This window comes from Paenibacillus sp. sgz302190 (assembly GCF_059820445.1).
The window spans coordinates 113963-171633 of sequence record NZ_JBZYAO010000014.1 but is presented as its reverse complement, the minus strand read 5'-3'; the positions used below and the strand labels follow the sequence as shown (position 1 = coordinate 171633).

The 57671-nt window shown below is 53.0% G+C and carries 42 protein-coding genes and 1 riboswitch (2 of these 43 running past the window's edge); of the genes, 10 read left to right on the top strand and 32 right to left on the bottom strand.

All coding sequences use genetic code 11. From position 1 onward, the window contains the following. Positions 1-18: the 5' portion of a cell wall-active antibiotics response protein LiaF gene (liaF, locus tag AC6RNO_RS17550; protein ID WP_497106202.1), read on the bottom strand. The gene continues 1098 nt to the left of window position 1, outside the view; only the first 18 of its 1116 coding nucleotides appear in the window; its start codon is at positions 16-18; its stop codon lies beyond the left edge, outside the window. Positions 19-291: 273 nt separating this feature from the next. On the opposite strand from liaF, the gene AC6RNO_RS17545 reads away from it, so the two are divergent. Beyond that, positions 292-1581, top strand: a complete 1290-nt coding sequence (locus tag AC6RNO_RS17545) for an ammonium transporter (RefSeq protein WP_474683468.1) — start codon at positions 292-294, stop codon at positions 1579-1581. A gap of 948 nt (positions 1582-2529) precedes the next feature. Here the strand turns inward: AC6RNO_RS17545 and AC6RNO_RS17540 are convergent. The 6 genes from AC6RNO_RS17540 to ytxC form a co-directional block, all read right to left on the bottom strand. Beyond that, positions 2530-2910: a hypothetical protein gene (locus tag AC6RNO_RS17540; RefSeq protein WP_497106201.1), complete on the bottom strand. Its 381-nt coding sequence runs from the start codon at positions 2908-2910 to the stop codon at positions 2530-2532. Between the two features lie 78 nt (positions 2911-2988). Then, positions 2989-4518, bottom strand: a complete 1530-nt coding sequence (locus tag AC6RNO_RS17535; protein WP_497106200.1) for a methyl-accepting chemotaxis protein — start codon at positions 4516-4518, stop codon at positions 2989-2991. A gap of 133 nt (positions 4519-4651) precedes the next feature. Next, positions 4652-4777, bottom strand: a complete 126-nt coding sequence (locus AC6RNO_RS17530) for a hypothetical protein (protein ID WP_474686949.1) — start codon at positions 4775-4777, stop codon at positions 4652-4654. A gap of 81 nt (positions 4778-4858) precedes the next feature. Then, entirely contained in the window at positions 4859-5584 is a 726-nt protein-coding gene (locus tag AC6RNO_RS17525; RefSeq protein WP_497106199.1) for a 3D domain-containing protein, read from the bottom strand. 165 nt (positions 5585-5749) lie between these two features. Then, a complete protein-coding gene (gene thrS / locus AC6RNO_RS17520) occupies positions 5750-7684 on the bottom strand; it encodes a threonine--tRNA ligase (protein ID WP_497106198.1) in 1935 nt (644 codons plus the stop codon). Between the two features lie 341 nt (positions 7685-8025). Then, entirely contained in the window at positions 8026-8952 is a 927-nt protein-coding gene (gene ytxC / locus AC6RNO_RS17515; protein ID WP_497106197.1) for a sporulation protein YtxC, read from the bottom strand. A gap of 200 nt (positions 8953-9152) precedes the next feature. Here ytxC and AC6RNO_RS17510 point away from each other — a divergent pair, with 200 nt between their 5' ends. Continuing rightward, positions 9153-10253, top strand: coding sequence for a diguanylate cyclase (locus AC6RNO_RS17510; protein ID WP_497106196.1), 1101 nt, complete (start codon positions 9153-9155; stop codon positions 10251-10253). 182 nt (positions 10254-10435) lie between these two features. Continuing rightward, a complete protein-coding gene (locus AC6RNO_RS17505; protein WP_497106195.1) occupies positions 10436-10645 on the top strand; it encodes a hypothetical protein in 210 nt (69 codons plus the stop codon). A gap of 690 nt (positions 10646-11335) precedes the next feature. Here AC6RNO_RS17505 and AC6RNO_RS17500 read toward each other — a convergent pair. The 6 genes from AC6RNO_RS17500 to metA all read right to left on the bottom strand — a co-directional run bounded on the left by AC6RNO_RS17500 (position 11336) and on the right by metA (position 16881). Continuing rightward, on the bottom strand, positions 11336-11599 hold the full coding sequence (locus tag AC6RNO_RS17500) for a hypothetical protein (RefSeq protein ID WP_497106194.1): 264 nt from the start codon (positions 11597-11599) through the stop codon (positions 11336-11338). A gap of 12 nt (positions 11600-11611) precedes the next feature. Continuing rightward, entirely contained in the window at positions 11612-12076 is a 465-nt protein-coding gene (locus AC6RNO_RS17495; protein WP_497106193.1) for a GNAT family N-acetyltransferase, read from the bottom strand. A gap of 224 nt (positions 12077-12300) precedes the next feature. After that, positions 12301-13437, bottom strand: a complete 1137-nt coding sequence (mqnC, locus tag AC6RNO_RS17490) for a cyclic dehypoxanthinyl futalosine synthase (protein ID WP_474686935.1) — start codon at positions 13435-13437, stop codon at positions 12301-12303. A gap of 167 nt (positions 13438-13604) precedes the next feature. After that, positions 13605-14777: an aminotransferase class V-fold PLP-dependent enzyme gene (locus tag AC6RNO_RS17485; RefSeq protein WP_497106192.1), complete on the bottom strand. Its 1173-nt coding sequence runs from the start codon at positions 14775-14777 to the stop codon at positions 13605-13607. Then, positions 14774-15943: an aminotransferase class I/II-fold pyridoxal phosphate-dependent enzyme gene (locus tag AC6RNO_RS17480; protein WP_497106191.1), complete on the bottom strand. Its 1170-nt coding sequence runs from the start codon at positions 15941-15943 to the stop codon at positions 14774-14776. Before AC6RNO_RS17480 ends, AC6RNO_RS17485 begins: the two co-directional genes overlap by 4 nt. Further along, positions 15943-16881 carry a homoserine O-acetyltransferase MetA gene (metA, locus tag AC6RNO_RS17475; RefSeq protein WP_497106190.1) on the bottom strand — a complete coding sequence of 313 codons (939 nt, stop codon included), beginning with the start codon at positions 16879-16881 and terminating at the stop codon, positions 15943-15945. The genes AC6RNO_RS17480 and metA overlap by 1 nt, the downstream gene beginning before the upstream one ends. 94 nt (positions 16882-16975) lie before the next feature. Then, positions 16976-17102, bottom strand: a riboswitch (SAM riboswitch). Positions 17103-17495: 393 nt separating this feature from the next. Here metA and corA point away from each other — a divergent pair. Continuing rightward, entirely contained in the window at positions 17496-18431 is a 936-nt protein-coding gene (gene corA / locus AC6RNO_RS17470; RefSeq protein WP_474686928.1) for a magnesium/cobalt transporter CorA, read from the top strand. A gap of 88 nt (positions 18432-18519) precedes the next feature. Here corA and tyrS read toward each other — a convergent pair whose 3' ends face one another. Both tyrS and AC6RNO_RS17460 read right to left on the bottom strand, forming a co-directional pair. After that, positions 18520-19779 (bottom strand): tyrosine--tRNA ligase, encoded by a 1260-nt coding sequence (tyrS, locus tag AC6RNO_RS17465; RefSeq protein WP_497106189.1) that lies wholly within the window; start codon positions 19777-19779, stop codon positions 18520-18522. A 362-nt stretch (positions 19780-20141) separates the two neighbouring features. Then, on the bottom strand, positions 20142-21170 hold the full coding sequence (locus AC6RNO_RS17460; RefSeq protein WP_497106188.1) for an HRDC domain-containing protein: 1029 nt from the start codon (positions 21168-21170) through the stop codon (positions 20142-20144). Between the two features lie 204 nt (positions 21171-21374). On the opposite strand from AC6RNO_RS17460, the gene AC6RNO_RS17455 reads away from it, so the two are divergent. Then, entirely contained in the window at positions 21375-21668 is a 294-nt protein-coding gene (locus AC6RNO_RS17455) for a DUF3055 domain-containing protein (protein WP_474686924.1), read from the top strand. 217 nt (positions 21669-21885) lie between these two features. Then, positions 21886-22188 carry a hypothetical protein gene (locus AC6RNO_RS17450; RefSeq protein WP_474686922.1) on the top strand — a complete coding sequence of 101 codons (303 nt, stop codon included), beginning with the start codon at positions 21886-21888 and terminating at the stop codon, positions 22186-22188. Between the two features lie 816 nt (positions 22189-23004). Here the strand turns inward: AC6RNO_RS17450 and AC6RNO_RS17445 are convergent. Next, a complete protein-coding gene (locus AC6RNO_RS17445) occupies positions 23005-25122 on the bottom strand; it encodes a glycoside hydrolase family 52 protein (protein WP_497106187.1) in 2118 nt (705 codons plus the stop codon). A 320-nt stretch (positions 25123-25442) separates the two neighbouring features. On the opposite strand from AC6RNO_RS17445, the gene AC6RNO_RS17440 reads away from it, so the two are divergent. Then, positions 25443-26339, top strand: coding sequence for a helix-turn-helix domain-containing protein (locus tag AC6RNO_RS17440; protein ID WP_497106215.1), 897 nt, complete (start codon positions 25443-25445; stop codon positions 26337-26339). A gap of 399 nt (positions 26340-26738) precedes the next feature. Next, on the top strand, positions 26739-27056 hold the full coding sequence (locus tag AC6RNO_RS17435) for a hypothetical protein (RefSeq protein ID WP_497106186.1): 318 nt from the start codon (positions 26739-26741) through the stop codon (positions 27054-27056). Positions 27057-27473: 417 nt separating this feature from the next. On the opposite strand, the gene AC6RNO_RS17430 is transcribed toward AC6RNO_RS17435, so the two are convergent. Beyond that, the gene (locus AC6RNO_RS17430) at positions 27474-28958 is read right to left on the bottom strand and encodes a tagaturonate epimerase family protein (protein ID WP_497106185.1); all 1485 of its coding nucleotides are present in this window, start codon (positions 28956-28958) and stop codon (positions 27474-27476) included. Between the two features lie 165 nt (positions 28959-29123). Here AC6RNO_RS17430 and AC6RNO_RS17425 point away from each other — a divergent pair, with 165 nt between their 5' ends. Next, the gene (locus tag AC6RNO_RS17425) at positions 29124-29978 is read left to right on the top strand and encodes an AraC family transcriptional regulator (RefSeq protein WP_474686915.1); all 855 of its coding nucleotides are present in this window, start codon (positions 29124-29126) and stop codon (positions 29976-29978) included. Between the two features lie 63 nt (positions 29979-30041). Here the strand turns inward: AC6RNO_RS17425 and AC6RNO_RS17420 are convergent, their stop codons facing one another. The 15 genes from AC6RNO_RS17420 to AC6RNO_RS17350 form a co-directional block, all read right to left on the bottom strand. Further along, positions 30042-30566, bottom strand: coding sequence for a tail fiber protein (locus AC6RNO_RS17420; protein WP_497106184.1), 525 nt, complete (start codon positions 30564-30566; stop codon positions 30042-30044). A 22-nt stretch (positions 30567-30588) separates the two neighbouring features. Then, entirely contained in the window at positions 30589-31086 is a 498-nt protein-coding gene (locus tag AC6RNO_RS17415; RefSeq protein ID WP_474686911.1) for a phage tail protein, read from the bottom strand. 26 nt (positions 31087-31112) lie between these two features. Continuing rightward, complete coding sequence (locus tag AC6RNO_RS17410) at positions 31113-31631, bottom strand: tail fiber protein (protein WP_497106183.1); 519 nt, start codon at positions 31629-31631, stop codon at positions 31113-31115. 19 nt (positions 31632-31650) lie between these two features. Next, complete coding sequence (locus AC6RNO_RS17405) at positions 31651-32109, bottom strand: GNAT family N-acetyltransferase (RefSeq protein WP_497106182.1); 459 nt, start codon at positions 32107-32109, stop codon at positions 31651-31653. A gap of 214 nt (positions 32110-32323) precedes the next feature. Further along, positions 32324-37828 (bottom strand): S-layer homology domain-containing protein, encoded by a 5505-nt coding sequence (locus tag AC6RNO_RS17400; protein WP_497106181.1) that lies wholly within the window; start codon positions 37826-37828, stop codon positions 32324-32326. 38 nt (positions 37829-37866) lie between these two features. Beyond that, positions 37867-38049: a hypothetical protein gene (locus AC6RNO_RS17395; protein WP_497106180.1), complete on the bottom strand. Its 183-nt coding sequence runs from the start codon at positions 38047-38049 to the stop codon at positions 37867-37869. Between the two features lie 23 nt (positions 38050-38072). Beyond that, positions 38073-38942 carry a 5'-3' exonuclease gene (locus AC6RNO_RS17390; RefSeq protein ID WP_474687079.1) on the bottom strand — a complete coding sequence of 290 codons (870 nt, stop codon included), beginning with the start codon at positions 38940-38942 and terminating at the stop codon, positions 38073-38075. 240 nt (positions 38943-39182) lie between these two features. Further along, positions 39183-43037, bottom strand: coding sequence for a TIM-barrel domain-containing protein (locus AC6RNO_RS17385; protein WP_497106179.1), 3855 nt, complete (start codon positions 43035-43037; stop codon positions 39183-39185). A gap of 54 nt (positions 43038-43091) precedes the next feature. Continuing rightward, positions 43092-46373 carry a TIM-barrel domain-containing protein gene (locus AC6RNO_RS17380; protein ID WP_497106178.1) on the bottom strand — a complete coding sequence of 1094 codons (3282 nt, stop codon included), beginning with the start codon at positions 46371-46373 and terminating at the stop codon, positions 43092-43094. A 195-nt stretch (positions 46374-46568) separates the two neighbouring features. Further along, on the bottom strand, positions 46569-50342 hold the full coding sequence (locus tag AC6RNO_RS17375) for a TIM-barrel domain-containing protein (protein WP_497106177.1): 3774 nt from the start codon (positions 50340-50342) through the stop codon (positions 46569-46571). 93 nt (positions 50343-50435) lie between these two features. After that, a complete protein-coding gene (locus AC6RNO_RS17370) occupies positions 50436-51782 on the bottom strand; it encodes an ABC transporter substrate-binding protein (RefSeq protein ID WP_488437082.1) in 1347 nt (448 codons plus the stop codon). Positions 51783-51871: 89 nt separating this feature from the next. Continuing rightward, the gene (locus AC6RNO_RS17365; protein ID WP_488437083.1) at positions 51872-52702 is read right to left on the bottom strand and encodes a carbohydrate ABC transporter permease; all 831 of its coding nucleotides are present in this window, start codon (positions 52700-52702) and stop codon (positions 51872-51874) included. Beyond that, positions 52692-53576, bottom strand: a complete 885-nt coding sequence (locus tag AC6RNO_RS17360; RefSeq protein ID WP_488437084.1) for a carbohydrate ABC transporter permease — start codon at positions 53574-53576, stop codon at positions 52692-52694. The genes AC6RNO_RS17365 and AC6RNO_RS17360 overlap by 11 nt, the downstream gene beginning before the upstream one ends. Before the next feature lie 33 nt (positions 53577-53609). Then, a complete protein-coding gene (locus tag AC6RNO_RS17355; RefSeq protein ID WP_488437085.1) occupies positions 53610-54635 on the bottom strand; it encodes a LacI family DNA-binding transcriptional regulator in 1026 nt (341 codons plus the stop codon). Between the two features lie 236 nt (positions 54636-54871). Beyond that, positions 54872-56815: a beta-L-arabinofuranosidase domain-containing protein gene (locus tag AC6RNO_RS17350; RefSeq protein ID WP_497106176.1), complete on the bottom strand. Its 1944-nt coding sequence runs from the start codon at positions 56813-56815 to the stop codon at positions 54872-54874. A 142-nt stretch (positions 56816-56957) separates the two neighbouring features. Between AC6RNO_RS17350 and AC6RNO_RS17345 the strand changes: the two genes are divergently transcribed. Beyond that, positions 56958-57671: the 5' portion of a helix-turn-helix domain-containing protein gene (locus AC6RNO_RS17345; RefSeq protein ID WP_497106175.1), read on the top strand. Its footprint extends 159 nt past the window's final position; the window shows 714 of its 873 coding nt (coding positions 1-714); the start codon lies at positions 56958-56960; its stop codon lies beyond the right edge, outside the window.

Genomic DNA, 57671 nt, shown 5'->3' with positions numbered 1-57671 from the left:
GAACAGATTCGGATTCATGCTTGCTTCCTCCAATTGTGTACGTGTTTGTTAAGATACCTCTAGTCTATAAGATGCAGCCGGCAATGAAAAGAGACGAGGGATTGAAGGTGTCCTCAGTCTGGAGACCGAGTTTTTAAGGGTATATGCGAAATAACTTACATGCTTTTTGGCAGATTACGAACATTACGGATAATATGTTACGTATTCTTACGTCATTCGTTGACATGTTTATCATCAGAAACGTATAATTTAGGCGAAAGTATTGCTCAATGTACAAGGAGAGATGGGATAATGGATGCAATTAAACAGCTTTCCAGCGGTTTGGACACCATTTGGGTCGTTCTGACGGCAGCCATGATTTTGCTCATGGAAGGCGGGTTCGCCTTGCTGGAAGCAGGCTTTGTCAGGCAAAAAAATGCGGTAAGCATCATTATGAAAGTGTTCGTCGATATCGCTTTCGGGGCACTTATTTTTTATTTTGTCGGCTTTGGGCTCATGTACGGAAAAGATGCCGGCGGCTTCATCGGCACGAGCGGATTTTTCATGGGAGGAGACTTGACACATATTGATTTATCCATATCCCATGAAACGTACTGGCTGTTTCAATGCGCTTTCGTTATCGCGGTCATCTCTATCGTATCCGGCGCCGTCGCCGAGAGAATCAATTTCCGCGCCTATATTTTATATACAATCGCCATGACGGGAATGATTTATCCGATCGCAGGCCATTGGGTTTGGGCCGCTAACGGATGGTTGGGCAAGCTGGGCATGGTCGATTTTGCCGGGTCCGCCGTCATACATGCTCTCGGGGGCTTCTCGGCGCTCGCGGCAGCCATCATTATCGGTCCCCGCATCGGCAAATTTTCGGCAAACGGGTCGGCCAACATCGTGCCTCCGTCCAACTTGCCGCTCGCGTCCGTAGGCGCCTTTATTCTCTGGTTCGGCTGGTTCGGCTTCAACTCGGGAAGCACGCTCAGCGCTACGAATACCTCCATCGGACATATTGCGGTAACGACGATGCTGTCCGCTGCAGCCGGAAGCGCAACCTGCATTTTGTTCACCATGTTTCGGTACCGCAAAGCCGATCCTCCGATGGTCATCAACGGCGCATTGGCGGGCCTTGTCGGGATTACGGCCGGATGCGCGTTTGTAAGTGACGTCGCGGCCATTATTATCGGAATCGTATGCGGAATCGCCATGGTGTATGCCACGGAAATATTGGAATCCAAGGGAATCGACGATCCCGTAGGCGCATTCCCGGTTCACGGCATCAGCGGATGCATCGGAACCGTTGCAGTCGGCTTGTTCGCGCAGCCGGATGCGATCCGCGAAGGAACAGCCGGATTGTTTTACGGAGGCGGGTTCGGGCTGCTCGGCGTGCAGGCTCTCGGCCTTGCAGTCGTTTGCATCTGGGGATATTTGCTGACATGGGGGGTCCTGAAGCTGATCAACCTCGCCGTTCCGCTTCGCGTCAGCAAAGATGAAGAGCTGGTCGGTCTGGACGTCGGCATCCACGGCGTGCCTGCATACAGCCAGGAAGACGGCTTCATCGATTTGGGCGAGTTGAAGGGCGGCAAATAAGCTCCGCGCACGCCAGGGAGGCGCGCTTTACACCGAAGGAGCGCGGAGCCGAAGGGGCGCAGAGCCGCTCCCGGCATGCGTCGTGGCGCTGTACGTCGGGTGGTGCCGCGCAGTTCCCAGCGCGCGTTGTCGCGCTGCGCTGCAGCCGGTTGAGCACATGGGGGAGAAAACCTGCGAAAATCAGATTATTTCCGTTTAACCAATTTTCTCTATCGCGCCTACTCCACGCAGATTCGCACTGCGCGCGGTGTCGCGCTGCATGACGGCGGTCGGTCGACCACTTGTGTCGCCGCTCAGCGAGGGGCACGAGTCGGCTCGTCAAAGAAAAAGCCTGCGAAAGTGCAGGCTTTTTCTTTGAAAATGGCTTATTTTGGCGAAAAGCCTGCAAAAGTGCAGGAATTTTCGCTGAAAGTGAATCTAAGTCCATATATTCGGTAAAAAGCCTGCACAATTGCAGGAATTGTTCGTGGCCAGCGATCAAGGACACAAATTCATGTATTTTTGCAGGTTTTCTTCGTGAGCCGGGCAGATTTTGGCTATCACCTCTGGCGTGGGGGTTCTGGCTAGCCTGACGTTTGCACATTTTCTTCCGTGCCGCAGCCGGGCCGATTGTACCATCAGCTCTGACGTGGGGGTTCTGGGTAGCTGACGTTTGCATTTTTTTCTTCCAGTGCAGCAGCCGGCCAGATTGTGCCATCAGCTCCGGCGCGGGGGTTCTGGAGCCTGTATGTATGCAACCGCGCACGCTCCCACCCGTTCATAAACGGCCTAGGCCTGCTCATTCTTGAATCTTTGTCCGGCACCGTGTGTAAGAACGGGGCCGTCCCGGAAAATTCCATTTGCGATTGTTTAACCCCCGTCCAAATGAGATTTTCAAAAATAAAAAGAACCTTCGAATCCACTTCATTTGCGGATTCGAAGGTTCTTTTGCTTCCTCACACTCAACGCTTATTCAAATAAGTGCTGCTCGAGCTCGGCCGGTACGGCAATGTCATCGTTCGGCTTGGAATCATTCAGAATGGCGCGCGCTTGGTCGATCTCTTCGCGCAGCTTCCGCACTTGTTCCATCGGTTTCTTTACATAATGAATATATTCGACCGCCAGATGATGATCCGGTTTCTTGCCCGAGAACATGCGCCGAAAAGAAGACATCGATTGGTACGCCCGTTCTTCTTTCAATCTTTTCCTCTCATAGCGTTCGACCACTTGCTCGATTTCCGCAACTTGCTGCTCCCTGCGGGCAATATACGCTTCCAGAAACGGAAATATTTCGGCAGCTTTTCTTGTTTTACTTTGAGGCGTTCCGTCCGATTTCATTGCACTTAACATAACATGTCACCTATCTCCCCATGTTAACATTCATCACAGTAATCTTATTTTACACTAAAACAATAAAAATGAGAACTATTATTTCAGCTCCAAATCGATTCCCACGACACCGACAGGGGTTCCATGCGCGTCAAGTACAGCTTTGGACAGCGTAATGCATGGTTTTTTGGTAATGGCCGACACGTACTCTTCAGATATGAACAGCTCGCCTTCCATAGCCCGTTTCCACCACTCCCGGCCTTTGGCATTAGCCAAGCCCGCTTCCGGCAAGGAATAGATGAAGGTGCCGTCCGCGCGATTCGACCAAATCGCTTCGATCCCTTCCGTTTTTCGCAAAACGGCGCTCAACTGCGAGGCATGTGTCCCTTCATCCAGCGATACGATGTCAGGCATCAGAACAATGGAGCCGAGCACCCGCTTCATCTCATTGACATTCGCATGAACCGCCGCTTCGCGCTTCCGGAGATTGACCGCCTGAATGGCGGTAATTAATTCTGCCGAGGAGCGCCCCAGATTTTGCTTCATATTTTGCAGCATCGCTACTTCCTTGCGCTGCTTTTTCATTTGTTCCAGCGTGTCCTCTACGCTCGTCATGGTCTCGTTCATCAAGTCGACGACATGGCCGAGCGATGACGCCGCACCTGCAACTAACGACGATTGCTGTTCCGTAGCGCTCGTTGTGCCCGACACGAGGCCGTTCACGTGGAGAACCAGTGAAAAAATCTCATCGATTTTTTCCTTCATCACTTTCATTTCCAAAATCCCGTGCTCGACGGATTTTTTCTCCTCAGCTACGGCCGCAACGACTTGGGAAACGCCGCTTTCAATGGAGGTGAGGATTTCGGAAGAGCGGGTGACCGCATCATGGCTCTGCGCAGCCAGCTTTTTAATCTCCTGCGCCACGACGGAAAAACCGCGCCCCTGTTCGCCCGCCCGCGCTGCTTCAATAGAAGCGTTCAAGGCCAGGAGCGAAGTCTGGGCCACAACCTCGGCAATAAATATGTTGATTTCCTCGATCTTGGACGTATGTACGGTAAGATCCTGAATTTTCTTTTGCATGATATCGGTATTTTTGTGCAAATCATTCATAACCTCGTCGGTTGCATTCAACGATCTGCATACGTCAACGACCGTATTTTTCGTCTGCTCGCTTTCGCGGTGCATATGAACGGAGGAGTCCAATATTTGATCGGCCGCTGCAGCTACCTGCTGCATGGATGCAAACGCTTCCTGCAATCGTCCGACCGCCTGGCTGCTCCGCGCTTTGAGCTCTTCCTCGCCTTGAATGGAAGCGTCGGCGATTTGGTTCAGCTGCCCGACGGAACGGCTCACTTCTTCGACCGCGCCCGCCAAACGGTCCGCTACTACTTGTGACTCCCGGATAAACGCGATCATTTGTTCTTCCTGCTGCAGCTGCTCCGCACGATGTCCGGAAGATCTCGAAAAATCCGGGCGCCGAAGCGTTAAATAAACCCAAAAAAACAAAAAAACAGCCAGCGTGGCGGCAATCAGCAACCGGGACGGCCACATGACTGACAATAAGCTGACTGCAATCCCGAGCAGAATGAATCCGTAGAGCAAGCTTGTGCTTTTCGCATCTTCTTTCATAGGTAATTGGCACCCCTCCCAAAAAGGAACTTATGTTATTTTTTGTTACATTATATCGAAAAAAGCAGAGGTTGAAAAGAAAAATAAAAAGAGAGACAAGATTGTCCCTCTTTCGGTTATGTTGTTTATTTCGTTATTGATTTTGGCTTTGGTTTTGAGTTTGAGTGTTCGCCTGCTGCTGCGACTGTTTGTTAGGTACTGCAGCTTCGGAGGCAAATTCCACTTCTTGTGCCGGTTTTTTGTTGTTGTTCTTAGCCATGTCCATCACCTCCCCTATATAAATAGTGTTTCCCAAGCAGGAGTAATTATGATGGAAAAATTTACGGCTCGCTTCCGGAGTCTAAAGCGCCTTGCTCGGCGCCAAAATCTCATCCTTCAGCTGGTTCCAAATCATCTCGGTCACTTTGCCCGTTCCGTTTTTCACGATATAAACTTTAACGGTTTTCTTGCCCCATTCTTTGTAAACCTGATCCTTCGTGTCGAAATACAAGTCGATTTTTTTGCCCTTGATGGCGCTGCCGATATCCGCTACGACTCCATATCCGTAACCGGGTATGAACAAAACGGTTCCCAGCGGGAATACCGTCGGATCGGCGGCGATCGTAGACAAAGCTTTGTCATCGCGCTTTACTTTAATTCCCGAGTACGTAATTCCGTATTCCGGGTGATCCGGGTTTTTGCCTGTCGATTCCTTGCCTGCGAAATACCCCGTGGCCACAACTTCCACCGCCTTCAGTTTGGACAAGTCAGAGTCCAGTTTAGGCGCATATTTGAAGTTTGCCTGCTGCTCCCTGGATACGGGAATCGCCGCAGGCGCGGTTTGCAGCGGAGCTTCTTCCAGCTTCATCGGTATATAAGTGGCGGCGTCCGCCGCGGCATAGCTTGGAATTGAACGGACGGCCTGCCCGTTTGAGCCGGAATCGGTGTACGTGTCCACTGACGCCGATTGAACCTGCCGCTGCGGCTGGGCAACTTGGGCGTCATCGTGTCCGAAAAATGCAAACAGCATATTAACGAGCAAAAGCAAACTGAACCATTTGGACTGGCTCAACATTTCAGTCAACATAATTTTCGATACCTCCCCCTACTATAGCAGGTTGTCCAACTCCTCCCCGCTTTATACCTGCGAAGGGTCCGGACTCACTGTTAAGGTTTCCTGATTATGCCGACTTATGCATATCAAAAACAAAAAAACAGGAGAGCCTGGGGCTCCCCTGCCAAAAACCGTTATTTATTTTTTGCTGCGAATCTCTTCGCTGATCATTTCAATAACCTGCGCGACCGGATGCGTGCCCAGATCGCCTTGCCCCCGCTTGCGGACGGACAAGCTTTCGCCGGTCACTTCATTTTCGCCCACAACGAGCATGTAAGGGATTTTTTCCAATTGGGCTTCCCTGATTTTATATCCGAGCTTCTCGTTGCGGTTATCGGCTTCGACGCGGATGCCGGCGCGCAGCAGGCGATCAGTGACCTGATTGGAATAAGCCTCGTAGTTCGGCGAAACCGGAATCACTTTCGCTTGTACCGGCATAAGCCATGTCGGCAGCGCTCCGGCGAAATTTTCCAGCAAAAATGCGGTCATCCGCTCCATGGTGCTGATAATGCCTCGATGAATAACGACAGGACGGTGCTTTTGGCCATCCTCGCCGATATACTCCAGCTGGAAGCGCTCAGGCAGCAGGAAATCCAGCTGCGCCGTGGAAAGCGTCTCTTCTTTCTTGAGCGCCGTCTTGATTTGAACGTCGAGCTTCGGACCGTAGAAGGCCGCTTCGCCTTCGGCTTCGAAGAACGGCAGACCAAGCTCCTCTACCACCTCGCGCAGCATCCGTTGTGAAGTTTCCCACATTTCATCATCCGGGAAATATTTCTCCGTATCCTTCGGATCGCGGTAAGACAGGCGGAAGCGGTAATCGGTGATGCCGAAATCCTCGTACACTTCGCGGATCAGGTTGACGACTCTCGCGAATTCCTCTTTGATTTGATCCGGACGGCAGAAAATGTGCGCATCGTTCAAAGTCATCGCGCGGACGCGGTGCAGCCCAGTCAAAGCGCCGGACATTTCGTAGCGGTGCATCGTTCCAAGCTCGGCGATCCTTACAGGCAGGTCGCGGTAGCTGCGCATGTCGCTTTTGTACACCATCATATGATGCGGGCAGTTCATCGGACGAAGCACGAGCTCCTCGTTGTCCATAATCATTTTCGGGAACATATCTTCATGGTAGTGCTCCCAATGGCCGGAAGTTTTGTACAATTCTACGTTGGCAAGCACCGGTGTGTAGACGTGGCTGTAACCCAGACGTTCTTCCAAATCGACAATGTATCTCTCCATCGTCCGGCGAAGCTTCGCGCCATTCGGCAGCCAAAGCGGCAGCCCTTGGCCAACCTCGCGGGAGAAAGCGAACATTTTCAGCTCTTTGCCGAGCTTGCGGTGATCCCGCTTCTTCGCTTCTTCCAGCAGGTGAAGGTGCTCGTCGAGCTGCGCTTTTTTCGGGAACGCCGTTCCGTAAATGCGCTGCAGCATTTTATTCTTGGCGTCTCCGCGCCAGTAGGCTCCCGCGACGCTGAGCAGCTTGAACGCCTTGATTCTTCCGGTAGAAGGCAGATGCGGTCCGCGGCAAAGATCGAAAAATTCGCCTTGATCATAAATCGTAATGACGGCTTCCTCAGGAAGATCGCGAATCAATTCCAGCTTCAGCGGATCTTCCGGCTCCGAGAAAATGCGAACCGCTTCTTCGCGGCTTACGACTCTGCGGGTAATCGGCAGATTCTCCTGCACGATGCGCTCCATTTCCTTTTCGATCTTGACGAGATCTTCCGGGTTCAGCGGCGATTCCAGATCAATGTCGTAATAAAAACCGTCCTCGATAACAGGCCCGATGCCCAGTTTGACCGCTTTTTGCCCATAAATGCGTTTAATCGCCTGAGCCATCAGATGGGCCGTGCTGTGACGGTATATTTCCAGTCCGTCTTCGCTGTCGAGCGTCAAAATTTCCACATCCGCGTCATGCTCCAAAGCAAACGAAAGGTCAACCGACTTGCCGTTCACTTTGCCGCCAATCGCGTTTTTCTTGAGTCCGGTCGAAATCGACTCCGCCACCTGTTCAATTGTTGTGCCGACTGCATACTCTCTGATCGCCCCATCAGGCAATTTCACTTGTACAACCATGTCCTGCATCCTCCTGTAACATCGTTATGAACGCAAAAAAGCACTCATCCCATAAGGGACGAGTGCGTTCAGCTCGTGGTTCCACCCTAGTTCGATTCGCCTGCATCCGATGGATGTATAGCGAACCCTCATCAGCATCCGGTAACGGGGATGACGCGGTGCGGTTTACTGTTAGCCTGTTCAAAAGCCAAGTTCCACAGCACGGCTTCAAAGGGGTAAACTTGCAGATTCACTGAAGGAGCTTGCAGCCGGGTCTCCTCTCTCTGAACAGCTCATGCAACAAATTCGTATCTTTGATCTTAACGCCTTCGCATCTATTATAGTTGGCTCAGCGGCCGAGGTCAAGGGTAAAGCTGATCCTGTTGGCGGTCGCCCAGGCGGGAATGGCACAGACGGCAGTATGAGCACACGCTCGTTCTGTCTTCAAATATTTGCATGATCGTCTTAATGATCGGAACTTCCGGTTCCCGGGTGTGGATGTAAATGGTGGCGGGAGACACGGAAATCAGGGTGCTGACAATCATATCTTCGAAATTAATGTCTTTTTCCAGCACTTCAAGCTTGAAAGTCGCATCCACTTCATTCGTATCGATTGGCTCAAACCGCTCGTTCAATATCGCAAATTCGTGCCCGCCTTTATGAATCAGATGAGCCGCGGGTATTTTGGCTTCCTGAATATATACGAAATACTGGAGCAGAGAAATAAACTCCTGGTACTGCCGGTCCATCATAAATTCATCGACTGCATACTCGATAATTTCCCGCAATTCGCCCAAGTACTCCTGCAGCCGGAACCAAAGAAAGCCTTCCAATACAAACTCGTGCCGCTCTTCCAAATACTGAATAAGCAGTTGCACCAATATTTGCTTGCGACGGGCAGTCCCCACTCCAAGGGTGGAACGCGCAGACTCGGCAAAATCGCTCTTGCCGTCCAATAACTGGCTGCAGTATCCCGCAACGAGATCCATATCTTCTTTGGCTTCGAATTTAAACTCCTTGCTCATCAATTCGCGGAGAATGGACGGTTCTTTGACCGTAATAATATGATCCGCCAGCACGCCGGCGAGCCCTTCCGTCAGCTTGTTTTGCAAGGACGCCGCATCCTCTTTTTTCAAATCCGCTTCCCCATAAATGTATGCATATTTTCCATGCAGCGTATATTTTACTTGAAGCATATGTAAAAGCGTCAGCTCGTTCTCGATCTGTGAACTTAGCTTACTGACATAAGATTCATCCGCATTCATAACAACAATCGCAAACAACTCCATGACCCCACTCTCCTTTCCATCTGTACATCCTGATAAAAGTATATGGTCGATCAGAATTAGATATACAACGAACAATTTGCCAGCTGATTTTATCAAGTATTGTCGAATTTTCAAGGAAAGTTATTCCAATTGGCGAGTTATTCGTGGTATGATACAGATGCTTAGTTCCTAAGTAGGATATTCAGTGGAGTGAAATGCCGATGGAAGCGAACGTGTATAGCCAAGACAGGAAAAAATGGAACCGCAAACTGATCAACATTTATTGGGGAGTTATCATAGCGCTCATTCCTGTAGAATTCCTCCACCTCCTCTATGGGCAAGCCAGTGACCACGATTTGCTCAAACATATCGCTATTCCGACGCTGGTCATGATTCTCGTCATGCTTATATTGGAAATCGCCCACAAATTCGCCGATCAGCTTTTGGATTATTGTGTTATCAGCGGCGGCGCGATAATTGTTTTTATCGTCATTTATGTAAATCCTGACGTGAAAAGCGTGATACTCAGCCTGCTGCTGCCGATTCTCATCGCGATTTTTTATTTCCAGCGATCGCGAATTATATTTTCCATCGCACTGACGGGCATTTCGATTTTCATCCTTTATCTGAATCGATTGAGCCATTTTGCGGGCTACATGCCCCAGGACCTCGTCTCCATGATCCCGATTGTCGGATTTGCCTCCTTCATTGCCCTCGGCATTATGAGGCACGGCGTCGAGCTGCTGGACAACCTGAGAGAAACAACAGAGTCGAAGCAAGAGCTGATGATCAAAAATATATTGATGGACAAGCTCTCAAAAACGGATGCCTTGACCGATCTGTACAATCACATTTCGTTTCATGAATATTTGGAAAAGCTTATCGAGCAAAGCGAAAGCGGGTATTTATTCATCCATGTGGCCGTGCTCGACATTGATAATTTCAAAAAAATCAACGACACCTACGGGCATAGAGCCGGTGACGCTGTACTGAAAAAAGTAGGCGCCGTATTGAAGGAGCGGGTGGGACTCAACGATTTTGCAGCCAGGTACGGCGGCGAAGAATTTGCGATTATTTTCACGGAAAAAAGCATTTCAGAGGTATTCGAGATCCTTGAGCATATCCGCTGGCACGTTTCGCAAACGAAGTACGAGGAATGCAACGGCCACGCGGTAACGATCAGCATAGGTCTCAGCCAGTATCTAAAAGGAAGCAGCAAAGAACAGCTTTTCACCGGCGCAGACCAGGCTTTGTACAAAGCCAAAAAAACCGGCAAAAACAAAACCGTCATCTATACCCCTGCGTTTGAGGAGGCTAATTGACTTGACAGCGGCGCAACCCGTGCCTCCCTTACTCGGGTTGCGCGGCGTGAAGTAGGCCATGCCTCTCCTTCACAGGTTGCGGCGTTGAATGGAACTCGTCTCTCCTACACGGGTTGCAGTACTGAATGGGACCCGTATCTCCTATACAGGTTGCAGTGCTGAGGTGATGGGGGCAAGGCGGCTTGGAAGGGAAAATACCTGCAAAAGTGCAGGTTTTTTTCGTAAAAGTGGTCCATTTTGGTGAAAAGCCTGCAATTGTGCAGGAATTTTCGATGAAAATGAACCAGAGCCCCTGTTCGCGGCAAAAAGCCTGCACAATTGCAGGAATTTTTCGTAGTCAGCATATCCATCGAGCAAAAACTGTACTTTTGCAGGTTTTTTCGCGCAACTAGGCAGAGTTTGTGACTAGCTCTGGCTTGTGGGCGGCCCTCCAACCTTGCTCATAAAAACTCAAACCCGCCATGCGTTTGCCGCAAGGCGGTTTTTAATGCCAGCTAATTTCCAAAGAGATTAGGTCGAATCTTTTTAAATACATCAGGAGGAGCTAGACTCTTATTTGATGTATATGCAGCTTTGCTCCAGTTTTCTTCATGATCTTTATGCCACACATAAGTTCCCACATCGCCGCTATACACCCACACGTTATCATATTGATCCCACGCAAAAAGAGCCGTATCCCGCGTTCTAAATTTTTCTAACGACGTAAAAACTAAAGTGTCGCCTACTCTATTAAAAATGTACGATCATTCGGTAGATTAGATCCATTCTTCTAACATAAATCCACACACAATTCTATCTCCAATCATATACTAATCTATCAACTGGTAAGGAGGTGGACAAACAATGTCCGTAATTGCAATGAGAAATAAATGCAAAAAATATGTGAACCGAAACGTTCAAATCACAACCATTCATGGAACGTACAGAGGCAAAATTGTGAAAGTCGACGGCTCCAGAGTATATCTCAAAGTTGTACCGAACCGTAAAGATGGAAAAGCACACATCTCCTTTTTTCCGTTTATTTTGCCATTGGTTTTGTTTGACTTGCTTGCTATTGTTTTGTTGGACACCTGCAGGATTTTCTAATCTTTCGCCCCATTTACTGGGGTTTTGTTTTTATTGTTGGGGCTTCTCCAATGCATCAATACTTTAATCGACATTATCATGGTAAACACAGTAATACTTAGAAAAATAAAAATTCCAAGAAAGAAAATTGCATAGCCACCGAGGTCATTAGGGGCCTCTCCATCACAAGCGCAGGCGAAAGACGGTACGGAGTACGCTAAAATCAAGGAGCATCCAACCACGATAGCGAATGCAGCCCAAGCTGTTCTTTTTAGCTTCATTTGTCATCTCCCTTAACGGTTGTCTATCGTTTTCTCATAAAAAATAAGTTCCAAACCATTAAACATAGCCCTGCTTGTTTCTTTGAATCCAAATTTTTCATAGAGTTTTTGAGCAGGCAATTGTTTGGCCGTCGTGTCCAAATGCAGTTTTTTATATCCCAGCCTGACGGCACTAGCTTCAAGACTTTCGTAAATCAACCGCCCGCAACCCTTCCCTTGAAAATCCGGACGTACCCTCATTCTTTTTATTTCAGCAGAGGTATCCGACGTTTTTCTGAACGCTCCCATTGCAACGACCCTTTCGTCAACAACCCCGACTAAAAACTCACCGCGATTTTGAAGATAAACGCTTTCTATATCATGTAAATCATCATCCCAATTTCCATTTCCCAGATTTGTACCTGTCTGATTTAAACCTAGATTGTGAAGTTCCCACACAGCATCATGATCCGATGAATTGTATGTTCTGATATACATTGCGCACCCCCGAATTATTGCTCATCACGGTTTGTAATTCATTGTACCATTCATTTATCGCTGTTGTAACTCATTCCCCCCATTAGAGAAACAAGGCCCTGGATGGTCAGTTTAAGGCCAAAATTGCCCTCTTGCTGCTCCTGCACGACAAAAAAACGCTTATCAAAATATTTATCCTTCCAGCGGATTCATATTAGATAAGCGCTATAATTATTCGCTATTGCCTAGTTCTGCATTACAAAATCCCGATCCACCTTCGCGTTCTCGTCGTTGAATACGCGCAGAGTCTCGTATTTTGTGTTGCGCTGTGCGGGGATTTTGCCCGCTTCGCGGATGATTTGCAGCGTTGAGCCGATGTTGACTTTGTGCGTGGTGCCCGCGGCGGATACGACGTTTTCTTCGATCATTGTGCTGCCGAAGTCGTTGCAGCCGTAGCTGAGCGTCAGTTTGCCGATTTCCGGTCCCATCGTAACCCAGGAGGACTGGAAATTCGGGATGTTATCGAGCATGATCCGGCTGATCGCGAGCGTCTTGAGGTACTCCTCGGGCGACGCTTTTTCGACCTTCATGTTCGTATTGTCGGGCTGGAACGTCCACGGAATAAACGCCAGGAAGCCCGGCGTATTCAGTTTTTGCAGCAGCACATCGTCCTGCGCGTCCCGGATGCGGAGCAAGTGCAGCGCGCGCTCCTCCATCGACTCTCCGAAACCGATCACCATCGTGCCGGTCGTGTGCATGCCGAGCTTATGCGCCGTTTGCATCACGTTCATCCAATCGCGCCAGGAGCCTTTCAATTTGCTGATTTTGCGTCTTGTCCGGTCATCCAAAATTTCCGCGCCTCCGCCCGGAAGCGAGTCCAATCCGGCTTCATGCAGCTGGCGTACGACTTCTTCGAGGGACAGTCCGTCCGACACGTCCTGCATTTTCATAATTTCCGCCGGAGAAAAAGAGTGCATCGTAATGTTAAAACGCTTCTTGATTTCCCGCAGCAAATTCGTGTAATAGCTGAACGGAAGGTTCGGGTTCGTCCCTCCCTGCATGAGGATTTCCGTTCCTTCTACATCAAGGGTCTCCTGAATTTTTTGGAAAATCGTCTCATCCGGCAGCACATAGCCTTCCTCCGAGCCTGGAGGCCGGTAAAAAGCGCAAAATCTGCAATAAACGTCGCAGATGTTCGTATAGTTGATGTTGCGTCCGATGACGAAAGTCGTAATCGGCTCCGGGTGCCATTTTTGCATAATTTGATTGGCGGTGTGGCCCATTTTTTCTATTTGGTCGGATTCGAACAGCGTGATGCATTCCTCTACATCAATCCGTCCGCCAGCCGAAGCTTTATGTAAGATGCGATCAATCGGTTTCACGTCTACTCACTCCTCTTTTTCAAGCGTTTGTATACGCTTATCGTAACATATTTTCCGCCGAACAGTCACGGCTAATTGTGCCAATACCTAAAACTTACAGACGGGAATCCGTCCAAAAAAACCAAACAGCAACGCGCCGTGTACACTTCGCGTTGCTGCATATGCATCTAGCCCCGGAGCGCCTGCTCCAGATCCTCAATTATGTCCTCGATATCTTCAAGCCCTACGGAGTAGCGGACGAGACCGTCGGTGATGCCGCGCTGCAGCCGCACTTCTTTGGGCATGGCAGCGTGGGACATCATAGCCGGATAAGAGAGGATGCTTTCTACGGCGCCCAAGCTCACCGCAACGAGCGGAATCCGGACTTTGCTAAGCAATTTCTTCGCTTTTTCACCGGAGCCTACGTCAAAAGAAACGACAGCGCCATAGCCGAAGGACTGCTTCTCGTGAATGTCTCTCCGCGGATGGTTCGGCAGCCCAGGGTAGTACACGAAATCGATATCCGGCTGCTCGGACAGCCATTCGGCAAGTCTGCGCGCGCTTTTCTCGGATGCTTCCATACGCGCCTGCAGCGTCTTCATTCCGCGAATAAGCAGCCAGGAATCCTGAATGCCGAGCACGTTGCCCATGCCGTTCTGGATCTGCTTCATCCGGCCCCCCAAGCTGTCATTCGCTACGACGGCCAATCCGGCCAAGACATCGCTGTGACCGCCGAGAAATTTCGTCGCGCTGTGCAGCACGATGTCAATGCCCAGCTCTATAGGGCGCTGGTGGTATGGAGTCATGAACGTGTTGTCGAGCATAGTCAGAAGTCCGTGCTCTTTGGACCACGCGGCGACTTCGCCGATGTCGGTAATTTTGAGCGTCGGATTGGACGGCGTTTCGATGAACACGGCTTTGGTGTTCGGACGCAGCGCGGCCCGCACCTGATCCATATCGGTCATATCGACGAACGTCGATTCGACGCCCATGCGATTCATAATCGTCGTCAGCAGACGGTAAGTGCCGCCGTACACGTCCTCCGTACAGATGACGTGATCGCCGCTGGACAGCAGCATGAAAGCCGATGAAATCGCCGCCATGCCGGAAGCGAACGCAAAGCCGCGTACACCGCCTTCCAGAAGCGCGATGTAATCTTCCAAAGCTTGGCGGGTCGGGTTGCCGGAACGCGTATAGTCATACTCCGGCGAAACTTCGAGATCCGCCTGATGAAAAGTCGATGCCTGGTACAGCGGCACGCTGGACGCCCCTGTCGTTTCGTCGATTTCCGCGCCGAAATGGATCAACCGGGTCGCAAATTTGCCGTGCGGCTTGCGGTTTTCTTTATCGTGAGCGCTCATCGGGCGGCGCCTCCCTCCAGCTCCGCTTGCGCAAGGTCCAGCGCGCGCGCCAGGTCGGCAATCAGGTCATCGACGTGCTCGATGCCCACGGAGAACCGCAGCAGGCGGTCGTCGACGCCTACTTGCTGGCGGATTTCCAGCGGAATATCCGCATGGGTTTGCACGGCCGGGTACGTCATCAGCGATTCGACGCCGCCAAGGCTTTCCGCGAAGGCGATCAGCCGGATGTGGCGCAAAACCGGCTCGACCAGGCGTGCGTCCTTCACTTTAAAGGAGAAGATGCCGGTGTTGCCGCTCGACTGCCTGTTTTGGATCGCGTAGCCCGGATGGGACTCAAACGCCGGGTAGAACACTTCATCGACGAGCGGATGTTCCTGCAGGAACTTGGCGATCGCCGTCGCATTGAACTCATGGCGCTCCATGCGCAGCGCGAGCGTCTTCATGCCTCTCATGAGCAGCCAGCTGTCCTGCGGGCCGAGCACCGCGCCGATGGAGTTGTGCAGAAAAGCCATCTGCTCGGAAAGCTCTTTGCCTTTCGTGACGATCAGTCCGGCGAGCACGTCGTTGTGACCGCCCAGGTACTTCGTCGCGCTGTGAATGACAATGTCCGCGCCAAGCTCGATCGGCCGCTGCAGAAATGGCGTCAAAAGCGTGTTGTCGACGATAGACACGATGCCCTTTTTACGGGCCCAGGTACATACAAGCTCAATATCGGTAATCATCATCAGCGGATTGGTAGGCGTCTCGATCACAATGCCTTTCGTATTCGGCCGGCAAGCGGCTTCCAAACCGTCCAAATCATTCGTATCCACGTAGCTGGCCGTCACGCCGAAGCGGCTCATGATCTTTTCCAGCAAGCGGTACGTTCCGCCGTACAGATCCAGCGATACGATCAGATGATCACCCTGGCTGAAGTAGGCGAAGATCGTTTGCAGCGCAGCCATGCCCGATGAGCAGGCAAAGCCTGCGTCACCGGATTCCAGTTCGGCGATCGCGTCTTCGAGCACTTTGCGGGTCGGGCTTTTGGTACGCGCGTAGTCAAAACCAGTGCTTTGTCCGAGCTTCGGATGGCGGAACGCGGTAGCTTGATAGACCGGGAAGCTGACCGCTCCGGTTGCGGGCTCGTTTTGTGAACCGATTTGAGCAAGACGACTTTCGATTTTCATTAAACCTGTACCTGCCTTTCTGATTTTACGACATTCAAGTCATATGGCGTTTGCTGGTAAACGTAATAGTTCAGCCAATTGGAGAAAAGCAGGTTCGCATGCGCTCTCCACGTATTGTAAGGCTGTCTGGTCGGATCGTCGTTCGGGTAGTAATTGCGCGGAATGGCAATGTCCAAACCTTTGCTCACATCGCGGTCGTATTCCCATTTGAGCGTGCAAGCGTCATACTCCGAATGGCCGGTTACGAAAATGTGCTTCCCGTCTTTCGTCGCGGTAATGTACACGCCCGCCTCTTCGGACGAGGACAAAATTTCCAGCTCCGGACATCGCTCGACATCCTCTTTGCGAAATTCGGTATGGCGGGATTGCGGCGCGTAGAACACTTCGTCAAAGCCGCGCAGCAGCTTCGTATTCGGCACCCCGATCGTATGCGGGAATACGCCGAACAATTTGTTTTCCAGGGAGTACTTGGGAACGCCGTAATTGTAATAAAGCCCTGCCTGCGCAGCCCAGCATATATATAGTGTCGAAGTGACGTTCTCTTTGCTCCAATCCATAATCTGCGTCAGTTCTTCCCAGTAATTGACTTCTTCGAAGTCCATCTGCTCGACCGGCGCTCCGGTAATGATCATGCCGTCGAGCTTTTCGTCCTTGATGTCGTCAAACGTTTTGTAAAATTGCTCCAGATGCTCGACGGACGTATTTTTGGAGGTGTGCGTTTTGGGGTGCAGCAGCACAAATTCCACCTGAAGGGGCGTGTTGCCGATCAAACGCAGCAGCTGCGTTTCGGTCGTTTCTTTCATTGGCATCAAATTAAGCAAGGCAATTTTCAGCGGGCGTATGTCCTGGTGGTACGCCACGGTTTCGTCCATGGTGAAAATGTTCTCTTGGTTTAAAATTTCTTTGGCCGGCAGGTTGTCGGGAATCTTGATCGGCATACTGTTCACTCCTTTTTTTAACATCTGCATGGTGAAAATAAAAATGGCCTTCTCCGCGACGAGAAAGGCCATACAAGTTCATTGTCAATGTCCTCTCTCATCTCTCAGAATTCGCGTATCCGCGTTCCGCAAGAATTAGCACCGTGCATCCCTTTGAAAACAAAGGTTTGTCGGTTGCCGGGTATCATCGGGCCAGTCCCTCCACCTACTCTTGATAAGAAAAGCAACTATTCAGTTGTCTTTAATCATACTATAATTTTCGCTTATGTCAAGGATTCTGTTTGCATGGACTTGTTAAAACCGGCAAAATTGGTAATGTCCAACACCCGACAAGCCCTTGATCCATACATTATTCTAGAAGCCGAAAGGCATATGAAAAATCGAACTTTTTGGCTTGAAACGCCCATAATGAAGGGTTATACTAGACAAGTATTCGAACAAGAACCGACAAAGGGGGGAGTACGCGTGGACGGAGACCCGAGGAGTAGAAGCTGCACGGAATATACACAATTTCATATGGCAGGAATGCAGCCGGTGCTTCGTTCAACCGTAGCCTCTTAACCATACGGAGTCTGCTTTGGCACGGCTGCTTCCATTCGAAGGGGTGGAATCAGATGAAAACACGATGGGTACAAGACGGCGTATTTACTTTGATTGAGGATGTGACCGTCGCGCTAACACCTCCGGAGAGCGGCTTTTATTGGATAGATGCAGGTGTGGAAGATCTGGAGATTTTACAACCTTTGTTTCATCTGCACGATTTGGCCGTGGAGGACTGCTTAAGCGAGGAAGAACAGCGTCCCAAGATTGAATTTTATGACTCGTACTATTTTATCGTTATTAACAGCATCCGGTTTGACGACGAAGAAATTTTTCTGCGCGCGCTTAATATTTTCCTCGGCAAACATGTCATTATTACCGTCACCAAGCAAAAGATCAACGAACTCCGCGCCTTGAAGCCGTTTCTTTGGGAAGAAGAAGTGAACGGCGCCGACCGTTTCCTCTATCATCTGGTCGATCTTGTCGTCGATAACTACGTCGCTGTCGGCGATCGTATCGAGGCCAAGATTGAAAAGCTGGAAGAAGACATTCTCATGGCAACCAAGAAGTCGCATTTGAATGAAATTATCGGACTTCGCTCGGAAATTTTGTGGCTGAAAAAGGTGCTGGTCCCTCAACGCGACGTGATCGGTACGCTGAATAAAAAAGATCTCAGGCTGATTGACCATCAGCTGCAAAAATATTTCGGCGATATTTACGAAAATGCCGTAAAAATCGTCGATACGTTCGATACGCTCCGCGATCTGATGGGCAACTTGCGAGAAGCTTACCAGTCCAGCGTAGCGAACCGGGCGAATGAAATCATGCGCGTGTTTACCGCGCTGACCACGATCTTCATGCCGCTCACGTTCATTACCGGCGTGTTCGGGATGAACTTCGAAAGCATGCCCGGGCTGCACATCCCGTACGGCGGCGAAATTATTCTCGCGTTCATGGCAGCGCTTGGCGTCGGCATGTATGTGCTGTTCCGCAAAAAAGACTGGCTGTAAGCGCTGCTGGGCTCGTTGGTCCGGCACACCGCAACAATTGAACCTCCAATCCGCCGACACGGCGCCTGGAGGTTCTTTTTTGCGCGGATCAGCCGATTTTGATTTTCGCGAATTTTCGTTTGCCTACTTGAACGATATCGCCGTCCTGCGGCGCGATGTTCGCATGAACATCGGACACTTTGTGCTCGTTGATTTTGACGGCTCCCTGCTCGATGCTGCGTCTTGCTTCCCCGTTGGACGTTTGCAGCTTCAAGGCGACGAGAAGTTTAACAACCGAAACGGTTCCCGCTTCAAGCTCGCTCGCCGGCAAAAGCACCTCCTCGACATGCTCGGGCAGCGCCCGCTTTTGAAACACGGTGACGAAATGGCGCTCCGCCTCTTCCGCAGCTTGTTCCCCGTGGTACGTACGCACGTATTCTTTGGCCAGCCTGACCTTGGCGTCTCTGGGATGCACCGCTCCCGATTGCAAGCCCTGCCGCAGCTCATCCAGTTCCCCGTCGGAGATTGACGTCGTAAGCTCGTAGTATTTCAGCATCAGGCTGTCGGGTACAGACATCGTTTTACCGAAAATTTCGTTCGCCGGCTCATCGATTCCGATATAATTGCCGAGGCTTTTGCTCATTTTTTGCACGCCGTCCAAGCCTTCCAGAAGAGGCATCAGAATCGCCACCTGGCCGTCTTTAACCTCATACGCCCCCTGCAGCGTTCTGCCCATCAGGATATTGAACGTTTGATCCGTGCCCCCCAGCTCGATGTCGCTTTGCAAAGACACCGAATCGTACCCCTGCATCAGCGGGTAAAAAAATTCATGAATATGAATCGGCTGATTGTTCGCGTAACGCTTGGCAAAATCATCGCGTTCCAGCATGCGCGCCACGGTCACTTTGCCGGCCAGCTTCAAAACTTCCTCGAACTTCAGCTCGCCCAGCCAGGAGGAGTTGTAATAAAACTCGGTCTTTTGCGGATCAAGAACTTTGTACAGCTGCTGCTGGTACGTCAGCGCATTCCGCTTGACATCTTCGTCCGTAAGCTGCTTCCGCGTCTCCGATTTGCCGGTCGGATCGCCGATTTTTCCCGTGAAATCGCCGATAATCAATTGGACTTCGTGGCCCAAATCCTGAAACTGCCGCAGCTTTTGCAGGACTACCGTATGCCCGATGTGAATATCCGGCGCAGACGGGTCGAGACCGAGCTTGACTTTAAGCGGCCGGCCGGAAACAACCGCATGCGCAATTTTACTGCGCAGCGCTTCTTCCGGAACGATTTCCGCGACACCGCGGCGGATTGCACGCAGCTGGCGGTCCACTTCCCGCTGCTGAGCCTCAGTAAGGCGATCTGTTGTATTCATACGAATTCCTCCCGTTTATAAAAATAAAAAAGACAACCTCCAACGTCCACAAAGGGACGAGAAGGTTGTCTCGCGGTACCACCCTAATTAAAGGGAAACATGCCCGCCAACACGCCGGCGCACATTTCCTCTTTCACTTCGATTCAATAACGGCATTTGACTGCCGGGTACAAGCTACTGATGCCGGTTTGGCACGTTCCCTTTACCAACTCGGGACTGTAATTCGGATTTCATGCACGCATCGGCTTGCACCAGCCACCGACTCTCTGCAGCAGTCAACATGAATCTTACTCGGGGATTCGCCCCATGTCCGTCATCGCTTTCGCTATATGAAGATTAGAACCCATTAAAGCATATTCTATTTAGCCTGTCAAACCTAAATTTCCGGCTGTCCGGGTCGCGCTCTCCTTTTCCCTGCGGAAACGCAGACGCAGCAGGCGCAGCCATTCGTATGCGCGGTCCAGCTCCTTGCCTTTCAGCTCCTCGGCGGAGGCGATGCGTTGGAGGATGGGCTTCAGGTAACGGTGGCCTTCCGTCTCGAAAGCGTTCCACGCCTTAATCTGATCTTCCTCCGGGATCACAGTCAGCTCCGCTTCGATGAGCGGCTCCATATCGTAGCCCTCCCGGTCCAGATCTTCGATCCATAGCAGCACGTCCCGGCGCTGCAGCGGCAATCCCTCTTGCAGATCGGCCAGTGAGCCGCCCGACGCGACGATTTCCAGCAGCCGGCGCTTGTTCGCTTCCCGGTCGAGCTCATCGCGCAGCTTTTGCTCTTTTTGCGCGGTCAGCCAGGCTTCGAACCGGCCGGGGTCTACCGCCTTCGCGACCCAGTCGAGCGGAAAGCCGGTTTCCCGCGGCAGCCCGGCGGTCAGCTTCAGCACATCGGCGCCGTACATCGCCGCCTTTTGCCCGCCGAAGCCGGGAATTTGCAGCAGCTCGTCCGCAGTCTGCGGGCGAAAAACAGAGATCATGCGCAGAACGCGGTTCGTCGCCAAAATGTAAGGCGCCTTGCCTTCGCGCGAAGCCTGCTCTCTTCTCCATACCCGCAAGCTCTCATAGGTCTCCTCTTGCGGATTGGTCTCGCAGTAGTAGGCGAGCATCTGCGTCATCCGGGCTTTGCCGGACAGGCTCTGGCCCGATTCCCAATCCCCGCGGATCAAGGGGCGAAAGCCTTGGCGGATTTTGTCCCGCAGCCCCTGGCGAAAAGCCGTCAGCATCTCGTCCCAGCTGATCCCCTCGTACCATAGCTCCTGCACCTTTTCGCCCTGCTCGTCCCTATCGTGCCAAAGCACGCTCCATATGCCCTGGTCCTCTCTGATTGAAACTTGCGCCGATCTGACGCTATGATCCCCCGCTTCCTTCTCCAATGTGTTCAAAAATACGACGTTCATTGCACTCCTCCTGACTATCCCTATAGTTTGTAGTTCGGAAAAAACAAAAAGCACCTCTCCTGCGCCGCCTGGCGTAAGAGAGGTGCTTCCTCTTTTCTGAATATCCAAATCATACCATGTTCGCCGTCCGGTTGCAAGATAAGTTTTGCTAACCTGTATTTTCAGGTATAATCAGAATACTACGCCAAGCAGATGGAGGGCATTATGTCTGAATTTGATTTTTTATACGACCACAAGGAAGAAACGACGACCCGGTTTGTTTGTTTTGTCGGCGAGACGCTGCACCGCTTCGATCTTGCGATTATGACGACGACCCGCTACTACGGTAAAAAGATGGTGATCGACCTGCAAACCGGGCGCAGCGCCGTCATCGGTCCGGACGATCTGGCCGAGGAAGGCTACCTGGAATACGCTTATAAAATTAGCGAGGAAGAGGCCGAAGAGCTGCGATCGTTTTTATCGGAAGTGATAGGCTCGATTCATTTTACGGATATTTAACAAGCGCGCTGGGAAAACTGGAAAAAGCATACACAGCGACTTAGGAGACCGGCTGGCGCACCTAGTGGAAGGCATACAGCTGGGAGCTGCGTGCGGTGGTATGCGAAAAGGCGGATTTATGCGACGTGAGCGTGAGCGGCAGGCATTTAGGCGGTCGCTATTCAAAAAACAACTCCGCCCGCCGGCTCTTAGGTCCGAGACACAGGAGGCTTTTTCCATGAGCAAAGATTTCAGCGAGCAAACCGACAAGCAGCCGGACGGCTTCATTCAAGAAAGCTGCCGCGAGTCGGCCGATCTGGCGACGGTGGAGTCGCAGCGCAACGACCTTGCCGCCGAGGAATTTCCCGAGGGCCCTTATGGCACCAGCCTGCCTCTGGAATCGCTCGGCAAGAGCACGCCTTGGCGGGAGGACCAGCGCTCGCCCAGCCCGTTTTCGTACGAAAACCGCGAACTGCACGAAGGGATGCAGCGGAACTATCCGGGCGACCATGAAACGCATGATGAGGCCGCAGACGAATGATGAACAAAATCCCCCTGTTGGGGGAACCAGAGGCGGCGCCAGCCGAACTTTTCCTGCGCGCCTCTCCAACGCAGATTGCGTCGCTGCGTAGCTGGGGGGGCGGGACGTTGGCGGCCGGACAGAGAAAAAGCCTGCAAAAGTGCAGGCTTTTTCTGCGAAAATGGTTCATTTGGGCAAAAAACCTGCGAAAGTGCAGGAATTTGCGATGAAAATGAATCTGAGCCTATGCTCTCGGCGAAAAGCCTGCACAATTGCAGGAATTTGTTCCCGACCAGCGTAGCAACGAGCTAAAAGATGTATTTTTGCAGGTTTTCTTCGCGCCAGTCTGGCAGATGGTACGACAGGCTCTGGCGTATGGGTTTCTGGGCAGTCTGAGGCCTGAATTATTTTCATTTTGTGGTAATTTCTATCTATGACGTCTTGGGAGTTTTTGCAGGTTTTCTCCCCTGGCCCCCAGCCAAGCCGCCTATGACTTCCCGCTGTGCAGCGCAGCAAATGCCCCCGGGAGAGGCGCACGTTTGCTAAGGGGCAAGCCGTTTTACCAGCGTTAGCACTACCGTCTTTGTGCGGCGGTCCAATAATGTCCTTGATGGCGGCAGGGGATTGAGCTAATCCCCCTCTCATGACGACGGCCCGCCGATGTTCGGCGAACCCGATCTTGTTTCAGTTAGTCCAGCTTGCCGAAAACCGCAAAATCAATATATGATGTGCTCGACCGACCGCCGTCATACAGCGCAATACCGCACGCCGGGAGCTGCGAGCAGTAAAAAACCAGCCGAAACTCTTTCGCTAAGAGTCCGGCTGGTTTTTTTAGGTTTATGCGTACCGGTCTTCCTGCAGCCACAAAATCGCAGTTACACCGCGCGGATAATATTTGCTGCCCGTTATTTCTCCGGAAATAATTTGATCGCTCCAGCTCCATATTGACAGCTCCGGATGCGTGAGCCAGGCCGTATGGGCGGCGTCCGCGGCAGCGCCCTGTTCCTCCCATGGGAGGTCGAGAATTTGCCGGGCGACGAATTGGCACAAATAAATTTTGCTCAGCCAAGAATTGTTGCTCGTGGACGAAAGCTTCCATCCTCCGTCAGGGAACAAGCAGATGTCCGGGACCAATACCGTCTCGAGATGCTTTTTGAGCGCCTTGATGTAAAAGCCGTAGCGCCCGCTTTCGTCCAACGCCTCGCGGCAGCCGGTGAAATAAGGGAACACCAGCCCTTCGATGGCGGGTATAATTTTCGAATCGTTGCCTTCCCCGACGACTGCCGGAATGTAGCCTTTCTCGTTGACAAAACCGACCAGTGTCTGCACGCATTTGAGCGCTTGCCCGCTTGCGGTTTCGGCAAGGTCTTCGCGGCCGTTTTGCCGGAAAATATGCTCCATCGCCACGTAGGACGCCCAGCATTTTCCAGCCATGTAAATGTTGTTGCGCGCCTGTCCAAGCGATACGTCGAGGCTGTCGTACGTCGTAATTTCGGCCCCGCCCATCGTGCGCGTGCTGTCCAGCGCCATGATGCCGTTGCGCAGCTCGGGGTTCGGGTTATCCCGGTTCAGCATGCTTTGCAGACACTGTTCGAAGAGAGCCAGGTTTTGCTGCAGCCACTCCCTGTCCCCCGTTTGCTCGACGTACACAGCCCCGCACAAGATCCAGTTTACAAGCTGCTCATGCGTCATGTGTGAAAAGCAGCCGGTCAAGCCATACAATTCGTACGAGGAATAACCGGGTCTGGAAAGCGTGTTGGCCACGCCCATATCGTGGGTAAAGCTGATGCCGCCGGGATATTCCGCCGATTCGCCGGGAAAACGGACACGGTCTTCGTAGCTGTAGCGTTTGGAGAACATGTCGAGCTCGTTTTTGACTGTCCACGGATTGAGTTGCAACTCGTAGAACAGTTGATCGACGGTCAGATCGAACGTGTTCATCATGCGATATTCGCCTTCGTTGACGATCCAAAACGGCTCGTCGTCCATGTCGAGCAGCTGCGTGCTGCCGTAGTAGCTGCGGATCGCGTGCGCGAGCATAAATTTTTGATCGGCCGATAACCGGGAGGCTTCGATGCGCTCATCGGCCTTCGCCGCCAGCGCGCCGAGCTCGTCGAAATGATCCAAAGCGTAACCGGCGACCGCTTCGATGTTTTTGAACAGACGTGCATATGTGTAGGAAGCGTCATATCCTGCGGTAACGATGCCCGAGCGGTGAAAGCAAAGCGCGAAGCGGTACGTCCGCTTTTCGCCGGCAGGCGTATCCATGAACAGCGCCCCGACGGTACCTAAACCGAAGGTCAGATTTTCGGCGGGATGAACGGTCAAAATATCCTCAATGCTGAAATGAAGTCCCGAGCGCACACCCGCATCCCGTGACACGATCGCCGTATTGCGGCCCTGGCCGACGCCGGCAATGCCATCGCAAGTATCGTCAAGCCTGCGCATGGAGCTGTACGGATCAGTGCCCTGGTAACCGAAAAAAGCTCTTCTCGGCGCCGCTCCCCGCGTATTATCGACAGTAATCTCGGCCAGAATGGCCGGCACCAGCGCCAGGCGTAGCGCTTCATCCGCCGCCACGCTTGGATCCGGGACGGATTTCACGGGCGAAATGAGCCGGAACTCCAAGTCTCCCGCCCGCCACGAATCTGTGCTGACGCGGAATTGTCTGGAGACAGATTGCCTCGGAAAAGGAAAAACCACTTTCGGCTTGTTCGGATTCGGGTCCGGATTCTCGATATCATAACGCGCGCTCTCGTCCCCGACGGCTTCGAAAAAAGGAAAAGCCTCATAGGTACCGCCTTGAACGGACTCAAGGCCGATATAAATATTTTGGCCCGGAGGCCGCCCTTGCTCCAGATCAAAGCCCCCGCTTTTGCCCGGAAAACCTAGCGTAAAGCTGGCGAACGCCCCGACCGGAGAATGATGTGTATTGAAAAATGAATTGGCTGGCATAACAGATGCTCCTTTCTGCTTATGCTTTTATCATACGTCCACCTTTCCGGCTAGCCCATGGGCAAACCTGCACTCGATTTGTGCAAAAAACGCCTCACCCGGGGCGTCCGTATCGGGGGCCAGCCTTGCGGCGCCACAAACTCGCACCGGGTGAGACACACTCTGCGTGCGCAGCTCCCTGCGCGCGGTGTTGCGCTGCATGCCGGCGGTCGGTCGACGCCCCGGGAGGGCGCACGTTGCCCCGGGTGAGGCGTCCGCTTCGACGCTCATGCTATAATAAGGAAATAATATCCGCGTAAAAGGAGCGAGCATCATTGCGCATGGAACATCTCCCCGCCGGGCTTGAACATAGCGTAAGCGGCACTACGCTGCCTGATTTGCACATGTCGTTTCGCCTGTTTGCCGCCCACCGCCGCAAAGTGAGCGCACAGTGGTCTTTCCCGGAGCATAAGCATGCCCTTTACGAAATTAATATCGTGTTGGAAGGTTCTCAGCATATGCGCGTGGAGGGTAAGGACTATAGGCAGGCCAAGGGGGATTTGCTTTGGATTTTACCGAACCGGAAACATGCCAGCCTGGGTGCTGCGGACGGAAATACGATGGAGTACGTATGCCTTCATTTTGAAGTGGACGATCCCTGGTTCCGGGCCCAGCTGAACCAGTTGAACGAAGGGCTGTACCCGGCGGGTTCTGCGCTGGAAATTGCGCTGCGCCCCATCCTGAACGATGTGACGGACGCGGCCAAAGAAGAAGACGCCTCTGCCGCCAACCTGAAGCTGCTGACGCTGCATGCTTCTTTTCGCTTGTTCGGCGCGCTGAGCGAGCTGCTGCTGCAAACGGAGCAGAGGGCGGCGGGCAAAGCGGGAACGACGGAGCTCGCCGAACAGCTGGCGGTCAGCATCGAGCAAGCCTGGGCGCAAAACGGCGGCGCGGATGCGGGCGATGTCGTGGCCCTGCGGATCGAGCAAATCGCCGAGCAGCTCGGCTACAGCCCGACGTACTGCAACCGCGTTTTCCATAGAGCATACGGCATTTCCCCGCGCCAATATTTGAGCATGATCAAGCTGCGCAACGCCAAGCTTCTGCTCATGGACCCGGCGCTTTCCATCGAACAAATCGCCGTGCAGCTCGGCTACAAAGATTTGTCCCAATTCAGCAAGCAATTCAAAAGATGGACAGGCATGTCACCAAGCGCATACAGGCATCTGTCCTATTGAATGGCGGAGAGGCGGCCTTTGGTGGCGCTGCATCGGCCTCGCCCGCACTGCATCGGCCCTCGCCGGCACTGCATCGGCCCCCGCCGGCACTGCATCGGCCCCAGCCGGCACTGCATTGGCCTCGCCGGCACTGCATCGGCCCCAGCCGGCACTGCATTGGCCTCGCCGGCACTGCATCGGCCCCAGCCGGCACTGCATCGGCCCCAGGCACTGCATCGGCTTTCGGTTCTACAAGCCAAGGGAGACGCCGCCCCTGATTGTACCGACGCCATAAACTGTCGGATAAGCATACGCTAGAGGCAGCGCATCTGCTTGGCAATGCGTAGAAAGCCTGCAATAGTCAGGCTGTCCGAGCAAGTCGCGACACTCTGCGAGGGCTAGGGGAACGAGCGTGGCTATTTGGAGGACAGCCGCTTTTTCTGGGCGCGCGCATCTCCCGGTTCAGGTTGTGAAACCGCACAACTGGGCTGGAAGCAGCTTGCCAGGGAGAAAACCTGCGAAAGTGCAGGTTTTTCCTCTGGAATCGGCTTATTTTGGCGAAAAGCCTGCAATAGTGCAGGAATTTCCACTGAAAGTGAATCTGAGCCCATGTCCCCGCTGAAAAGCCTGCACTTTTGCAGGAATTGTTCGTGGACAGCGATCAAGGACGCAAATTCATGTATTTTTGCAGTTTTTTTTCGTACAGCCAGCCAGGCAGATTATAGCTATCTCCTCTAACGTTGGGGTTTTTCAATAATAGCCTGCAAAAGTGCAGCTTTTTGCTCGTTGAGACGCTTGCCAACGAAACATTCCTGCAAATGCGCAGGTTTTCCAGCGCATACATGCGCTCAGACCCGTTTGCATCCGGAATTCCTGTACAATCGCAGGCTTTTCCGCCAAACGGACTGCTTTCGCGGAAAATGCCTGCACTTTCGCAGGTTTTGCGGGTTTTACGGGTTTTGCGGGTTTTGCGGGTTTTGCGGGTTTTGCGGGTTTCACAGGCTTTCCGGGCGGCCCAGCCGCGCTTCACAAGCGACCGCACCGGCTTGGGCGGCAGTTGCTTCGAGCACACCTCCCGCGCAAGCCAAAAAACGCCTCAACACCACGACAAAAGTGGTGTTAAGGCGTTTTAAGGGGCCCAGCCGCCCCCGCAAACTATTTGCCCAGCAGCTCCAGGTGCTTGCCGATGTGCTTTTGCAGCCCTTCCGCAAATGCTTCCTCCTGCTCGGAGAGCGTGCGGAAAAACTCGTCGGCGAACTGCTTGGTGCCGTCAGCATTTTTCGTCTGCAGCAGCAGGCCGTACGTAATGTGCAGCAGTTGGCGCGCATTGTTTTCGTTCATATACTCCGGCAGATCCGCGTCGTTCGTTTGATCCAGCGGCGCGATAGCGGCGATGTCCGTCGTCACATGATAATAAACGGTCGCTTCTTCAAAATGCTCCAGCGCATATTGGTGCATGCGGCGGTACAGGGACGGATTCGCCTTGGCAACGACGCGAACGGCTTCAAGCCAGTTGGTGCCTGCCGTTTTCAAATGGAACAGCCCCTTGGTGTACTGCCCGATCAGCGGGAACACGCTGAACTTGTCGCTGCCCGAGTGGATGCTCAGCTTGAAGCCAAAATGATTGGCAATCGCCACGTGGCTGGCAAGCTCCTGTTCGAACTGGGCGATATCTCCGATGTAATCGATGCCTTTTTGGAACTCCCCGCAGAAGCGCGGCGCCATGCTGAAAATCGTTACGCCGCGCTCGTGCAGCTCATTGGCTACCAAATAATGGGCCTCCGGCGAAGTCGGCGTCATCGTTTCGTCGATGGAGATTTCAAAATCGACCTCACGGTCCAGCGTTGCGATGTACTTGCGGAAAATCGCTTCCATAAAATCGACGGCTGCGCTGTAAATCAGCACGTCTTTTTTCAGCGTTTGCGGCGTAAACGTCAGGCTCGCTCCTTGAACGGACGGCGCCTGCTGCAAATAACGCGCTTCATAGCGGCTGCGCACATCGGCGGGAAGCTGCTCGTATTTGGCCGCCACTTCCGCTTCGGTCAAGGAGTCGATCGTATTATCGATGTTCTCCGAGCAGTCCAGCGTCAGCATCGTAAAACCGAGCCGCAGCGCGTATTCGATGTCCTCTTCCTTCTTCAGATGATCGCCGTCCGCGCCGAAGCCGTCCCGGTAGCCTTCCTGGAATACGGCATAGCAAGCGGCGTCCAGCACGTCCTCATAAGTGCGGCCCGTCAAGTTCAGCTCGCGGATGCTTTGCTGAGCGAGTACGGGACGAATGTCCTTTCCGCGCAGCGTTTGAATGTGTCCGGGGCTGGCGATGCCCAGGCGGTCGCCGAGTCCCATCGTCGCTACCTTAGTGCCGAAAGCTTGCGGCGCCGTATAAGGCAAAAATTTGTTCAGCGTCAGCCTGTTCGCATGCGTGAGAGGGCAAACTTTGCCGCCGTCCGCGACTTCTCCGTCCAGCTGATCGTACAGCTCGCCGTCTCCGGTCGCCACGATCCGTTTGCCCGCTTCCGTCTTCACCATCACTAAAGCCGTATTGCCATACTTCGCCAAAGATTGGGGATACGCTTTCACAGCTTGCGAAACAAATGAGGAAATACTGCCGGATTTCACTGCTTCAATAAGTTGGTTCATATTTAGAATCCTCCTTGATTGCTCCATTATGATAATCCGATCATATCGCAATTTAAGCAATATTTCTCATCATCTATTCCGATTTTTCCTGAAAACTATTCATATTTTTACTTTCATTCATGATATAATAACGACGGGCAGCCCTCATCCAAGGAGGAAAACGATATGACCCGCACAGTTACCTACGGCAATGAAGAAGGGCCTTTTTACATTCAGCACATTCAACGGTCCGGTTCGTTCGAAAGAACCCAGCATATGCACGAGGTTTTCGAGCTGTATTATTTGTATGAAGGCGAGCGGATGTATTTTATCCGCGATCGCGCTTATTTGATTTTGCCCGGGGACCTGGTCCTGATTAACCGGCGCGAGCTGCACGCTACCGCGGATTCGGACAAGCTCGGCCACAAGCGGGTCGTGATGAACTTCAGCGAGCCGTTCCTCGGCGGGTCCATCACGGAAGCTCCCTTTTTGCTCGATGCTTTTACTTACGGGACCCCTGTGCTGCGCCTGGACCCTACGGAACGGCGCACCGTGGAGGATATTCTTGGCAAAATGGTGCAGGAAGCCAAGGAGCCGCTGCTCGGCCAAGCTTTTTCCCTGCGGCACCGCCTCATCGAGCTGCTGCTGTTCACGGCGCGGTTCGTCCGCCTGCATCCCGTCCAGGCGCCGGAGCATCTCAGCCCGCTGCACCGCAAAATATCGACGATCGTCCGCTACATCAATACCCGCTTTGCCGAGCCGATCCGGCTGGAAGAGCTGGCGGAGCGGTTTGAAATCAGCCCGGCTTATTTGAGCCGGATGTTCAAGGAAATTACCGGCTTCGCGCTGATCGAATACGTCAATTTCGTGCGGGTCCAGGAAGCCCAGCGCCTGCTCGCCGGAAGCCAGGACAAAGTCATTACGATCGCCGAGCAGGTAGGGTTCGGATCGCTGGTGCAGTTCGGGCGGGTGTTCCGGCAGATATCGAAAACGACGCCTCTCCGCTACCGCCAGTCCTCCCGCAAAGAGTTGGACAAGTAGCTGGAAAGTCGCCGCTGTACGCCGGATAAGCCGCAGAATGCGGCCATCCCCATTACCTGTGTCTTATTGCTTGGGAGGGTAGACTCCCTCCAACGCGATGATGAAGTTCATGACCGCGAACGGCTGCATGTTGTTATGCGGCTGACTGCCCCCCATAGGGGTAATCGCCTGCGGGTTCATCGTCGTATCTAATATGTCGGAATAAAATTGGAACCCGCCGCGTCCGGACGCGCCCGCATTGGCCCAAATGGCCCCTTCTGCCGTCATTTGATCCGATACTGTCTGCGCATTAGCCAAATGATTATGAACGGGCATTTGATCGTACAACAAAGTCACCGTCGCCTCTCCGCCCTTTTCGTTGTACTTCCGCGGCGTAAGCCCTGCGCCGCCGCCCCAGTGCATGGGTGCCCGTCCTCTAAGATCGGGCAGAGCGAACGTCGTTCTGCCGTCTCCGCCGTAAACGTTTCCGATTATAGAAAATAAAACAGGGTTTACCTGAACCTGCATGATTTGACCGTTGCACAGCGCCCAGCCGACCGGGGCATAATTGCCTGCAAACAACCGAATTTCTCCAACGTATGGATCCATATGCTCATCCCTTTCTCCACATTTAACTTCTAGGCGGGAATAACCCTTCTACAGCTATACAGAAATTTAACACTGTATAGGGCTGCATATTCACGTGCGCCTGACTGCCTCCGGCATTAGCCAACGCGTTGGGAGCCATCGCGGCATTCGCCGTCGTCTCATAGGGTTTTACGCTGGCCGATGTTCCCCAGGTATTGTCCGAAGGGGCTGCCGAGAGCGCACCCGATCCTCCTGTCGCCAGATGTGTGTGCTGAGGCATTTCATTGATAGTTAAAGGGTGCGCTTCCTCCCCGCCGGCTTGACCGAACGGAGTGCCCGCCGATACGTGAACCGGAGTACGTCCTTGCAAATTTGGAACGGCAAACGTGGTGCGCCCGTCGCCGCCATATGTATTTCCGATCACCGCAAACAGCGCCTGATTGTGGATAACCTGCAGCAGCTGTCCGTTGCACTGTAACCATCCCCTAGGGGCAAAATTAGTAGGAAACAACCGAATTTCCCCTACAAAAGGTTCTGCCATGAATGATCCTCCCCGCCTTTTTCAAATTAATTTTGAGTAGGATAAATGCCTTGTAACGCAATGATAAAAGTAAGGGTAGAGAAAGGCATCATGTTGTCATGTGACTGATTGCCTCCAGCTATTCCGATTGCCAAGCCATTCATCGTCGTATCTGGAGCCGCGTTGGAATATTGATTTTTGGTGCTCTTGGCCCAAAATGCATTAGCCGGGCTGGCCAACGTCCCTTCAATACTGGAGCTATTCGCATTATGCGTGTGAGCAGGCAGCTGGTTTAGCGTTAAGGTTACTTTTTCCACACCGGTCTTTTGCCCAAGCGGGTAAAAAGTGCCTGTTGCCGGGTTCTGGCCCGTGTGCACAGGGATTCTCCCCTGCAGGTCCGGCAGAGCGAAGTTCGCCCGCCCGTCTCCCCCGTAAGTGGTTCCAATTAAACTATACAAAGCTTCGTTGTCGTTGATAGGCAGCAGTTGCCCGTTGCACAGCGCCCAGCCGACGGGGGGATAATTGCCGGAGAACATGCGAATTTCCCCCAAATATTGATCGCTCATGTAAAATGCTCCTCTCTCTTTATAGCTGCCATGCCATTGCAACGTAAGGAAATGATTCTCCGGTGACCTTGAATCCGAGTCTTTCGTACAAACGCTTGGCCGGATTATCCCCGAGCACATGCAGCGTGACCGATCGGCCGGATGCGGCGGCCTCCTGCTGCAAACGCGCGATCACCGCGCTCCCCAGCCCCCGGTTGCGGTAAGGCGCCAGCAGGGACAAATCGACAAGGGCGACAGAGGATTGCCTGGACACAATCATCCGCCCGATCCTCACACCCTCATGCACGATGATCTGAGTGACGGCACCCGGGTACTGCATAGCATAGGATTTTGTCTGAAGCTCGAACTGCATACGCAAAAAAGCTTCTCTTTCTCCGGGCGGCCATCCCCAAGCTTCCATCTCGCTATGCCTCGTTTCCGCATAAACTTCGAACAAAAAGCTGTCGTCCTGTGGCAGAGCTGTTTCTAGCAGCAGCATAGCACCTCCAATTGTCAGTATCAGGAATGATCTGAAACTAAAGTACTATTCTACTATAGATAGCAAAAGAACTTTTTGTCAATTAATGTATATATTTGCGATAACAAAAAAATCCGCTCTTCTCTATGAGAGAGGAACGGATTTGGGTAAAACCGCGGATTTGCTAATTTTCCGATGTGTTCATCCTGCAAAGCGGGTTACCTTATGAAATCGATCAGGGGATCAATGTCTCGCTTTGATCGGACTGACGGCTGGCATCATGCGTCCGGGATGCTTCCTCGATGTCTGCAAACGCCCAGAATGACGGCTGTACATCAGACCAGGACGGAACGGAAACTCCCGTCAACGGCCCGCGCTTGAGGATGCGGTTGATGATGACGACAGCCTCCGCCCGCGTCAACGCCTGGTCTGGCCGGAACGAGCCGCCGGCATACCCTGTCATGTATCCCTGCCCGGAGACAGCGGCGATTTGGGCCGCGGCCCAGTGCTCTTCGGCGTCGCGGAAAGCCGGCTTCGCCGCAGACGGATCCAGATTCATCCATTTTACGATAATCGCTGCCATTTCGGCGCGCGTGATGGAAGCGTCAGGCTTGAAGCTTCCGTCCGGATAACCGGTCAACAGACCCGCTTCCTGTCCGCGGCGTATCGCATCTGTCGCCCAATGCCCTTTATCTACATCCGTAAAGGTCCGGGACGCAGCGTCCGACTTTGTTCCCGCCGCAGTCAATCGGGACATTATAGCGCTCATCTCCGCTCTGGTCACGGCCTGCCCGGGCCTGAACGTACCGTCCGGATAACCGTTGATATAAGCCTCGTGGCGCACAGTTTCACTGCCCGCGGATACAATCGTAAACGTACTGAATTTGTTGACATCGATTTTAATGCCTGCAAGGCTGCCTTGGGTACCGTATACAAGTTGGCCGCGCTGCAATACCTTTTCTCCGTCGGAGTGTTCGATATACACACCGAGCGTTGACAAAAACAGCTTTTTTTGTGCCGCATCGCCGGGAATAGCGCTCGGATCAAGAGGGAACGTCAATTGAACGGGCACTTTCGGCAGGTTCGTTTCAATCGTCATCGGCATGCCTACCATGCGCACCTCGCCCGACTTGATAGCTTGACGCACCACATCGGCGGTAATTGTTCTCCCTTTTACAGCCTGCTGCTCTTCCTGCTTCCGGATAGGCACAATGTTGAAGTAGTAATCCTGGCTGCCTGCCAAAGTCTTAAGAGTATCCTTGGAAAGATACAAGGTTGCATGATCGGTGCGAATCTCGAGATTGACCGATTTGTCCGATAAAATCGGGATCGCCTTCGCAGGCAGCGTAACCTTGACGACATCCGCAGGATCGTCCGCAAGGTCGTCTATCTTGACTATCACCGTATCCTGATTCGCCCGAAGCGCGCTGGAAACGGATTGATCGATTTTACCATCGCTCAAGAGAAGCGAATCGACTTTCTTCCCGCCGGCCTCTTCCCGTACAATATCGACTAGCTCGACTGTCTGCGAGCCGCCCGCAGCTTCGACCAGAACCTTCACCTGCCGGACGTTGGATGGAGAGCTGCTTCCGCTCGAGCCGCCGGACGAAGAACTGCTCCCGCCGGAATCGCCGGACGAATTGAGCACAACGATTTGAGTCTTTGCATGTATGCCGCCGTAGGTAGCCTCCAGCACGGAGGTACCGGGGCTTTTGCCCGTAACGCTGCCTGATGCCGACACGACCGCGCTGTCGCCCGTCAACGCGTAGCCTGCAAGCAAGGTTACATCCGTTTGCGAATTGTTGGAATACTGAGCCAAAACTTTTGTCTGGCGATCTTGGCCAACCTTGATTTGATAAGTCGGCTCCTCGAAGGCCAGGCTGATGACAACGGGCGTTACCGTCAGTGCACTCTGAGCCGTTTGCCCGCTGTAAACCGCCTTGATGACAGTTTGGCCGGAAGCCAACGCTTTGATGATGCCCGGTACGGACAAATCGGCGATTTGCGCATCGGCGGCCTGATAAGCAGCCTGAGCCGTAACGTCGACTTCATGATTGTCGGAATACTTCATGATAACCTGAAACGGAATCTCTCCGCCCTCAGCTACCGAGTAAGAAGACTGGTTGAATCGCAAGCCCGCAGGTTTCGAAATCACTTGAACGGTGCGCAAAATTTCCTGAGCCGGATTGCCTGCAAGATCGAGCGCATTATAGCGCAGCACATAAGTGCCGGCGTGATTGACATCAACGAAGCCGGTCACTGTGGCTAAAGCCGACGCCGGGTGCTCATCCTGAACTTGCGCTCCAAGCTCCGTATAAGCCTCCCCTTCAACAATCGTAACGTCGGCGGCGCCGTTCAAAACAAGCGTCGGCGCCGTTTTGTCGATTCGTATTTCCGCCGAAACAGGCTCGCTCGCATGATTGGACGGGTCGATAGCTCTGGCGAAAAAAACAGTCAGCCCTTCCTGCGAAACGACGACCGGAGCGGTGTAGCTGCTCCACACTCCATCGGCTCCGAGCTTGTATTCGATTTGATTGCCCGGGTCGCTGGCGACTGTGGCGGTTACGTTTTGATTGGTCCAGCCGGTATCGCTAAGCGTTATGGAAAGATGATTGCTTACAAGCACATTGTGAAGCGCTCCGATATTGTTTAACGCAGCATCGGCGGCATTGCCTGCCCTGTCGGCGATTATCGCTCCGTTTAATGTCAGGAAAGCGGATGAGACACCGATCCCGTCTGCGTCCTGGTCCTGCATGCGGACCGTATAGCGGAATTTCAGCTGACTTGGCGTCACGGATTCGGCATATACGGCTTCAACCAACGAGGAGCCCACCTGCAGTTGAATGGAGGGGGTCCCTCCTGAAGTATTCAGCACAACCGGCTCACTGTAATTCACCGTAAAATCGAGATTCGCGCCGGCACTGTATGTGCCGTTCGCAGGCACGCTGACCGAGCTCACCGTCGGCGCAATCGTATCCACCAGCACCGCATTCGTGCTGCCGACGCTGTTCAGCGCAGCAACCGCATCGTTGCCGGCAGCGTCTTTGACTGTGCTGCCGTTCAGTGTCACGCCAGACCCGGCCTGAATGCCGTCTGCGTCGTTGTCTCCGGCCTGCACCGTGTATCGGAACAACAGCGCATTCGTTCCAGAGCCTGACACGTACGACGCTTGCACTGTCGTCGAACCGATTGTCACGGGCAGATATGGCGTGCCGCCTGCCGTATTCACCGTTACATTTTCACTGTAGTTAACGGTGAAATCCAGATTCGCTCCCGCTTTGTACGTCCCGTTCGCTGGCACATTCACGCTGCTTACCGTCGGCGCCACCGCATCCACCAGCACCGCATTCGTGCTGCCGACGCTGTTCAGCGCAGCAACCGCATCGTTGCCTGCAGCGTCTTTGACCGTTCCGCCGTTGGCGGCTATCGCACTGCCGACCGCTATGCCGTCGGCATCCGCATCGCCGCTGAGTACCGCGTACCGGAACAACAGCGCGTTCGTTCCTGAGCCTGACACGTACGACGCTTGCACTGTCGTCGAACCGATTGTCACGGGCAGATACGGCGTGCCGCCTGCCGTATTCACCGTTACATTTTCACTATAGTTGACGGTGAAATCCAGATTTGCTCCCGCTTTGTACGTCCCGTTCGCTGGCACATTCACGCTGCTTACCGTCGGCGCCACCGCGTCCACCAGCACCGCGTTCGTGCTGCCGACGCCGTTCAGCGCAGCAACCGCATCGTTGCCTGCAGCGTCTTTGACCGTGCCGCCGTTGGCGGCTATCGCACTGCCGACCGCTATGCCGTCGGCATCCGCATCGCCGCTGAGTACCTCGTATCGGAACAACAGCGCGTTCGTTCCTGAGCCTGACACGTACGACGCTTGCACCGTCGTGGAACCGATTGTCACGGGCAGATACGGCGTGCCGCCTGCCGTATTCACCGTTACATTTTCACTATAGTTGACGGTGAAATCCAGATTTGCTCCCGCTTTGTACGTCCCGTTCGCTGGCACATTCACGCTGCTTACCGTCGGCGCCACCGCGTCCACCAGCACCGCGTTCGTGCTGCCGACGCTGTTCAGCGCCGTCACCGCAGCGTTGCCGGCCGCGTCTTTGACCGTGCCGCCGTTCAGTGTCACGCCAGACCCGGCCTGAATGCCGTCTGCGTCGTTGTCTCCGGCCTGCACCGTGTACCGGAACAACAGCGCGCTTGTTCCTGAGCCCGATACATACGACGCATGCACCGTCGTGGAACCGATTGTCACGGGCAGATACGGCGTGCCGCCTGCCGTATTCACCGTTACATTTTCACTGTAGTTTACGGTGAAATCCAGATTCGCTCCCGCTTTGTACGTCCCGTTCGCCGGCACATTCACGCTGCTCACCGTCGGCGCCACCGCGTCCACCAGCACTGCGCTCGTGCTGCCGACACCGTTCAGCGCAGCGACCGCATCGTTGCCTGCAGCGTCTTTGACCGTGCCGCCGTTCAGTGTCACGCCAGACCCGGGCTGAATGCCGTCTGCGTCGTTGTCTCCGGCCTGCACCGTGTACCGGAACAACAGCGCGTTCGTTCCTGAGCCTGACACGTACGACGCTTGCACCGTCGTCGAACCGATCGTCACAGGCAGGTACGGCGTACCGCCTGTCGTATTCACTGTTACATTTTCACTATAGTTGACGGTGAAATCCAGATTCGCTCCGGCTTTGTACGCCCCGTTCGCTGGCACATTCACGCTGCTCACCGTCGGCGCCACCGCGTCCACCAGCACCGCGTTCGTATTGCCAACGCTGTTCAGCGCCGTCCCCGCATCGTTGCCGGCCGCACCTTTAAGTGTGCCGCCGTTTAGAGCCAGCGCAGCGCCGACTGTCACACCATTATTATCCAACTGACCACTCTGCAGCGTGTACCGAAAGATCAATGCTTGCGTTCCCGAGCCGGATACATAAGAGGCATTGACGGGAGAGGAGCCGATTATCAGCGGCAAATACGGCGTGCCTCCCGACGTGTCCACGGTAATATTTTGGTCAAAATTCACTGTAAAGTCCAAATTTTGCCCGGTACTGTACACGCCGTTAGCCGGAACGGATACTGACGAAACAACCGGATTGCTCGCCGCAATGTCATAGGTGACGCTTAACGTCGGCACGTTGCTTCCTGTTTCCTTGGAGGCGATGGCGAATTGGCTCGTCCCCCCCGAAGTGCTGCCGCTCAGCACCAAAGTCGCGATTTTATCGCCGGACAACTGGCTGTTTATAAAGCTTTTGACATCAATGATCAGATCCTGTCCTACTGTAATGCCGGACGTAATATTGGACGCTATGTTCACATCCTTGGAAGGAATCGTTGTCGCGTTTTCCGTCCAACTGTCGTTATTAGACCCGGATACATTCAAAAAAGGGGCAGCCGTATTCTCACCCAAAGCCGTTACACGCAGCTTAAGCTGTGCGCTTGAAACGGTTGCACCGTTCGGAATCGAAGTCAGGTCGAATTTCAGTACCGTCTGAGCGCTCCCGTAAGCGACGTCGTAAAAATTGCCGATCCAGTTAAAGTTCTTGAAATCGACGGTCGTATCGCCTGAGGGATAGTGCCCGGAATTATCTACGTAATAGTCCGCAGTCGTGGACAATGACGCCGTCGTCGACGCGTAACTGTTATACGCGGGCAGCAAGCCGCATACAAGCAGCGCAAATACCGCCGATAAAACCGCCTTGCCCGTTCTTTTGTAAAGCCCTTTCATAGTCGCCTCCTTAAATTTTGAAAACCCAGGGTGGGATTTCAGTCACTTTTCGCCGGTAAATCCCTTTTTTCGCCCCGCTCTTCGTTCAATACTGACAATTCACCTGATGAAAAAGCAGCGTTTTTTAGCTGTTTATAGGTCTTTTTTATCATTTCTACACTTTTTTCCAAATCCCTTTTGCGTTGGCGCAAAAAAATAGAGACACAGCCTGTTATTGCCAAACGGCTTGTCTCCATTGTTTTCCTTATCCGATTAATTTTACCAAACTGTTAAACTCAAGCTCTTCGAATTTTTGAAGTGCGGCGCTCTTGTTGATTTTCCAAACGCATTCTTCAAAAACGCATTGAATAGGAACATCCACTTTAATAGTTGCCAAATCTTTGGACAAGTGCAGCATGTCCGTGTCATTTTCGATTTTTGTTTTAACATTAGCCGATAACTGTTCCATATTGTCCAATACGCCTTGGACGGAACCGTATGTTTTAATAAGCTTTTGGGCCGTTTTCTCGCCAATGCCGCGCACACCCGGGTAATTATCGGAAGTATCACCCATAAACGCTTTTACATCGATAATTTGAGAGGGGTGCAGCTCTTTCTCTTCCCACAAAGCAGCCGGCGTGTACACTTGATAATTGGATTTGCCCTTTTTCATGATCACGACCGAAATGCGGTCCGTAATGAGTTGAAGCATATCATGGTCGCCGGTCAATATGAGCACTTCCGTCTCGGCGCTGATTTGGCCGGCAATCGTGCCTATACAGTCGTCGGCTTCAAAACCGGGCGCGCCGAAATTCGGTATCCCCAGCGCATCCACAACCTCTTTGACCAGGCTGAACTGGGGGACCAGCTCTTCCGGCGCCTCGGCCCGGTTCGCTTTGTAGCCGTCGTACATCTCGGTCCGAAACGTAGAGCTGCCCAAGTCCCAGCAGCAGAGCAGATGCGTAGGTTGAAACTCCTTGATGGCATCGAACAAATAATGAATAAAACCGAAAATGGCGTTCGTGGGGATGCCGCTGCTCGTTTTGCGGACATACCCTCCGTACGATTGCGCGTAAAAGCCTCTGAATAATAAGGCCATGCCATCTACAATTAAAGTGCGGTTCTTGTTTTCCATATTTCCACTCCGACAATAAATTATGTACCAGTATTAAACATACCAGACCTTTACGCCGATGAACATAGATTTTATAAATATTACTTGTGGCAATCTATCCCATATCGCACCCATACGCTCATTTCGCCTTCTTCCAGTCGCCAAACGACAAAAGACCATCGGGATCGCGGATTACCCGGTGGTCTTTCTCAGCCCAAACACTTTATCGATTTAGCCTCATGAGGGAGTCCGAGCTTCCGCTTATTGCTTGGTTACACGAACATCATCAATATGGAGCGTTGTGCCTCCCGGAGAATCGACGTAGAAGCCAATATCGATCTGACCGTTCGTAACCATAATGTCGCTAACGCTGACATACTTCCATACACCGTCATTGCTGATATTGGCATATATGGCAGAACCGCCGTAATTTTGAATCTCCGCTCGCGCTGTTGTCGGCGTCGTATTTTTCATGCGGACCCATGCTTCGAATTTGTATTTCACGTTGTTCACTGGAACGCTGATCGTCTGATGAATGCTTTGCTTGTAAGCGCCCGGCGCATAAAAGTAAGCGCGCTTATCACCCGTCCATGGCGATTCCGGGGGATTCGTTGTCGAGCCGCTATCAACGCCGTAAGCGACCGCTTGCGTACCGGGATGCCATTCGGTCCAGTTGCTGCTCTGGCTCGTATCGCGTTCAAAGCCGCCATTGTCGAGCAGGTTCTGCTCGGAAACCGGCGTTCCCGCCGCCGCTGTCGAGAGCAGCATACGATCCAGATTAATGCTGCCGCTATCGGCAGCATCATATTTGAACGCGATGGTGTTAGCTCCTGCGTTCAGCGACACGGTTTGAACGTTGTCCTGCCAAACGTTCCAGTTGCTTCCCGGACTCGCGAAGCTCGTTTGACCCAACTTCGTTCCGTTCACATAGGTGCTTAGCGTCTTCGCAGCGTTCGTGCCGTTGGCATAGCGCAGCGCGACTTGATAACTGCCTGCGCTCGGCACATTGACATTGTATTTCACCTGCGCGCCGGGTGCGCTCATGCCGTCGACAAATGCGGCGCCGCTGTAGTACCAATGATTCGTGTCCATACTGCTGCCTCCGGAAAGCTCGGCGCTCTCTGCCTCGTATTTGCTTACCGCAGGCGCGAACGGCACCGTGATGTTGTCGATGCTAACGTTACCGCTATCGCCCGCTTCACTGTAATATTTGTACGTGACAACGTTCATGCCCGCCGTCAGGGGCAGCGTCTCGGCTTGGGTCGACCACGTGTCCCAATTCGCTAAATTCGCAAGCGACGTTGACTTTACTCGCTTGCCATTGACGAAGATGCTCATCGTCTTGGCCGAACCTGAAGCGTTAGCATAACGCAGCGTAACGTTATAATCGCCGCCTGTTTGCACTTTCGGATAAAACGTCGCACCCGCTCCCGCATTGCCGAGCCCATCCACGAAGCCTGTTCCCGTGTATCCGGTATGGTTCGTGTTCACCGTCGCTTTAGTTGACGCTGTGATGCCCGAAAGCGATGCATCTTCAGCTTCGTATTGCATAACGGCCGCGCTCACGGAGCTGCTTCCGGTCACGGCGATGGCCTTGGCGGAAGCTGCTCCCGCCGACAATTTTACGAAAGTGACGTCGCCGTATACGTCCTTGCCTTTCGCCCAGCCTTCGCCTGAAGCGGCTTTCAATGCTTCCAAGCCGGCATAGGATGCCATGGCCGTACTGTTATTCGTCACCGCGGTTCCAGCAGCTCCGTGGAGCTTGATGATATAAGATTGCAGGGCAGGGATGTAGCTGCCGCTTTTGGCCCCTAATGTGAAGCTAAGCGTACCTGAGCCGTTGTCTTGCGCAGTCATATTTTGCTTGAAATAAGTGCCGTTCTCATAGTTATAACTGGCTCCGTCATCGTCATAATATGTGAAGCTGCTTTGCGATGTATCCGGGAATACATCCACATCGACGGAGGTCACGGAAGATTGTCCTATATAATCCTGCACCTTTTGCGTAGGAATGATCGCTCCTTTTTTGATAAAAAGAGGAATATCTGTCAGCGTATCCGGATTCACGGCGTAGTGAATCGTCTGACCGCCGGTCAGCACATTGCCGCGCGCATAATCGATCCATGTGCCGGACGGCAAATAAATATCTTTGGCGGTCTGCTTTTTATCCACTACCGGAGCGGCCAGCAGCCAATCGCCGAACATCCAGGCGTCCGTATCGTTTTTGACATTCGGATCGGTCGGATAATCCTGCATGAGCGGTCTTACAAGCCCATTTCCGTTCTCGTAGGCGCTTCTTTCATAAGCATACATGTAAGGAATCAGGGAGTAGCGCAGCTGAATCGCTTCTTTGGCCGCTTCCTCTGCGGTCGATCCAAAATACCAGGGCTGGCGCTGCTGGTGATTGTTGCCGTGAACGCGGAAAACAGGCGTAAGCGAGCTAAACTGCATCCACCTTGCATACAGGTCCGGATTCGGATTGTTCGTCGTGCCGTCCTGCTGGTTGAACCCTCCGGTATCCATGCCCCATTTCACTTGGCCGTTATTTACGGATGACAGCATAACGGCTCGCTGCTCCTGCATGCCTGCCGCCCAATCGATGCGTTCCCCCTTGTTGTACTGAATGCCGATGTCGCCAGACCAGAGCGTCGTCGCGTAGCGCTGTGCGCCCGGATAGAAGGTGCGCGCTGTTTGCCAAACACGCTGCGCATTGCCCGTATAAGCGCGCTGACCCTCGTACATCGTTTGCGACATATGGCCCGTCGTGAAATTGCCGAACCAATAAGTCACTCCGCCCGATGATACTTTATCCGTCTCATCGTTCCACCATCCCGCAATGCCTTTATCCAGCGCGTCCTTGGAGTGATTCCAGAACCATGTCCGCTCGCCGGCATTGTAAGGATCGATGCTGCGTACCTTCACGGGGATGAAATAGTCCTGATATTCGCTATGTCCCGGGTAAAAATAGCCGCCGTTCGCCGCATCCGTCCCTTGAATCGTCGCCGTGTTCGAAGCATCCTTGGTCACGATCCGCGGTTTCGTTATGCCGATCATTTTGATGCCTTTGGCATCCATTGCCGATTTGAGCGCCGTCGAGGCGGCGGAAGGAAAATTCGTGGTGTTCCATGCGAATTCGCCGTAGTTGTTCTCCCCGTACTTCTTCCAATCGTAATCGAAGGCATAGGCGTCGATGGGAATGTTTTTGGCGCGGTACGTATCGACATTATTCGTAAATTCCGTTTGATTCGTATCCCACTCGAAATTCATGAATCCCAGCGACCACTTCGGCAGCATCGGCGGTTTACCGGTAATCTCGGCGACGCCGGACATAATATCCTTCGGCGTGCCGAGCATGATGTAATATTCGACGTCCTGCTTCGTATAGCGCCGTCCTTCCGCAGGCGTGCCGCCGTAGTAAAACTCCATTTTACCGGTAGCATCATCCGTGTACGGATAGCCGCCGTCGCTGTCGACAAGCAGACCGTAACCCGCCGTACTCCAAATGAGCGGCCCCCCGGAATCTCCCTGCTCGCCGGCATGGGCGGCGTGACTGGAATTGTTCCGCAGCAGGTCGCCGCCGCCATCGAAAGCGTTGAAGCTGCGGATGCCGTACATGTTGTCCCCGCCGGCATGAACGAAGCGAACGCCATCCGAAAACACCCCGCCGCTGGAAGGTTCCCAGAACAGTGCCGTACCGTCCGGCTTTTTCACCGTCATGCGCACGGGATTTTTGGTGATCTCGATCTTCATATTCGGAGTCGTGACCGTCATTGGATTGGAAACCGTATTTATCGTCGCTCCGACGGCCGCCCATGTTTTGTTCGGGTCCAGCATCGGCGTATCCGGGCTTGACGTCACGCCATTCGGACGATAGTCCACCTTCAGGATGCCGTTCTGTACAGCTTGAATGACCAGAATGTCATCGCTTGGCTCCGCGCCGTTATCAACGGTTAGCGTCAAAGTATCCCCGGAAACGCTCGACGAAAGCAAATTGCCGAGCGAGCTTACATAAGCGCGAGCAGGGGGCGCGGGAAGAAAGGTAAAGGTAGAGCCAATCAGCGTGCATACTGTCAACATAGAGAGGACGCGCGGAACTTGATTGTTCCGTAGACTCATGATTGATACCGCCTTTCGCTTTTGGAATGCGGGAGGGACAAGCCCTCCCTGCTTTTATTGTTCTTGAATCGCGATGTTATCCAGATTAATACCGAGCGAACTGGTGCCGTCGTAGCTGACTTTCACCGTATTCCAGCCGGCATTCAGGGTCACATTGACCGCAGCCGTCCCCCATGTGTCCCAATTCGCTGTTTGCGGCAGCGATAAATCCGTCACCTTGGCGTTATTGACATAAATGGCGCGCGATCCGCTGCCGGCTCCCGAAGCATAGCGCACTTTCAACGCGAAGGTGCCGGCAGCTTTTACAGAGACGTCAAAGGTCACGGAATCGCCCGTTGTTTCGAAATTGTCCACGAAGCCCGTTCCTGTATAGCCGGTATGATTCGTATTCGTGGAAACGCCTGTTTGCGCGGCAAACTCGGCTTCGTATTCCACTTTGTTGACGCCGTTTAAGACGACCGATTGAGCGGACGCGCTTGCGCCGAGCTTAACATAGGTGAATTTCTGAACGGTATCATAGTACCAGCCTGCTGAAGCTCCTATTAGTGAGCTAAGCGAGCTATACGCTGTCATCGGCGAACCGTCTACAGTCACAGAAGACGGTTTCGTCGTGAACACTTGCAGCGTCTTGGCCGCATTGATCGCAGGCACGCTGACCGTCTCTTTGTTCAGACCATACTGCTCGGTGGACGTGAAGGTTTTGACCGAACCGCCGATATCGTCATTCCAATCGTAAGCCGTCGTACCGAGCGGATAAATTCTGAAAGCCAGGTTGGTGTAGCTTGTAAGGTTATTGCCTATGGTTGCGCCGATTTGGTATTGCGCGTTCAGATTCATCGGAATAATGCCGCCTGACTTCACAAACACAGGAAGATCATCCACGCCTGCGGTATAGTTGATCGTGCGCCCTCCCGGACGCTGCGCGCCGTACCAGAAATCGATCCAGTCCCCCTGCGGGAGATAGATGCTTTTGTTCGTCTCGCCTTGATTCATAACAGGAGCGACAAGCAGGCTGCCGCCGAACATATACTGCTGCGTCAAACCGTACGTATTGCTGTCGGTCGGATATTCAAGGGCCATGGCGCGCATCATCGGCACGCCGGTATCGCTCGATTTCTTCGCTTCGCTGTAAATGTAAGGGAGCAGATTCATCCGGGTATTCGTATATTTCGCAAAATGGCTAATAATGGTGTTGTCCCCTGTGCGGGCCTGCGCATTCCACGGAGAACGCTCTTCGTTCGTGCCTGAGCTGCCGTTGGCTTCGGAATGGAACTGCATCACAGGAGCAAAGGCAGCCATCTCGGTCGCGCGTTTATACAGTTCAGCCGTTGGATACGCGCCTGTGAAGCCCGCCAAATCCCAACTCCAATAAGGAACGCCGGACATCCCGGCGGTCAATCCGGCCGATACGGCCTGCTGAAATGCGCCGAACGTCGACTCTTGGTCGCCGGACCAGAAGATTTGATTCGCCTGCGCGCCTTGCGTGCCGGAACGGCTGAAGCTGACGGCATCGCTTTTCTTCGAACGCGCGTATTCGTTATACGCCTTCACGTACTCGTTCGGATACTGATTGCGCATTTCGTCGCCTTTTTTGCCGTTCGAGAACGTGTTCGAGCGTCCCCAGACCATCTCGCCGCCATCGGTTTTGAAGCCGTCGATGCCAACGCCGTCAAACAAATAAGCGCGTTTGGACATCCACCAGTTTTTCGCATTCACATTCGTGAAATCAAGCAGCAGCGAGTTGCCGAACCACTGGCCGTCCGGTATGCGGTATTGCCCGCCGCTGCCATTGCCTACTGCATAGTTCTGGGCAATCATGTAAGCCTCGTCGTTGTCCTTCTGGGTATAGGGCGTTGAGGTCCATTTCTGAATAGGCACTTGCCATAACACAAGTTTCATCCCATTGCTATGCACGTTGTCCGCCATCGCTTTCGGATCCGTCCATCTGCCGCCCGAAGGGAACGTGAAATCCGTGTAGGCAAACGAAGCGCCGCCTGTTTTGGGCGTATACGTGGCATCATTGAAAATATAGAACGTATTCTCATCGCTCCACTGCTCAAGAACGAGGGCCGTCGCCGGGATATTGTTGGTATTCGCGTTCGAAATCGCCGTCGATACTTTCGTTTGACGGTCCCACTCATTGGCCGACATCCATAAACCAAAGGCCCATTTCGGCAATGCCGCGGGCTTGCCGGTAATCGTGGCATAATTGCTGACGACGCCTTTCAAGTCATTGCCATAGATGAAGTAGTAATCGAGCGTCGAATTGGCGCTGCCTCCCGTATCCGCCGTAAAACTGTACATATCCGAACGTTCCGTCGCCAAACGGAATTTGGAATAATATGTAGAGTTTACAAATATACCGTAACCGCTGCTGTTCAGCATAAAAGGGATCGCCATATACGTGCGGTCATTCTGATTTTTGTATTGATTGTATACATATGTGTCTACATTATTTCCGCGCTTGCGGAAGTTGTTGTAGTGCTCGCCGAACCCGAAAAACTCCTCGGATGCAGGTGTGTAGAAATGATCTTCCACCTTGTTAATGATTGTGCTGCCGTTGGTCAGCCAAGCCAGGTTCCGATTCGTCGTGCTGTCATATTGGCGTGCGATAAGCGTCGTGCCGTCCGGTTTGTAGACGTTAAGCCGGAATGGATTTTTGTCTACCTTGATCTTCAGTTTGGATGTCGTAATCCAAGCGGTGGACGCCGTATCCGACACGGAATAGTTGCTTAATCCGCTGCTGAGCGTCCCTGTCCCTGTCGGAGAAACTTGCACGCGGAACACATCGTCTGCCGTGAAAGAAATATTGATTTTCGGTGTTAGCGTCCCTGTGTTCGGCACCGCGTTCAGTACAATACGGTTCGTGTTATTGGTCACGGAGCTAACGCTGCTGACAGACTCCCAGTCCGTTACCGTGAAGGTGAACGGTCCGATGGTCTTTTCGTTTGCGCCATCTTTGTTGCCATGAACGGTATAGGCGATCACATCCCCTTTGGCAAAGCTGCCAAGGTTTGCCTCCCAATACGTATTGTTGCCGCTGTTGTATTTGTAGGCCGCTCCTACCGGCGTCTGATTGACGCCGTTTTTGGTCCAGGTCACCCAAGCCGTTTGTCCGGATTCAATCGGCCAGGTCGTAATTTTGATATACACCGTCTCGCCCGCTACCGGATCTCTCGGACTCCGCTCGGTAGTCTGAATGTCATAAAGATCGTCAATCCCGTAGGGAGCGTGGTAGACGCCATCGATCGCATAAGCACTTGGAACAAGCAGGAAAAAACAGAGCAACAAAGAAGAACTGAACTTCACTGATGATAGTATTTTCCTTGCGAGCATGATTATTTCCCCTTTCATGTCGAATGATTGACAAACTATGGATGAGAACTGACCGACTGCTGCCGCATCGTCTTTTCCAAGCCTGCGCGCCTTCTTCCAGGCATCCCCCCTCTCCGGATTGGGCAGTCCGAACATAAGCTCTTCGAGACTGCCATGAATAACACCGCATATTTTCTGGCTGCATTTCCATGACGATCAACCTTCGATCACCAAACTTCCCGCTGAATCCCTGGTACAGAACATCACCTCTCTGTCCCTTAGACAGTAACTTCCTGGCAGCAGCTGCTCAACCTGCGCCGCAAGCGTCAGCTCGGAACCATTCAAGAGGACCGATTGCGCACTTTCCGGCCAATACAGAAGAAATGTCAACTGCTGCTGCACACTGCCCGACCAGCCCAGACGAATCCGTTTACCTTCCCTTTGCGCAGAAATGGTCACTTTGTTGCCCAAATCATCCTGGAATTCCGCTTGAAGCTCTGCCTTGACATATACGCGGAAACATAAGTGTTCATAACCATCCACCCGATTCCCGACATGACCGCCGAGTTTGTAATCCTCCGCCAAGTTGATCGCGATCACGCTGTCTTCCTTTTGGTAGACAGGAATTTTCTCGATACCTGCAGCGACTTTCAGCAGACGCGGGCCCGCAACTTCCTCCTGATCAAACAGCGAGAGCCATGTCCCCTCTGGGAAATAAACCTCCTTCACACGATGTCCCTCCTCCGTAACCGGAGCAACGAGCAGGTGTTCGCCGAACATGTACTCACTTATCATTTCCGTACAATGCGCATCGGCCGGATATTGCAGCGACATGGCGCGCATCATCGGCAGACCCGTTCGGCTCGCGCGGATGGCCTGATCATAAATGTATGGCAAAAGGTTCATCCGAATGTCCGCATATTTTTTGTACAGCTCAATAACGATCTGCTGTCCTGTCCGTTCGGCAATGTTCCACGGGGTCCGGTCCTGATTGAACTCGCCTTTCGTCTCGGCATGATATTGCATCACGGGGCAAAATGCCGCCATCTGGGCGGATCTCACGAACAGTTCCGCTGTCGGAATATCGCCATGAAAACCGCCCAAATCCCAACCCCAGAAAGGGATGCCCGACATACCGCTCGACAGGCCGGCAATCATCGAGGAGCGAAAAGCCTGGAAGGTCGAACGCTCGTCGCCCGCCCAATGCAGCGGATACCGCTGCGCCCCGGTGTATCCTGCACGGCTGAACGTAATGCCGCCTTCTTTGGCATGCCGTTGAACAAAATCATAATAACTGCCCACATACAAATTCGGGTATAAATTACGCATTTCGCGACCGGTGGAGCCATCGTGGAACTGGAGATCGTGGCCGAAGACGAACTCGCCGCCGTCGGTTTTGAAACCGTCCACGCCGATTTCATCAAGCAGATACTGGCGTTTATCGAACCACCATTTAACCGCATCAGGATTGGTAAAATCGATAATGTGGCAATCTTTGAACCAGTTATAAGGAAGTGTAAACGGCTCCCCTTGGGCTGTTTTCACGCAAAAGCCATGCTCAAGCAAAGTTATTTCATCGCGATCGCGCTGGCCATGGGCGACACCATACATAAACTTATGAATAGGTATCTGCCATAAAAGCACCTTCAACCCTTGGTTGTGAAGTTCTTCAACCATCCCTCGCGGATTCGGCCAGCGCCCCCACTCCGGGAATTGGAAGTCGCCATAGCGGAACGGCTGACTGCCGTCCTGCACCTCATACTGCGCATCGTTAAAAATATAGAACGTCGCCTCGTCGCTCCACTGCTCGATGACAAGCACTGTTGACGGTATCTCGTATTTGGCGGTTAACTCCGCTTGCTTCATGACCTCGTTCTGCGAGTCCCAGTTATTGCTCGACATCCACGGACCGAACGACCACTTGGGCGGCAGTGCGGGCTTGCCGGTAATATCCGTAAATTGTCCGATCATATCCAGAGGTTTCCCGGCAAATAAATAAACGACCAGTTGCTGATTCACCCGCGAAACGTCCGCTTCTACTTCTACCAAATCGGATAATCTTGTATGAAATCGGAACGTAGAATAAAGCGCTGTATCCACAAAAATGGCATACCCTCCCGAAGAGATGGCAAAAGGAACGGGCATGTAGGTTTTCAAGCCTTGATCCCGGTACTGGTTGTACACATACTGATCCACTTCCTGTCCGGAGTATTCGTAATGGGCAAAGCGTTCCCCCATGCCGAACCAGCGGTGCTCCGGCCTCGTCTTCATGTTGAGCCGCAACTTATGGACCGTTCCCGAGCCGTCGGTCAACGCTTCGATCAGCGGCTTCCCTTCGGCGGCGAAGCCTTCGGCAAGCAAACCCTCCGCGCTGCGCAAGGCCAGCGCAAGCTTCCCCTCGCGCACGCCGGCTTCCAGCCGTGCGCGTCCCATCTGCAGCGCTGCCTGCTGCACGCGCCGGGCGTATGCCCGTTCGCCCGCTGCGGCGAACGTTATCCGCACCGCGCCGCCGGCCTCGGCGCGGAATGCCAGCACAGACGGCTGCGCCATGTCTGCGCCGGCCAGCTCGACGACGAAGCCATCCGTCGTCTCGTACATCGCATGGACGCGCTCCAGCGCCGTCCATGACCGGACCTTAAAGCCATAAGTCGGCGAAACTGCCGACTTCCCCCCGGCCTGAAGCGCAAAAGCATAGCTGACCTCGTCACCCGCGAGGTAAGGGCCCAGCTGCGCTTCCCAGACCTTCTCCCCGCCGGCGAGCACTTTGACGACGGCCGGAACAGCTTGCGCCGCCGGAATACCGCCAACGACGGCCTGCACCGAAACCGCCTGACTCGGCTGGAACGGCTGCGTCAGCAGATGCACCACCACCGCATCGCCCGCTTCGGGCTGGCGGGGGAACCGCTCGCAAGGCAAGGTTACGTACGGATCGTCATAACCTGTAGGCATATGTATGAGCGCGACGCTGTCCGCGCTCGCGTGTGCGCCTGCGTCTGACACAAGCGCAGTCTGCGCCAATTCCATCAGCACAGCACACCATGTGCTGATGGGCGGCAGCCCCTGCTCGCGTCCTTGCTCTTGTCCTTGTCCTTGCTCTTGCCCTTGTTGCCCTTGCCCTTGCTCTTGCCCCTGCATCCGCTCACGCCAATAATCAAGCATCAGCGGCTCCTTCGCCGTCGTCATATCCACCTCATAAAGCGCGCCCTGCTCCTCTTGCAGCGCCTCTACCCGGGCCAGCAGTTCCTTCGCCCGCACTGTATCGCCTTTTTTGGCGTAGTACCAAGCCAAGAGGCAAGTCACATCAGGCCGCTCACAGCCGCCGAAATAGGTGTCGCTCTCCCACAGTCTAACGCCCTTGCCGACAAGCGTCTCTTCCAGTTTATACAGCGCCTCTATCAGAATTCGGTCTTCAATACCAAGCATTCCGAAGGGAATAGCCGCAGCGGTAATTTCTCCGTGAATCGCCGTATCCCCAAGTTGGCTGACAACCCTTCCATTTTTAATAAACTTAGCAAAAAGGAGTTCTCGTAACGACTTCATCAAATGCAAGCCTATTTCGCCTGCACCGTGCTGCATATTCGATTGGATGGCCGCAAAATATATGGCAAGGTGACTAAGATAGATGCCTTGATTTTCCCCTTGCAGCCAATGAGGCTGCGGTTTTTTCCAATTTGCATCGATCAGCCGAACCGCAGCATGAATAAACTCCTGAATTTCCGCGCCGAAAGATTCGTCATCACTCGCCTTAAGATACTCGCCGGCAGCCCACAGCACCAGCGCTTGATCCGTCAGCGCCGCTTGTTCCAGACGCTTGCTTCCGCATAAAACCCTTAACAACGGCAGCGCCCGATCCGGCTCTCCACGCCGCACGAACGCATAGCTTAAAAATGCCGCTTCGCGAAAACCAGCCTTCTGTCCGCCTATCGCCAGTTCTCCTGTTAAAGCATCGATCTCAACGTTCGCATACTGCTGCAAATCCGGTTTATTCACAATAAAATCCTCCTTGCTAACGTTCTTATTAGGGAAACCAAAAGGGGCAGTTGCCGCAACAATGCCCCTCCATGCCGACTCCAAGTCTGCCTGTTATTTACTTGCCAGCTTCTCAATCTTGGCTTGCGCTTCATTCAGCGCCTTTTCCGCCGTGTAGTCCTGCTTCAGCTTTGCTTTATCGATTTCATCGCCGATCGCTTTCGTCAAATCGCTCCATTTGTCCGGAATCGGACCGACTGGCGTAAGCACAAGTGTATTCAGCGCTTCAAGCACGACTTTCTTCGATTCAGGTGGCGTTTGTTTGAAATAAGCCTCCATCGCTTTCTCATCGGAAACCGCCGGAACGCTCCAGCCCTTCTCGATCCGCTTACTCACAACCGCAGGGTCGGAGGACATGAATTTAATAAACTTCCAAGCGGCTTCCGCATTCTTCGTTTTATCTGAAACGACAAGACCGTCGGCAAAGAAATGATGCGCTTTCTTCGTATTGCCCGGCTCCAGCGCAATATCCCATTTGAACGGCGCATCCGCAAATCGGCCGAAATTCCAAATACCGCCGCGCAGCATCGCGATTTTGCCCGCTTTGAAGGCGTTCAAATCCGCGTCCGGCTGGTTGAAGGTGTCGTCGTTCAGCGGAGGAGATACTTTATACTTTCTGGCTTTATCCAACATCCAGTTCAAAGCTTCGATGTTCTCCTTGCTGTTAACCGTTGGCTTGCCGTCTGCGCTCCAGATGCCTCCGCCGTTCTGCGAGATCGTTTTGTAGAACTCATAGAATTGGATCGGCGAATAAGTGCCCCAGACGCCGCTTTTGGCGTCGGTCAGCTTCTGAGCCGCTTCCAGCTCCTCTTTCCACGTCCAATCCGCCTTCGGATAACCAACCTGCTTTTTGTCAAACAAGTCCTTATTGTAGAAAAGAACGACATCCGAAAACGACTCTACAACCCCGTATTGCTTGCTATTGTATTTGAAAGAATCATAGGCGAGACCTTTGTAAATGTCCGGTTTGAACGCTGCGTCCTGCGCAATGATCGGGGTCAAGTCTTTTAATGTATTTTTGGCGGCATAAGAGACGAAGTTTTCGTATCCGACCTCGAATACGTCAGGCGCATCCCCCGATGCAAGCTGTGTATTGAGTTTCGTGTAGTAGTTGTTATAATCGACGATATCCACTTTGACCTTCACGCCGGGATTTGCGGCTTCGAACGCTTTCACCATATCGCCGAGCGTCTGCTCTTGAGAGCCGCTTGCGGTGTACTGCATGAACTTGAGCGTAACCGGATCTTTCTTCGCCTCCTGTGTTGCCCCCGGCGCAGTTGCGTCCTGTTTCGGAGTCGCCTGAGACGACGCTTCCGGTTTACGATCCGACCCGCACCCCGCTGCCGCAAGTGAAACAATGACGCTTAACGCAACGACCCAACCTGTTTTTCGGGCACCCATGCAGAACCCTCTCTTCACATGAAATTTTGTCTGAGTCTTCATTACCAACCATGCACGCCTTCCCCGCGGTAAGCGCATCCCCCCTCTCATTATCCTTTTACGCCACTCATGGTCATGCCCTTAATGAAATATCGCGATGCGAACAAGAACACGACGAAAATCGGAATAAAGCTAATGACATTGCCCGCCATCAAAATGTTCCATTCCGTCGCCCATCTGCCTTGCAGCTTGCTCAGCCCGATCGGAAGGGTCATCAGTTCCTTGTCGCTCGTGATGATAAGAGGCCATAAGAAATTGTTCCACGATGCCATGAAAGCAAAGATCGCCAACGTGGCTAGGGCGGGTTTGCTGAGCGGGAGTATGATACTCGCAAACACCCGTACATAGGAAGCTCCGTCCATCCTTGCCGCCTCGACCAGCGGATCGGGAATCGTCATGATATGCTGTCTTAGCAGGAATGTGCCGTAAGCGCTGAAAATGCCGGGCAAAATGAGACCCGGATACGTGTTCGTCAAGTGCAGCTTCTGAAAGACGATAAAGAGCGGGGTCATCGTCACCTGCATCGGAATCATCATCGTGATCAGGTAGAGTACAAATAACGGCTCCCTGCCCCGAAATGGAATTTTGGCGAAAACGAACGCCGCCATCGCGCACACAACCACCTGAGCAATCGTTGTCACGGCCGATACGCCAATGCTGTTGCCTAAGAAACGATAGATCGGAAAGTACTTGGCAATTTCAACATAATTGCTGAACTTGAATGTATCGGGAATGAGATTGGGCGGCATCCGAACGACCTCCAGGCTGTCTTTGAAAGATCCGGACAACATCCAAACAAACGGGAACACGAGAACGACAGCCGCTGCGAGCAAAATCATATGCGACAGCAGGTTCCGATATGGCATATATTTATCGGTCATAGGTAACCCACCTTTTCTGAAGCTGCTGTTGAACGACCGTGACTGCGAAAATAATAACGAACAAGATCCAGGACTGCGCGGAAGCAAAACCCATTTTATAACTTTGGAAGGCGTTTCCATAAATTTGCTGCACGAGCGTACTCGTTTGCCCGGCCGGACCTCCGTTTGTCATCACCAGCACCTGATCGAACAGTTGGAAGCCATTGATCAGCGAAATGACAAGCACGAAGAAAATGCTCGGCGTAAGCAGCGGAAGCGTCACCCGGAAAAATTGCTGAAATCCTCCGGCTCCGTCGATCGTCGCCGCTTCATAGTAGTCATCGGAGATATCCTGCAAGCCCGCAAGCAAAATCACGGTCACATACCCGATGTCTTTCCATACGCTCACTGCGATAATCGAGGGCATTGCCCATACGAAATCTTGAAGCCACACAGGACCTTGAATCCCGACCAGCGACAACAGGTAGTTAATGAGTCCGTTCTGACCATTGAGCAGCCAGCGCCATACGATGGAAACGGCAACCCACGAGGTGATGACCGGCACGAAGATGAAAATCCGGTACAGCTTAACGCCTCTCAGCTTCCGATTCAGCAGTACTGCAAACAACAAGCCGAACACGAGCACGGAAGGAATATAACCTACGATATATTGAAGAATGTTCAAAAGGGATGTAAGCGTTTTCTCATCATGCAAAGCTTCGCTGTAATTATCCAGTCCGACGAACTTGGCCGGCGTAAGCAAATCCCAATCGGTGAAGGAAATCACAGCCGAGGAAAGCATCGGGATAAGCTGGAAGAAAAGCAATCCCGCCAAACTTGGGAATAAGAATCCGATGATGACAGCCATTCTGGAAAATCGCTTTTGTCCTACCATGTCATTCTCCTTTTCCCGGCTCCCGAGAGAGGACTACTCCCTCCGTCTGACCGTACCTCTTTCCATAATCGCAAGCGGCAGCATGATTTCATTCGTTTCCTGCCCGCCGCTTCCCTGAATCATATTGATGAGATGTTCGGCTGCAATTGCTCCCTTTTCGGTAATATTTTGACGGATTGTTGTGAGGGGCGGCAGAAACATTTTGGACATCGATATATCGTCAAAGCCGATGACCGATATATCTTCAGGCACTCTTTTGCCCACATCCATCAGGCTGCGAATCGCTCCGAATGCGACCATATCGCCCGTAGCAAACACGGCTGTAATTTCCGGATGTTTACTTGCAATTAGTTGCCCTGCCGCCATCCCGTGCTCATAGCTCATCGAATCTTCAAACACATAATCCGGATTGTAGAAAAAGTTCGCTTCGCGTATTGCCCGCTTGTAGCCGAGAAAGCGTTTTTCCACGACACCGTCCCGGCGAATCGCCCCTGTAATCAACCCAATATTCGAATGCCCTTTGTCGATCAAATACTTCGTCGCCAAATAACCTCCGTACTCGTCGTCGATGCCGATCCGTTTAAAATAACTGTCGTTAATATAGCTATCGATCAGCACGATTGGGATGTTGATTTTCTTGAATCCGTCATAAAACTGCTCCGGATATATCCCCATCATAATAGCGCCGTCCAGGTTCCGCTGGACCGACAGGTCCAAATAGCTCTCGCCCTGATTCACGCCGGATAATAACAAATGGTAACCGTACTCGCGCAGCTTGCTCTCAATGCCGCTGATCATTTCGCTGTAGAAAGGATTTTCAAGAATGAGCTGTTTATGCGATTCCGTCTGCGGAATAACGATGCCGATGAGCTTCGATTGATTTTTGACCAGGCTTCTTGCAGAGAAATCAGGAATGTAGTTGATCGTTTCAATGATCGTCTTGATGCGTTCGATCGTTTCCGCCGACACCTTGTCAACCCTGCCGTTTAATGCGTAGGAGACAGTTGCCGTTGAGACGCCTGCGGCTTTGGCTACATCTTTAATGGTTGGTTTTTTCATTATTTATCCCTCTATTAGTTATACGTTTAACTAAATTATAAGGGATTCCATCTCATTTTACAATATGATAGCGCTTTATTTTTTGTGTAAAATCATTTATAGGTTTAATCGTTTAACTAAATTTTATGGTTTGCCCCGCGATTTAGAACTCTCTTTTCCGCCTGAACGAGCCTCTTAATCGGCAATAACCCACACCTTATCATCAAGATGTGGGCTTAACTGTGATTGAATCAGGATCACTTGCGGCAATCTATCCCATATCGTACCCATACGCTCATTTCGCCCTGCCCCCGGTTGCCCCACAAATAGTACGGCACGGCTTTCCAGCGAAAAGGCTGCGTATGCCGGACCAGAGGCCGGTACGGCTGATCCGCCCAGGAAGACGCGTCATCGGCGTGTCCTTCCCCTACAATGACGATTGCGCCTCCCGGAAATTGCTCCTCGCGAACGGCAGCAAGCCTGGAGTCCGCCGATATCGAAATCGCCGAAACGGGGCTTCCGTTGTCGATTTCTTCCAGGCAGTAGACCAGCGGCCCGCGCTGAATCGCAGCTTTGCCGGCATTGGCCCGGATCTGCGGGTTGGCTTCCAGCAATTGAATGTCCATCGCCAAATTCCATTCCACGCGATCCCCTTGCTTCCACACTCTCGCTGCCAGCGCATAGCCATCCTTCACGGTATACGGCTCGGGGGTCCCGTTAATGATCATGACGGCTTCGCCCCTGCTCCATTCGGGAATCCGAAGCGCGAGCGTTACCGGGGTTTCCGGCGCGGAATCGATCTCGAACGTTACTTTGCCGCTCCAGGGCAGTTCGGCACGCTGCTTCAGCGTCACTTCTCCGGCATCGGTTTGCAGCGACGCCGAGCTGCCGATAAACAGATGAGTATAAACGGTATTCGCCGGCTTGTCGACAGTATAAATATAGTCGTTCAAGGAGCTTAACAGCCTTGCCGCATTCGGAGGGCAGCAGGAGCAGCCGAACCATTTTTGCCGGACCGCCTTGACGTGGCGTCTACCCGGATTTTTAGCGCTCGCCTCCGGCCATACTTCAAGCGGATTCACGTAAAAAAAGTGCTTGCCGTCCAGCGCCATACTGCCAAGCACGTTGTTGTACAGCGCGCGTTCCATCACGTCTGCATACTCGCTCTTAGGCTCCAGCTGCAGCATGCGCTGCGCGAAAAAAATAAGCCCGATCGATGCGCAAGTTTCCGCGTACACCGTATCGTTCGGAAGATCGTAGTCGAAGGAGAACGCTTCGCCATGATGGGTCGAGCCGATGCCGCCGGTAATGTACATTTGCCGCCCGGTCATATTGCTCCACAGCCGCCGGCTCGCTTCCGCCAATTCCCGGTCGCCGGTCAAGCGGGCCAAATCCGCCATAGCCGTATACATGTAGACGGCGCGCACGGAATGCCCGACAGCGACCGATTGCTCGCGCACCGGAAGATGGCTTTGAGTGTAGGCGAGGTCCGGCTTGGCGGTAATCCCCTGCACCCAGTGGCTGGTGCGCCCTCTTCGCTCCCACTCCAGATGAAAATAATTCGGCTCCTGCCCCCGCTGATCGATAAAATACTGGCTTAACCGCAAATAGCGCGATTCTCCGGTCGCCTGATACAATTTGACCAGCGCCAGCTCTATTTCCTGATGCCCGCAATATCCTTGCAGCTTGCCTTCTTCCGGGCCGAATACGGAATCGATATGATCCGCGAATTTGCACGCGATATCCAGCAGCTTTCTTTTCCCGGTTCCGTGGAAATAGGCTACGGCGGCTTCGATCAAATGCCCTGCGCAGTACAGCTCGTGGCATTCGTGCAGATTGGTCCATTCTTTTCCGGGTTCCTTGATCGCATAGTACGTATTCATGTAACCGTTATCGCGCTGCGCCTGCGCAATCAGCTCGATCGCCTCGTCGGCCGTCCGCTCCAAAGCGGGGTCCGGATGATGGCCCAGCGAATACCCCACCGCTTCCAGCCACTTGGTCAAATCGCTGTCCTGGAACACCATTCCCCCGAACTCGCCCTCTTCCAGGCCTGCGGCAATCCGGAAATTGCGGATCGCGCAGCTGGGCTCCGCATCTTGAATACGATCATTCAGCGCCTCCCATTGGTAAGGGATCACCGTATTTCTTACAAGCTCCGTGTAGCGATTCCAAAAATCGTCCTCAATGCGGATACGTTCCATATGTCATCCTCCCAAAAACATCATGAATTAACCCTTCACTCCTGCAAGTATATCTTGTAAAATAAAGAGAAAATACGAATAAAATGAACTCATTTTTATAAAATTTAACACAAGCGTATGGTGTGTCCGGAGGGATCGATCGATGAGTGCCGATATCCATTTTTCATTTGATCTGCCGCCTCTGCCCTACTATTTGGGCTGCGGCAAAAGCGTATACGCCCCCGGGGAACAGCATCCGAACCGGCGGCATTTGGGCATGTTCGACCTGCTCCTGATCGTGAAGGGGACGCTGTACATGGGCGAGGATGAGCGGTCGTGGGAGCTGAGCGAAGGGCAGATGCTGCTGCTCCGCCCCGAAGGGCACCATTATCCGACCCGGCCATGCGCGGAGGAGACGGAGTTTTATTGGGTGCATATAGATTGCGCCGGGGATTGGCAGGAGGTTCGGGAAGAGGAACGGCCGCTGCAACCGAACCGTCAGCCTTTCGCGAATCCTTATACGCTGCGGCTTCCGCAGTTTGCCGCCCTGCTGCAGCCTTCCGTCGCCTTCCGCATCGTGCAGCAGCTTATGGATATTTCCGGCAACCGCCGCTCCACGGCTTTCTGGCAGGAGCAGGCGTTGTGCATGGAGCTGCTGCGGCTGCTGGAGCAGGAGAGCCGGGATCATCATTCCTCGCCCGTGATGAAGCTGGCGGAAGCTGCGGAAGCTTTTCTCAAGCAAAATTACCGGAAGGACATTACGAACGAAGCTCTCTCCAACGCTCTGCATTTTCATTCCAACTACATCGTCCGCTGCATGAAAGAAGTGTACCGCTGCACGCCCATGGAATATTTGCACGAATACCGCATCGAGCAG

Coding starts and splice junctions, on each gene's coding strand:
- AC6RNO_RS17510 (WP_497106196.1), top strand. CDS start 9,153: ATGGAAGCGAACGTGTATAGCCAAGACAGGAAAAAATGGAACCGCAAA.
- ytxC (WP_497106197.1), bottom strand. CDS start 8,952: ATGGAGTTGTTTGCGATTGTTGTTATGAATGCGGATGAATCTTATGTC.
- AC6RNO_RS17385 (WP_497106179.1), bottom strand. CDS start 43,037: ATGAGTCTACGGAACAATCAAGTTCCGCGCGTCCTCTCTATGTTGACA.
- AC6RNO_RS17350 (WP_497106176.1), bottom strand. CDS start 56,815: ATGGAACGTATCCGCATTGAGGACGATTTTTGGAATCGCTACACGGAG.
- AC6RNO_RS17440 (WP_497106215.1), top strand. CDS start 25,443: ATGGAACATCTCCCCGCCGGGCTTGAACATAGCGTAAGCGGCACTACG.
- AC6RNO_RS17485 (WP_497106192.1), bottom strand. CDS start 14,777: ATGAGCGCTCACGATAAAGAAAACCGCAAGCCGCACGGCAAATTTGCG.
- AC6RNO_RS17445 (WP_497106187.1), bottom strand. CDS start 25,122: ATGCCAGCCAATTCATTTTTCAATACACATCATTCTCCGGTCGGGGCG.
- AC6RNO_RS17430 (WP_497106185.1), bottom strand. CDS start 28,958: ATGAACCAACTTATTGAAGCAGTGAAATCCGGCAGTATTTCCTCATTT.
- AC6RNO_RS17420 (WP_497106184.1), bottom strand. CDS start 30,566: ATGGATCCATACGTTGGAGAAATTCGGTTGTTTGCAGGCAATTATGCC.
- AC6RNO_RS17370 (WP_488437082.1), bottom strand. CDS start 51,782: ATGGGTGCCCGAAAAACAGGTTGGGTCGTTGCGTTAAGCGTCATTGTT.
- AC6RNO_RS17455 (WP_474686924.1), top strand. CDS start 21,375: ATGTCTGAATTTGATTTTTTATACGACCACAAGGAAGAAACGACGACC.
- tyrS (WP_497106189.1), bottom strand. CDS start 19,779: ATGAATACAACAGATCGCCTTACTGAGGCTCAGCAGCGGGAAGTGGAC.
- AC6RNO_RS17405 (WP_497106182.1), bottom strand. CDS start 32,109: ATGCTGCTGCTAGAAACAGCTCTGCCACAGGACGACAGCTTTTTGTTC.
- AC6RNO_RS17415 (WP_474686911.1), bottom strand. CDS start 31,086: ATGGCAGAACCTTTTGTAGGGGAAATTCGGTTGTTTCCTACTAATTTT.
- AC6RNO_RS17480 (WP_497106191.1), bottom strand. CDS start 15,943: ATGAAAATCGAAAGTCGTCTTGCTCAAATCGGTTCACAAAACGAGCCC.
- AC6RNO_RS17460 (WP_497106188.1), bottom strand. CDS start 21,170: ATGAACGTCGTATTTTTGAACACATTGGAGAAGGAAGCGGGGGATCAT.
- metA (WP_497106190.1), bottom strand. CDS start 16,881: ATGCCGATCAAGATTCCCGACAACCTGCCGGCCAAAGAAATTTTAAAC.
- AC6RNO_RS17500 (WP_497106194.1), bottom strand. CDS start 11,599: ATGAAGCTAAAAAGAACAGCTTGGGCTGCATTCGCTATCGTGGTTGGA.
- AC6RNO_RS17530 (WP_474686949.1), bottom strand. CDS start 4,777: ATGGCTAAGAACAACAACAAAAAACCGGCACAAGAAGTGGAATTTGCC.
- AC6RNO_RS17495 (WP_497106193.1), bottom strand. CDS start 12,076: ATGTATATCAGAACATACAATTCATCGGATCATGATGCTGTGTGGGAA.
- AC6RNO_RS17390 (WP_474687079.1), bottom strand. CDS start 38,942: ATGGAAAACAAGAACCGCACTTTAATTGTAGATGGCATGGCCTTATTA.
- AC6RNO_RS17545 (WP_474683468.1), top strand. CDS start 292: ATGGATGCAATTAAACAGCTTTCCAGCGGTTTGGACACCATTTGGGTC.
- AC6RNO_RS17360 (WP_488437084.1), bottom strand. CDS start 53,576: ATGGTAGGACAAAAGCGATTTTCCAGAATGGCTGTCATCATCGGATTC.
- AC6RNO_RS17450 (WP_474686922.1), top strand. CDS start 21,886: ATGAGCAAAGATTTCAGCGAGCAAACCGACAAGCAGCCGGACGGCTTC.
- AC6RNO_RS17355 (WP_488437085.1), bottom strand. CDS start 54,635: ATGAAAAAACCAACCATTAAAGATGTAGCCAAAGCCGCAGGCGTCTCA.
- corA (WP_474686928.1), top strand. CDS start 17,496: ATGAAAACACGATGGGTACAAGACGGCGTATTTACTTTGATTGAGGAT.
- AC6RNO_RS17525 (WP_497106199.1), bottom strand. CDS start 5,584: ATGTTGACTGAAATGTTGAGCCAGTCCAAATGGTTCAGTTTGCTTTTG.
- thrS (WP_497106198.1), bottom strand. CDS start 7,684: ATGGTTGTACAAGTGAAATTGCCTGATGGGGCGATCAGAGAGTATGCA.
- AC6RNO_RS17540 (WP_497106201.1), bottom strand. CDS start 2,910: ATGTTAAGTGCAATGAAATCGGACGGAACGCCTCAAAGTAAAACAAGA.
- AC6RNO_RS17535 (WP_497106200.1), bottom strand. CDS start 4,518: ATGAAAGAAGATGCGAAAAGCACAAGCTTGCTCTACGGATTCATTCTG.
- AC6RNO_RS17410 (WP_497106183.1), bottom strand. CDS start 31,631: ATGAGCGATCAATATTTGGGGGAAATTCGCATGTTCTCCGGCAATTAT.
- AC6RNO_RS17425 (WP_474686915.1), top strand. CDS start 29,124: ATGACCCGCACAGTTACCTACGGCAATGAAGAAGGGCCTTTTTACATT.
- AC6RNO_RS17380 (WP_497106178.1), bottom strand. CDS start 46,373: ATGCTCGCAAGGAAAATACTATCATCAGTGAAGTTCAGTTCTTCTTTG.
- AC6RNO_RS17365 (WP_488437083.1), bottom strand. CDS start 52,702: ATGACCGATAAATATATGCCATATCGGAACCTGCTGTCGCATATGATT.
- AC6RNO_RS17400 (WP_497106181.1), bottom strand. CDS start 37,828: ATGAAAGGGCTTTACAAAAGAACGGGCAAGGCGGTTTTATCGGCGGTA.